The 40945-nt window shown below is 70.6% G+C and carries 34 protein-coding genes and 3 tRNA genes; 18 read left to right on the forward strand and 19 right to left on the reverse strand.

Features of this window, described 5'->3' with window-relative positions; all coding sequences use genetic code 11:
* Positions 1-354: 354 nt before the first annotated feature.
* The 4 genes from ACIHFB_RS20730 to ACIHFB_RS20745 form a co-directional block, all read right to left on the reverse strand.
* Positions 355-427: transfer RNA gene (locus ACIHFB_RS20730), tRNA-Arg, on the reverse strand.
* Between the two features lie 270 nt (positions 428-697).
* Positions 698-1384 (reverse strand): hemerythrin domain-containing protein, encoded by a 687-nt coding sequence (locus tag ACIHFB_RS20735; protein ID WP_365271383.1) that lies wholly within the window; start codon positions 1382-1384, stop codon positions 698-700.
* A 491-nt stretch (positions 1385-1875) separates the two neighbouring features.
* Positions 1876-2778, reverse strand: a complete 903-nt coding sequence (locus ACIHFB_RS20740; protein WP_365271386.1) for a TIGR03619 family F420-dependent LLM class oxidoreductase — start codon at positions 2776-2778, stop codon at positions 1876-1878.
* Between the two features lie 446 nt (positions 2779-3224).
* Positions 3225-3318 (reverse strand) — tRNA-Ser (locus ACIHFB_RS20745).
* 169 nt (positions 3319-3487) lie between these two features.
* Here ACIHFB_RS20745 and ACIHFB_RS20750 point away from each other — a divergent pair.
* Positions 3488-3949 carry an SSI family serine proteinase inhibitor gene (locus ACIHFB_RS20750; protein ID WP_365271389.1) on the forward strand — a complete coding sequence of 154 codons (462 nt, stop codon included), beginning with the start codon at positions 3488-3490 and terminating at the stop codon, positions 3947-3949.
* A gap of 334 nt (positions 3950-4283) precedes the next feature.
* Entirely contained in the window at positions 4284-8654 is a 4371-nt protein-coding gene (locus ACIHFB_RS20755; RefSeq protein ID WP_400127566.1) for a PAS domain-containing protein, read from the forward strand.
* Positions 8655-8748: 94 nt separating this feature from the next.
* On the opposite strand, the gene ACIHFB_RS20760 is transcribed toward ACIHFB_RS20755, so the two are convergent.
* The 8 genes from ACIHFB_RS20760 to ACIHFB_RS20795 all read right to left on the reverse strand — a co-directional run bounded on the left by ACIHFB_RS20760 (position 8749) and on the right by ACIHFB_RS20795 (position 16983).
* Positions 8749-10422, reverse strand: a complete 1674-nt coding sequence (locus tag ACIHFB_RS20760; RefSeq protein ID WP_365271395.1) for a long-chain fatty acid--CoA ligase — start codon at positions 10420-10422, stop codon at positions 8749-8751.
* Positions 10423-10582: 160 nt separating this feature from the next.
* Positions 10583-11131, reverse strand: coding sequence for a SigE family RNA polymerase sigma factor (locus ACIHFB_RS20765; protein ID WP_365271398.1), 549 nt, complete (start codon positions 11129-11131; stop codon positions 10583-10585).
* Between the two features lie 280 nt (positions 11132-11411).
* Positions 11412-12575, reverse strand: a complete 1164-nt coding sequence (locus ACIHFB_RS20770; protein ID WP_400127567.1) for a lipid-transfer protein — start codon at positions 12573-12575, stop codon at positions 11412-11414.
* Positions 12572-13057: a MaoC family dehydratase gene (locus ACIHFB_RS20775; protein WP_400127568.1), complete on the reverse strand. Its 486-nt coding sequence runs from the start codon at positions 13055-13057 to the stop codon at positions 12572-12574. The genes ACIHFB_RS20770 and ACIHFB_RS20775 overlap by 4 nt, the downstream gene beginning before the upstream one ends.
* Positions 13045-14217: an acyl-CoA dehydrogenase family protein gene (locus ACIHFB_RS20780; protein WP_400127569.1), complete on the reverse strand. Its 1173-nt coding sequence runs from the start codon at positions 14215-14217 to the stop codon at positions 13045-13047. The genes ACIHFB_RS20775 and ACIHFB_RS20780 overlap by 13 nt, the downstream gene beginning before the upstream one ends.
* Before the next feature lies 1 nt (position 14218).
* Complete coding sequence (locus tag ACIHFB_RS20785; protein ID WP_365271409.1) at positions 14219-15124, reverse strand: OB-fold domain-containing protein; 906 nt, start codon at positions 15122-15124, stop codon at positions 14219-14221.
* Positions 15121-16296: an acyl-CoA dehydrogenase family protein gene (locus ACIHFB_RS20790; RefSeq protein WP_365271412.1), complete on the reverse strand. Its 1176-nt coding sequence runs from the start codon at positions 16294-16296 to the stop codon at positions 15121-15123. The genes ACIHFB_RS20785 and ACIHFB_RS20790 overlap by 4 nt, the downstream gene beginning before the upstream one ends.
* A 363-nt stretch (positions 16297-16659) precedes the next feature.
* The gene (locus ACIHFB_RS20795) at positions 16660-16983 is read right to left on the reverse strand and encodes a hypothetical protein (RefSeq protein ID WP_210592196.1); all 324 of its coding nucleotides are present in this window, start codon (positions 16981-16983) and stop codon (positions 16660-16662) included.
* Between the two features lie 366 nt (positions 16984-17349).
* Between ACIHFB_RS20795 and ACIHFB_RS20800 the strand changes: the two genes are divergently transcribed.
* Entirely contained in the window at positions 17350-18216 is an 867-nt protein-coding gene (locus ACIHFB_RS20800) for a bifunctional DNA primase/polymerase (RefSeq protein ID WP_400127570.1), read from the forward strand.
* Positions 18217-18381: 165 nt separating this feature from the next.
* On the opposite strand, the gene ACIHFB_RS20805 is transcribed toward ACIHFB_RS20800, so the two are convergent.
* Both ACIHFB_RS20805 and ACIHFB_RS20810 read right to left on the reverse strand, forming a co-directional pair.
* Positions 18382-18468 (reverse strand) — tRNA-Ser (locus ACIHFB_RS20805).
* Positions 18469-18531: 63 nt separating this feature from the next.
* Positions 18532-20016 carry a S1C family serine protease gene (locus ACIHFB_RS20810; protein WP_400127571.1) on the reverse strand — a complete coding sequence of 495 codons (1485 nt, stop codon included), beginning with the start codon at positions 20014-20016 and terminating at the stop codon, positions 18532-18534.
* A 310-nt stretch (positions 20017-20326) separates the two neighbouring features.
* Here ACIHFB_RS20810 and ACIHFB_RS20815 point away from each other — a divergent pair, with 310 nt between their 5' ends.
* The 3 genes from ACIHFB_RS20815 to ACIHFB_RS20825 all read left to right on the forward strand — a co-directional run bounded on the left by ACIHFB_RS20815 (position 20327) and on the right by ACIHFB_RS20825 (position 23052).
* Positions 20327-21154: a glycerophosphodiester phosphodiesterase gene (locus tag ACIHFB_RS20815; protein ID WP_365271422.1), complete on the forward strand. Its 828-nt coding sequence runs from the start codon at positions 20327-20329 to the stop codon at positions 21152-21154.
* A gap of 129 nt (positions 21155-21283) precedes the next feature.
* Positions 21284-21922, forward strand: a complete 639-nt coding sequence (locus tag ACIHFB_RS20820) for an ATP-binding protein (protein ID WP_400127572.1) — start codon at positions 21284-21286, stop codon at positions 21920-21922.
* A 164-nt stretch (positions 21923-22086) separates the two neighbouring features.
* Entirely contained in the window at positions 22087-23052 is a 966-nt protein-coding gene (locus ACIHFB_RS20825; RefSeq protein ID WP_400127573.1) for a DUF5926 family protein, read from the forward strand.
* A gap of 268 nt (positions 23053-23320) precedes the next feature.
* On the opposite strand, the gene ACIHFB_RS20830 is transcribed toward ACIHFB_RS20825, so the two are convergent.
* Both ACIHFB_RS20830 and ACIHFB_RS20835 read right to left on the reverse strand, forming a co-directional pair.
* The gene (locus ACIHFB_RS20830; protein ID WP_365271430.1) at positions 23321-23854 is read right to left on the reverse strand and encodes a hypothetical protein; all 534 of its coding nucleotides are present in this window, start codon (positions 23852-23854) and stop codon (positions 23321-23323) included.
* A gap of 56 nt (positions 23855-23910) precedes the next feature.
* The gene (locus tag ACIHFB_RS20835) at positions 23911-24576 is read right to left on the reverse strand and encodes a bifunctional DNA primase/polymerase (protein WP_400127574.1); all 666 of its coding nucleotides are present in this window, start codon (positions 24574-24576) and stop codon (positions 23911-23913) included.
* 491 nt (positions 24577-25067) lie between these two features.
* Here ACIHFB_RS20835 and ACIHFB_RS20840 point away from each other — a divergent pair, with 491 nt between their 5' ends.
* Positions 25068-26588 carry a PP2C family protein-serine/threonine phosphatase gene (locus ACIHFB_RS20840; RefSeq protein ID WP_365271436.1) on the forward strand — a complete coding sequence of 507 codons (1521 nt, stop codon included), beginning with the start codon at positions 25068-25070 and terminating at the stop codon, positions 26586-26588.
* Between the two features lie 103 nt (positions 26589-26691).
* Positions 26692-28158: an aminopeptidase P family protein gene (locus ACIHFB_RS20845; protein ID WP_365271439.1), complete on the forward strand. Its 1467-nt coding sequence runs from the start codon at positions 26692-26694 to the stop codon at positions 28156-28158.
* Positions 28159-28253: 95 nt separating this feature from the next.
* On the opposite strand, the gene ACIHFB_RS20850 is transcribed toward ACIHFB_RS20845, so the two are convergent.
* The 3 genes from ACIHFB_RS20850 to ACIHFB_RS20860 form a co-directional block, all read right to left on the reverse strand.
* On the reverse strand, positions 28254-29075 hold the full coding sequence (locus ACIHFB_RS20850) for a triphosphoribosyl-dephospho-CoA synthase (RefSeq protein WP_365271442.1): 822 nt from the start codon (positions 29073-29075) through the stop codon (positions 28254-28256).
* 195 nt (positions 29076-29270) lie between these two features.
* The gene (locus ACIHFB_RS20855) at positions 29271-29831 is read right to left on the reverse strand and encodes a GNAT family protein (protein WP_365271445.1); all 561 of its coding nucleotides are present in this window, start codon (positions 29829-29831) and stop codon (positions 29271-29273) included.
* Positions 29832-29890: 59 nt separating this feature from the next.
* Complete coding sequence (locus ACIHFB_RS20860; protein WP_365271448.1) at positions 29891-30337, reverse strand: ATP-binding protein; 447 nt, start codon at positions 30335-30337, stop codon at positions 29891-29893.
* Positions 30338-30608: 271 nt separating this feature from the next.
* Between ACIHFB_RS20860 and ACIHFB_RS20865 the strand changes: the two genes are divergently transcribed.
* The 10 genes from ACIHFB_RS20865 (at position 30609) to ACIHFB_RS20910 (ending at position 40626) form a co-directional block, all read left to right on the forward strand.
* Complete coding sequence (locus ACIHFB_RS20865) at positions 30609-31403, forward strand: hypothetical protein (RefSeq protein WP_365271451.1); 795 nt, start codon at positions 30609-30611, stop codon at positions 31401-31403.
* Positions 31404-31584: 181 nt separating this feature from the next.
* Positions 31585-32331, forward strand: a complete 747-nt coding sequence (locus ACIHFB_RS20870; protein ID WP_365271454.1) for a YcnI family protein — start codon at positions 31585-31587, stop codon at positions 32329-32331.
* A 102-nt stretch (positions 32332-32433) separates the two neighbouring features.
* Entirely contained in the window at positions 32434-33081 is a 648-nt protein-coding gene (locus ACIHFB_RS20875; RefSeq protein WP_365271457.1) for an SCO family protein, read from the forward strand.
* Positions 33078-33533, forward strand: coding sequence for a copper chaperone PCu(A)C (locus ACIHFB_RS20880; RefSeq protein WP_365271460.1), 456 nt, complete (start codon positions 33078-33080; stop codon positions 33531-33533). Before ACIHFB_RS20875 ends, ACIHFB_RS20880 begins: the two co-directional genes overlap by 4 nt.
* Positions 33534-33548: 15 nt before the next feature.
* Positions 33549-35420 (forward strand): copper resistance protein CopC, encoded by a 1872-nt coding sequence (locus ACIHFB_RS20885; RefSeq protein ID WP_365271463.1) that lies wholly within the window; start codon positions 33549-33551, stop codon positions 35418-35420.
* A 9-nt stretch (positions 35421-35429) separates the two neighbouring features.
* A complete protein-coding gene (gene efeB, locus ACIHFB_RS20890; RefSeq protein ID WP_400127575.1) occupies positions 35430-36716 on the forward strand; it encodes an iron uptake transporter deferrochelatase/peroxidase subunit in 1287 nt (428 codons plus the stop codon).
* Between the two features lie 88 nt (positions 36717-36804).
* Complete coding sequence (pheA, locus tag ACIHFB_RS20895; protein WP_365271468.1) at positions 36805-37737, forward strand: prephenate dehydratase; 933 nt, start codon at positions 36805-36807, stop codon at positions 37735-37737.
* A gap of 586 nt (positions 37738-38323) precedes the next feature.
* Positions 38324-39601: a serine--tRNA ligase gene (serS, locus tag ACIHFB_RS20900; protein ID WP_365271471.1), complete on the forward strand. Its 1278-nt coding sequence runs from the start codon at positions 38324-38326 to the stop codon at positions 39599-39601.
* Positions 39598-40401 carry an HAD family hydrolase gene (locus tag ACIHFB_RS20905; protein WP_365271473.1) on the forward strand — a complete coding sequence of 268 codons (804 nt, stop codon included), beginning with the start codon at positions 39598-39600 and terminating at the stop codon, positions 40399-40401. Before serS ends, ACIHFB_RS20905 begins: the two co-directional genes overlap by 4 nt.
* Before the next feature lie 48 nt (positions 40402-40449).
* A complete protein-coding gene (locus tag ACIHFB_RS20910; protein WP_400127576.1) occupies positions 40450-40626 on the forward strand; it encodes a hypothetical protein in 177 nt (58 codons plus the stop codon).
* Positions 40627-40945: the final 319 nt, after the last annotated feature.

Here is a 40945-nt window from a genome sequence, read left to right on the forward strand (position 1 = left end):
GCGAACAAGCCCCACGGGGCTCCCTATGTTGTCTAGGCCCACCGTCAAGCATCACGTGGGACCAGATCGTCAGGCATCAGCTGGGATCCGACACGCTACGCTGGGTCCCTGGCCGTCGCGCGGCCATGCGCTGGCCTCGTCTTTCCACCCGATCGTCGGCTCTCCAGCGCTCGGCCTTCGATCGCGTCGGCGACGCGCTGCGGGGTGACGGCAACGATCCGGACGATGACGACGGCGCGGCCGGTGTCCTCGTAGCCGTGTAATCCGCCCTCGAATGCGGTTGCCGTCAAACACTGCCGTCAAGGCAAAAGCCAGAGGCCCTGTGGATCACTCCACAGGGCCTCTGACGTGCTGTGCACTCGGCAGGATTCGAACCTGCAACCTTCTGATCCGTAGTCAGATGCTCTATCCGTTAAGCTACGAGTGCTTGTGTTCTGTTCTTGTCTCCGTTTCCTGCCCTTCGGGGGCGGTCGCGGCGACAGGAAGAACATTACATGACTGCCGCCGCCATGTGAAATCCGTTAGCCATACCCCTTGCGAGCTGCGGAAACGGCGTTCAGGGGGGCCTGTCCTGGAACGGCCGAAACCACGTCAGGCGGCAGGAACCGGCCGCCCAGATCTGATCACCTTGGCCGACCTCCGACCAGCCACGTGCCTCCGCCCCCGTGGCAGGCTCAGATCTCCGTATTCCGCAGCGTCAGGACAGCGACGCGGCGCGCGGCGGGGTGGCCGTGCCGTGCACGCGACGGGCGTGTGCGGCGAATGCCCGCGGAGCCAGTCGGGGCGCCAGCAGGCGTACCTGGAACGGTGCGTCGGCCAGGACGCCCTTGACGACCTCGCGGTCCCCCTCGTACATCGCCATGCCGAAGACCACGGGGAATTCCTGCTTGCTGAACAGGGCTTGCCCGTGGGCGCCCAGCTGCTTCCACTCGGATTCGGTGACGAGTTTCTCGGCCAACGGCAGGATCTGCTCCTCCTCCAGCGCCATGTGCGCCATGAGGGCGGTGTTGAGGGTCTCGCAGGCGTCGGCGACGGCCTCGCCCCCGAGCCCTGTCTGCCGCCACGGAGTGAGCAGTTCGCTGATCTGCTCGAGCGCAGCCTCGAGGGACGCATGCTGGGACTGCATCGTCGGCACGATGCTCTGCGTGCTCTCCCCACCCCGCTCCAGCAGCATCGGCCAGAGGATCACGTCCTCGGCCTCGTGGTGGACGTGCAGGACCCGGCACATCAGGTCCAGGTGCGCCCCGACTATTTCGCTGCGCCCGGTATCCCCCTCGGCGACCCCGCGAACCAGCCCGGGAATGAGCCCGAACTCCCGCCGGAAGACGGTGTGAACCATGTACATGTCCCGGACGTCTGCAGGGGACTCGGTGTGCTTGGGCATCTCTGTCTCTTCTGTCTGCTCTGTGCCGTGCTGTCTTTTTTGGACTTTTGGAATGGTTAGGACTTTTGGAGCTGCCGGGGCTGTTGGAGCGTTGGGAATGACGGTGCGTCAGCATCCGTGGGTACGTTTACGGAGTCCGAGTCGTTTGACCGCGGCGCGGATGACGCCCCTCGCGGGCCCGATGATCTGGCCAGGCGGGCCACTTCCTCATCGTTCTATCAGAACTTCGCGCTGCAGCCGCCCGGCAGCTGCAGGAAATGAGGAAGGCTTTACCGCAAACCTTCCTACAGCCAGTGTGGAGGTTAATTCACCGATAATTCATCGAGCCTTCTTCTGGCGCGAATCAAAAGACTTCTTGTCGACATCGCGAGCCCGGCGATATCCCGGAGACAGCTGTAACCGGACGCGGTGGCCCGGTGCTCCTACTCACCCGGCCACCGCGCACCCGGCTTACAGCGTGCATCCCGTACCGACTGAAGGATGATCAGTGATCAGCCCTTGCGGTACCGCTCCACGATGTCAGCGGCGATCTTCAGGGCGTGGTCGACACTGTCCGCGTTGTAAGTGAGATCGAGGAACGCTCCGTCGTACCCCAGCTCGCGGGCGGACTGCAGGACGGGAACAGCCGATTCGACGGGGTGACCAGGGGCGATGTTGACCCGCAGTTCCCGCCTGAGCACGCTCGGATCCCGGCCTGCGACTTCCGCCCGCTGCTTGATGACCTGCCAGGGGCCCTCCAGAGTCTCGAGGTCCGGTCCGTCACCCACCACAGTCACGGGCAGCCAGCCGTCGCCCCGGCGACCGATTCGATCGAGGGCACCGGCCACGAATCCGGCCAGCAGGACAGGCGGCCCCGGCTTCTGGAACGGGCGCAGATCCATGCGTGACGGCGGGATCTGCCACAGCTTGCCCTGGTGTTCGACCGGGTCGGAGGTCCACATGGCCTGGAAGACGTCGAGAATCTCCTCCAGCCGTGCACCACGCCCGGACCAGGGCACGCCGAGCGCCTCGTACTCGCTACGCATCCAGCCCACCCCGAAGCCGATGTCGAGCCGCCCCTGGCTGAGCAGATCCAGGGAGGTGAGTGAGCGTCCGAGCAGCAGCGGGGTGTGCCACGGCGCGTCCAGGGTGCTCGTGGCCAGCCGGACCCTGGTGGTGACCGCCGCGGCGGCCGTCAGCGTGACGATGGGATCGACCGATCGCGCCTGCTCCACCGGCCACGGCTGCTCCGGCGTGCAGCCGGGGTAGATCTCGGACGGCTGCAACGGGGTCAGCGCCCGGTCCGCCGCCCACAGCGCGTCGTAGCCCATCCGCTCGGCCTCCACGGCGAACCCGGCGACCAGATGGGGCTCCGCAAGCGGACCGAACTGCGGTAGTGCCGTACCTATACGCACGACTTCATCTCCCTTTCCTCTTCCTCTGGCTTTTGCGGCCCCGTGGAACAGCCCAGATGAGATGACCGGTCAGTACGGGGCAACGGCGCCGGGAGCAAATCTTCCCTTACGAGCACGGGATGCGACCGCTGCGCCGGCGACGCCTGGGGCAGCGCGAATTCCGACCGGTACTGTCCTTTTGCTCAGCCGACGCAAAAACCATCCCACACCAAGAAAATGAATCAGCACGGGGAGTGTCGTAATCGTCGGGGGAGCACCGCAGGTATCGGGACGGTGCGAGGGCTTCACGACGGTGTCCACCATCTACGCCGGCATCGTCACCGGCAGGATGCGGCTCCGTGCAGTCGAGTCGCAGGTGCCACTGCCACCCGTCGCGTCACCGCGGTGGAAAGGCCCTGCACACGACTCAGGGAGCCCAGCCCAAATGGCCGAACTCCCTGGTCAGGTGGCGGAGGCGGAGGGATTTGAACCCTCGATGGGATTGAAGTCCCAAACCGCATTAGCAGTGCGGCGCCATAGACCGGACTAGGCGACGCCTCCCGCACAGCCGCCCGCGCGAGCGCGAGTGGTGCGTGCAGATGATGACACAGTCGAGCGTGGTGTCACCAATCGCCCCCCACGGTACTAGGCAGGCAGGCCACAGGGCAAAGGGCTTGGGGTGCGGTGGAGCGGGGCGCAACCGTGGAGGCCGTACGGCGTTAGTCAGGTCATGTTGCAGGTCACCCGGATTCTCCTTACTGCCGTCGCCTCCGTTGCCGCGATCGGTTCGCCGGCGGCGACGTCGTACGCCGCCGGTCATGTCGAGGCCGCTCCGCCACCCGTCCGCGACGAGGACCGGGGCGGGGATCACCTCACCGTCACCGTCCGGCACGCGGGCGGCGATGCGGACGGGACGTATGAGCTGTACTGCCATCCCGGCGGAGGCAGCCACCCCGAGGCGGGGGCCGCGTGTGCGGCCGTCGACCGGAACACCCGGTGGGGGAAGGAGACCTTCGCTCCCGTGCCGGACGGCACCATCTGCACCATGCAGTACGGCGGCGCCGCCACCGCGCATGTCACCGGAACCTGGAGCGGGCGTCCCGTCGACACGACGTACAGCCGCAGTGACGGGTGTGAGATCGGCCGCTGGGATCGGCTCGTGCCGCTGCTGCCCGACCTCACTCGGGCCTGAGGTCAATTCCGGGGCTCACCCCACTGACGTACAGACATGGACGCAGAGACATGGAGTACAGACATGGACGTACAGACATTCCATGGCGGAATCAGGGGGACCGTAAAAGTCCCGCGAAGGTCTCGCGCGGTGCGGGCGGAGCGAAAACGCGCGGTCACGCGTGCGGCGCCGCCGTCCGCGTCACGTAGTCGTCACTTCGTCGTGCGACCTCCCTCTCATCCGGCGTCGCGAGCGCAACCTCAGCCCTTAGACTCCCTCGCGTGACACACCGCGGGCAGGTTGGCAAGATGGCCCGAGCGGTCGGCAAGATGCGGTAACAGGGAGGAAGCGTCTCGTGAGCAGCAGGCCATCCCGAGGCGCTGCTCGCCTCGCAGCCATACTGGACGCGCTTCCCGACGCGTTGGTGCTGGTCAACGCCAACGGGACCGTCGTCAACGCGAACACCATCGCCCTCGAAGCCTTTGAGACGCCGGGCACGGCGCTCGTCGGGCGCGGGCTGCTCGACCTGCTACCGGAGTTCGACTCCCGGCTCATCCCCGGGTCGATGCGCCGGCCCGACCACATGGATCCGCGCGGGCAGACCAAGCCGACGCGGATGATCGCCCGCAGGACGGACGGGAGCGAGTTCCCCGTCGAGGTCACCAGCGCGAACCTGGAGAACGGGCAGCAGGCCTACGACAACTACGGCTACGCCTCCGACGAGCTGCTGATGCTCGTCGTACGGGACCTGTCGGGGACCGTCGACACCGAGGCCGAGCTGGCCCGGTCCCAGCGGCAGACCGAGATGATTCTGCGGGCCGCGTCCGAGGGTGTGGTCGGGACCGACACCGACGGGCGGATCGTGCTCGTCAATCCGGCCGCCGCTCAGATACTGGGTTATCGGGCCAGTGATCTCGGCGGGCGTGAACTGCACGACCTCATGCTGCACTCGCGCGCCGACGGCACGCCGTTCCCGTACGAGGAGTCCCCGCTCGCCGACACCCTGCGCTCCGGGCGCAAGCACCGGGTGCGCGGGCAGGTGCTGTGGTCGAAGAAGGGCGAGAAGGTCCCGGCCGACCTGACGACCGCGCCGGTGCGGGACGGGGACCAGTTGGTCGGGGCCGTGCTGACCTTCACCGACCGGCGGCCTTACGACAGCCTCGCCGAGGAGAAGGCCGCGGCCGAGCAGAGCCACGCGGAGGAGCTGGAGCGGCTCGGCGAGGAGCATGCCTCCGACTTCACGGCGCTGCGGCAGCAGCACGTCACCGAACTCGAGGAGCTGCGCGAGCAGCACGAGGAGGAGCTCGCGGCCGGCGACGACCGGTATGCCGCGCTCGCCGAACGCGAGAAGGACCGGTACGAGGCGCTCGCCGGGCGGCATGAGCAGCTGCTGACGCTCCTCGGCGGGTCGCTGCGCGGGCCGCTCGACGAGCTGCGGCGTGATCTGTCGGCCCTCGCCGCGGACGACGCCGGGCAGCTCTGGCCCGAGGCCAACCAGGTGCTCCACCATCTGTCCGCCGGGTACTCGCGCATCACCCAGCTCATCGACAACGTCCTCGCGTACCAGCTGATCGACGCGGGCACCGAGCAGATCGTCCGTACGAAGGTGATGCTCGACGCCGTCGTCGCCGCCGGTGTCGACGGCGCCGTCGAGCTGATCGGGCCGGGGCGCGTGCAGTTCGCCGTACATGCGCCGCCCATCGAGGCCGAGGTCGATCCGGCCCGCCTCGCCACCGCGCTCGCGCATCTCGTCGCCGATGTCGCCGGGGTCGACGCGACCGGGAACTCTCCCGTGTCCGCGGGCGGTTATATGGACAACACGGTCGTGGTGGCGGCCGCGCAGCGCGGTGAGGTCGTACGGATCGAGGTGCGCGGGCCGTATACCGGGGGAGACCCGGTGCACGAGCCGATCGTGCGCGGGATCGTGCGGGCGCACGGCGGTGTGCTCCAGACGCATGAAGTGCCGGGGATGAGCGGCAGCGCGTTCGTCCTCGAAGTGCCGATCGGTGGTGGGGCGGGGGCTGTGGCGGCCCCGGCCGCCGCGATCGCCGAGCCGCAGGAAGCCACCGAGCAGACCTCCGCGGGCGGGCGACGGCGGGCCCGGCGGTCCTCCGTGGACGCGTTCCTGGAGAGCGAGGTGCCGGGCGGCGGCGCCGGTGAGTCCGGGGGCTCCGATGGCCCCGGCGGCTCCGAGGGTTCGGTGCCCACCGGGCGGCGGAGGCGGCGTGCGGCCGAACAGTCGGAGTCGAGTGCGGCTCCGGTTCCGGGTGCGACTCCGGGTGCGGCTCCCGTTCCGGCGCAGGCTTCGGGTGATGGGTCCGGCGGTACCGGGCGGCGGCGGGGGCGGCCTGCCGAGGGTGCGAATGCGGGTGCCCAGGGCGGTACGGCGGTCGGTTCCGGCCTCGAACTCGCCTCCGGGGTTTCTGCGGGCGCCGTCGTCACGGCCGCCGAGCATGCCGCCGGCGCCGCGGCCTCAGGGTCCGGCCTGGGCGGTACGGTGCCGCCGCAGGGCGTGCCCACGTCCGACGGGGTCGTGCCCCCCGCAGGGCACCGTGCCCGGCAGGGCGGCGGGGCGCAGCAGGCGCTGCCTCCCGCGCTGCCCGCGGCGACGGCGGCGACCGACGGGGCCGCCGCCGAGAACGCGCAGCCGACCGGACGACGCCGGCGTGCCCTGGCCGCCGCGAGCGAGCGTGCCGCCGCGCAGGAGGCGGCCCCCCGTGCGGTGTTCGCCCTGCCGCCCGCCGACGCGGACCGGGCTCAGGCGAACCCGGCGGCGCAGGCGCCCCCGCAGGTTCCGGCTGCCAGTGGGTCCGGGGACGCCCTGATCGACAACGGCCGGCATGACGCCGTACCGCACGACCAGTCCGACGACCACACCCCGCCACAGCCGCACCCCGCGACCGCACCGACGGGCCGTAGGCGCAGGGCTGTCGCCCAGCCGACGGCCACGGAGGCGAACGGGACTCCCGCGCAGGGGGTTCCGGCGCAGGGGGTTCCGGCACAGCAGAGTGCCGGGCAGGGTGTGCCCGTGCAGGCGGGGCCCGGACAGATGGGGCACGGACAGGCGGGCCAGGCCGTGGCCGGTCAGCCCGCAGCGCCCTTGCCGCCGCAGGGCACCGGGGTTCAGGCCGAGGGAGAGGCGCCTCATGGTCCTCGTGCACCTCATGCGCCTCATGTGCAAGGCCCGGGACAGGCAGTGCAACCCGCCGTGACCGTCGCCCCGCAGGGCACCCCGGCCCCGGTCCAGGCCCAGGCCCAGGCCGTACCGGCGACTCCCGCACCTACGGCCCAAGCGGCGGACCAGACCACCGGCCCCCACACCGCCCCTGGTCAGCCGCTCCCGGCGGAAGCCGCGCCCGGTCAGCCCGGCCCGGCTCAAGGCGCCCCCACCCCCGCCCCCCAGCCATGGCCCACGGCCGACGGCAGCTCCGGCGCGGGCACGCCCCTGGCGGCGAACGCCGTCGGCACCCCCGCCCCGGCGGCGTCGCCCAACCCGGCCGCCGCCCCCGTGGCCACCAACGGCGCCGCCACCCCCGTACCGCCGAACGCCTCCGAAGACGCGGCCGCACCCCAGCGGGCCGCGCAGCCGCTGCCCGCCGAGGCCGGTGCCGGTGCCGCCCCTGAGGACCCGAACTCCACGCAGGGGCGGGCGATCAGTGTGCGGACGTTGGGGCAGGGCGTGCCGTTCAGCAGGCAGGCGGCACAGGTGCAGCAGGCGTCCGCGCCCGCGGCCCCGCAGTCCTCGCCGGCGACGAACAGCGGCCGGCGCCGGAAGCTGGGAACGCCGCCCGACCGGCCCGAGCAGGCGGCGCGGCCGCATCCCTCGGGTGAGCAGACGTCGGCGCGCGGGTCCCGGCTGGCGCAGTCCACCGAGGCGGCCGGACGGTCGTACGCCATAGGCGCACCGGACGAGAACGCCGCCGAGGGGCCCGAGCCGCTGGACGGTCCCGGTGGGGCCGTCGAGGTATCGGAACCGCCGCGTCCGCAGCCGATGGACGACGAACTGCCGCCGGAGCCGCTGGACAATCCGCGTCGGCTGCTGGTGTGGCCCGCGCCGGACGTCACCACGCAGCAGGCGTTGAGCGATCGCGGGTACCGGCCGGTCATCGTGAACTCGCGCGAGGAGGTCGACGCACAGATCGCGGCCTTCCCTGCGGCGCTGTTCGTCGATCCGCTGACCGGGCCGATCACGCGTACGGCACTTCAGTCGTTGCGGCAGGCGGCCGTGGCCGCGCAGGTGCCGGTGATGGTCACGGCGGGGCTCGGACAGGCGACGCGCGAGGCGGCGTACGGCGCCGATCCCGCCGTACTGCTGAAGGCGCTGGCGCCGCGTGACAGTGAGCAGCATCCGCCGCGCGTCCTGCTGATCGAGGAGCACGCGGAGATCGCGCTGGCGCTGACCGCGACGCTGGAACGGCGCGGGATGCAGGTCGCGCGGGCGGCAAGCGATGCAGACGCGGTGACGCTGGCGGGGCAGTTCCGGCCGAATCTCGTCGTGATGGACCTGCTTCAGGTGCATCGCCGCCAGGCCGGGATCGTCGACTGGCTGCGCGCGAACGGGCAGCTCAACCGCACCCCGCTCGTCGTCTACACGGCCGCCGTCGACCAGGCCGATCTGCCGCGGCTGGCGTCGGGCGAGACGGTGCTGTTCCTGGCGGAGCGGTCGACCAGCACCGAGGTGCAGTCGCGCATCGTGGACCTGCTGGCGCGGATCGGCACCAACTAGCGGCTCAACCACGTCGATACGGCGGTGAGGTCGGCGTCCGCCGAGCAGGGGGCCCGGGGGCCGGGTGCTCTGCTCGGCGTTCGCCTGACGCGGCTCAGAGCTGGGTGACGTCCAGCTGCCCGGCGGCGTACTGCCTGCGCAGCACCTTCTTGTCGAACTTGCCGACGCTCGTCTTGGGCACGGCCTCGATGATCGTCCAGCGCTCCGGGAGCTGCCACTTGGCGATCTTGCCCTCGCCCGCGAGGAAGGCGCGCAGGGACTCGAAGTCGGCGGTGGCGCCCTCCTTCAGCACGACCGTGGCGAGCGGGCGCTCGCCCCACCTGTCGTCGGGGACGGCGACCACGGCGGCCTCGGCGACATCCGGGTGGGACATCAGCGCGTTCTCCAGCTCGACCGAGGAGATCCACTCGCCGCCGGACTTGATGACGTCCTTGGCGCGGTCGGTGAGGGTGAGGAAGCCGTCGGCGGAGATGGTGCCCACGTCGCCCGTCTTCAGCCAGCCGTCCTCGCTGAACTTGTCGGCGGGGCGCAGGGGTTCGGCGCCCGGGCCGTTGTAGTAGGCGCCCGCGATCCAGGGGCCGCGGACCTCGAGCTCGCCGGCCGACTCGCCGTCCCAGGGGAGACGCTCCCCACCGGGGCCGCTGAGACGGGCCTCGACGCTCGCCGGGAAGCGGCCCTGGGTGAGGCGGTAGGCGAACTCCTCCTCGGTGCCCACGGCGTGGGCCGGCGGGCGGGCGATCGTGCCGAGCGGGGAGGTCTCCGTCATGCCCCAGGCGTGACAGACCCGCATGCCGAGCTTGTCGAACGCCTCCATCAGCGAGGGCGGACAGGCCGAGCCGCCGATGGTGACCTGGGTGAGGGTGGAGACGTTGCGCGGCCGCGCGGTCAGCTCGCCGAGCAGGCCCTGCCAGATGGTGGGGACGGCGGCCGCGTGCGTCGGCTTCTCGCGCTCGATCATCTCGGCGAGGGGGGCGGGCTGGAGGAAGCGGTCCGGCATCAGCATGTTCACGCCGGTCATGAAGGTCGCGTGCGGCAGGCCCCAGGCGTTGACGTGGAACTGGGGGACCACGACCAGCGAGGTGTCCTGGTCGGTCAGGCCCATCGACTGGGTCATGTTGACCTGCATGGAGTGCAGGTAGATCGAACGGTGGCTGAACACCACGCCCTTGGGGTCGCCCGTCGTCCCGGACGTGTAGCACATGGCCGCGGCCTGGCGCTCGTCCAGCTCCGGCCAGTCGTACGTCGTCGGCTTCCCGGCGATCAGCTCCTCGTACGCATGCACCCGCGGGGTGACGTCCGCGAGCAGCGACAGGTCGCCGGGGCCGGACACGACCACGTGCTCGACCGTCTTGAGGTGCGGCAGCAGCGGGGCGAGCAGCGGCAGCAGCGAACCGTTGACGATCACCACCCGGTCGGCGGCGTGGTTCACGATCCAGGCGAGCTGCTCGGCCGGGAGGCGCAGATTGAGCGTGTGCAGGATCGCGCCCATGGAGGGGATCGCGAAGTACGCCTCGACGTGTTCGGCGTTGTTCCACATCAGCGTCGCCACACGCTCGTCGTCCGCGACCCCGAGGTCCTCGCGCAGGGCGTGCGCCAGCTGGGCCGCACGGACGCCGACCTCGGCGAAGGAGCGCCGCTGTGGCTCCTCCCCGGTCCAGGTGATCACCTGCGATGAGCCGTGGACCGCCGACCCGTGGGTCAGGATCCTCGAGATCAGCAGCGGTACGTCCTGCATGGTGCTCAGCACGGCGTCCTCCCGGGGCGACATTGCCTACGCGGTAGTAAGGGTTGGGCTGATTCTGCTCACATACCGCGCGGTCTGTCACGGGGCACGGGTGATCGATCACGTCGATCACGTCACGTTGCCTTCACCGAGGCCGGACGGTACGGCCCACCGGCCCCCTTGGCGCTCGTCCGCCGGAGCGGCCCTAGCGGACCAGCGCCAGCTCCGGGTCCTCGCGCAGCTTGCCGAGGGCGCGTGACACCGCCGACTTCACCGTGCCCACCGAGACGCCGAGCACCTCGGCCGTCTGGACCTCGCTGAGGTCCTCGTAGTACCGCAGGACGACCATCGCCCGCTGCCGGGCAGGCAGTTTGGAGATCGCCTGCCACATCGCGTCGTGCAGCGCCTGCTGCTCGGCCGGGTCGTCCCCGCCGGGCACCGGCTCGGGCTCCGGCAGCTCGTCGCACGCGAACTCGTCGACCTTGCGCTTGCGCCACTGCGACGTCCGGGTGTTCAGCAGCGCCCGGCGCACATAGCCGTCGAGCGCACGGTGGTCCTCGATCCGCTCCCAGGCCACATACGTCTTGGTCAGCGCCGTCTGGAGCAGATCCTCCGCGTCGCACGGGTTCGCGGTGAGCGACCGGGCGGTACGCAGCAGCACCGGCTGGCGGGCCTTGACGTACGACGAGAACGACGGGTACGTCAGCGACCGCGTCGCGGGGTTGGAAGCGCTGGTGCAGACGGTTGTGGTCATGGCTCCACGCTATGAGCGACCCCCTCACCGGCGGATCGGCCGCAGGTCCCGAAGCGCACTCCCCCTCAGGTTGTAGGGGTGGTGCCTGCTGCACCTCCTGAAGGTGGACTGGAGGAGGACACCTACTGCGGGTTTACCCCTGGGGGCTACGACCACGGTGCCGGTTTCCGTCCCGGTGGGGCAGCTCGGGTGGGTTCTGGGTCCTGTGCTGCAACGCGGGCGCGTGCCGGGTTTTGTACGGCAACCCGGGCGCGTTCTGGGTCCTGTACGGCGCCCCATGTCACGCTCCCTCCAGGACCAGCCCCGATGTCGGCACCCCGGTCCCTGCCGTCACCAGGACCCGGCCGGCCCTCGGTATCTGGTTCACGGATGTGCCCCGCAGTTGCCGTACGCCTTCCGCGATCCCGTTCATCCCGTGCAGATACGCCTCCCCGAGCTGTCCCCCGTGCGTGTTGACCGGCAGCCGCTCCTCCGCCATGAAGTCGGCGGCCTCGCCCCTGCCGCAGAACCCGAACTCCTCCAGTTGCATCAGCACGAACGGCGTGAAGTGGTCGTAGAGGATCCCCACATCGATGTCGGCCGGAGTGAGCCCGCAGGTGCGCCACAACTGGCGGGCGACCACGCCCATCTCCGGCAGGCCGGTCAGGTCGTCGCGGTGGAAGCTGGTCATCTGCTCCTGTGCGCGGCCCGCACCCTGGGCGGCGGCCGCGACGACGGCCGGAGGATTCGGCAGGTCGCGGGCCCGCTCCACGGAGGTGACCACGATCGCCTGACCGCCGTCCGTCTCCTGGCAGCAGTCCAGCAACCTGAGCGGTTCGGCGATCCAGCGCGAGGCCGCGTGGTCGGCGAGCGTGATGGGTCTGCCGTGGAAGTACGCCGCCGGGTTGGTCGCCGCGTACTTGCGGTCCATGACGGCCACATGCCCGAACACCTCCGGGGTCAGCCCATAGGCGTGCAGATACCGCTGGGCCGTCATCGCCACCCAGGACGCCGGGGTGAGCAGCCCGAACGGCAGGGACCAGCCCAGCGCCGCGCCCTCCGCCGACGGCTCCCGGTGCTGTACGCCGGAGCCGAATCTGCGGCCCGACCGTTCGTTGAACGCGCGGTAGCAGACCACCACCTCGGCCACTCCTGTGGCGACGGCGAGCGCCGCCTGCTGGACGGTCGCGCAGGCCGCCCCGCCTCCGTAGTGCACTCGGGAGAAGAAGGACAGCTCGCCCATCCCACAGGCCTGGGCCACGGTGATCTCCGGGCTGGTGTCCATCGTGAACGTGACCATCCCGTCCACGTCTCCCGGCGTCAGCCCCGCGTCGTCCAGCGCGGCCCGCACCGCCTCCACCGCCAGCCGGAGCTCGCTGCGGCCCGAGTCCTTGGAGAACTCGGTGGCACCGACACCGACGATCGCGGCCCGTCCGCCGAGGGTGTCCTGAGTCCGGGCGCTCATTGCGCACCCCCCGCCGACACCGTGTCCGTCGCCGGCACCCTGACCGTCACCGTGCCCGTCACATGTCTGCCGATGCCGTTGTCCCCGACGACCCGCACCGTCGCGGTGTCGCCGTCGAGCGCCTCGACCTGCCCCGTCAACACCATCGTGTCTCCCGGGTAGTTGGGCGCGCCCAGCCGGATGGCCACCTTGCGCAGGACGGCCATCGGGCCGAAGTGGTCCGTGATGTAGCGGCCCACCAGGCCGTTGGTGGTCAGGATGTTCATGAAGATGTCGGGGGAGCCTTTCTGGCGGGCCAGTTCCGCGTCGTGGTGAACGTCCTGGTAGTCCCGGGAGGCGATCGCTCCGGCCACGATGAGCGTGCGGGTGATCTCGATCTCCAGCGGCGGCAGCCGGTCGCCGGTCCTCGGTCGTCCGTCATCGGTCCTCGGCAGTCCATTGCCAGTCCTCGTCAGTCCGTCGCCGCTCCTCACCGATTCCATGCCTCGCCCTCCTCCCCTTCCTTGATCAACTCGCCCAGTTCCTGGAGCAGTTCCTCGCCGCATCCCAGATACGCGTCCAGCTGCCGGCCCCACAGGAAGTGCCGGTGCACCGGATGGTTCAGGTCGGCTCCCGCGCCGCCGTGCAGATGCTGGCCGGTGTGGACGACCCGGCGGCCCGCCTCGGACGCCCACCAGGCGGCGGTGAGCGAGTGCGAGGTGTGGGCGAGCCGGGTGTCGCGACGCCAGGCCGCCTCGTACGCCGTCACCCGTATCGCCTCGGTGTCCATATACGCGTCCGCTGCCCGGAGTTGGACGGCCTGCTTGGTCGCGAGCGGGCGCCCGAACTGCTCGCGGGTGTTGGTGTGCGCCACGGCCCGCGCGAGAGAGCCGGCGCAGACACCGGCCTGGAGACCGGCGAAGGCGGTGCGGGCAGTGGCGAGGACATCGGCGTAGGCGTCGGGTCCGCCGAGCTGTTCGGCTTCGGTGCCGTCCAGCACGAGCCGCCCCGCGGCCCAGGGTGCCGTGAGTTCGACCGGCTGCCACTCGGCGTCACCGGTCGGCACCAGCCACAGCCTCCGGTCCGCGTCGGCAACCAGGACGTGCGTGGCGTCCCGCAGCCAGGGCACGACAGGGACCGTGCCGGTCAACTCGGCGTGTGTGGAAGGCCGTACACCCTGCTGATGGGGATGTCCTGCATCCTGATGGCCGGCGGGCGACTCGCCGAGCACAGATGCTCGTATCCCTGGCTCGCCGAGCACAGATGCTCGTATCCCTGGCTCGCCGAGCACAGATGCTCGTACCCCTCCCTGTGCCGGAAATCCCCCGCTGACCACCACCGAGCCGTTGGTGATCCCCGGCAGCAGGCGCTCGCACTGCTCCGTCGAGCCGTGCGCCGACACCGCCAGCAGCCCGTACACACATGTGGCCGCGAAGGGCGTCTGGGCCGTTGTGCGGCCCTGTTCCTCCAGGAGAAGCACCAGGCCCAGCAGACCCACCTCCTGGACGGCTTCGATCAGTCCGGCACCGCACAGGGCCTTCCACAGCTCTGGGTCGCTGCCCGTACCGACGGCCGAAAGCCGCTCGTGCGTCGCGAGGTCGCCGAAGATCCGCGCGGCCAACTCCTGAGCTGCGGTCTGCTCCTGCGTAGGCGTGAAGTCCATCTCAGGCCTCGCCCTCGTGAACCCGGAAGACCGGCAGCACCAGCGCTCCGTCGGCGTCTTCGTACCGCTGGAATTCGAGCCGTACCGGCAGTCCGATGCGAACCTTGTCGTACGGCACCCCCACCACATTGCTGATCATCCGCACGCCTTCCGCGAGCGAGATCAGGCCGACCGCGTAGGGGGGGTCGAAGGCCGGGAACGGCGGGTGGTGCATCACCACATACGAATAGACCGTGCCCTCCCCGATCGCCTCCACCGTGTCCCAGTCCAGGCCCCCGCATGCATTGCAGCCCGGCAGCCAGGGAAAACGCAGGGTCGCGCAGTCGGTGCACCGCTGGATGAGGAGTTGTTGTCGCTCCACTCCCTCCCAGAAGCCGGCGTTGTCCCGGTTGATCACCGGTCGGGGGCGGGCGGCCTTCGGCTTTGTCCGCGCGGGGGCGTACTTGAGGATGCGGAAGCGGTGCCTGCCGACCACCTCCGGTCCCACCCGGACGTCCATACGGGTCGTGACGAAATACCCCGTGCCCAGCTTCGTCGTCTTGCGGTCCGACACCGACTCGATCACCGAGTCGAAGGTGATCTCGTCCCCGGGCCGCAGGGGGTGCAGATACTCCTGCTCGCAGTCGGTGGCGACGACCGAGGTGCAGCCCGCCTCGTCCAGGAGGGCGAGCAGTTCGTCATACGCCGGCGAGCGGCCCGCGTGGCCGGAGAGGCCGCCCATGGTCCACGCCTGGAGCATGGTGGGCGGGGCGATGGCGTCCGGTCCCGCATACGCCGGATTGGTGTCGCCCAGTGCTTCGCACCAGTGCCGGATCATCGGTTCGTTGACCGGATCCCTGCCCACGCCCACGACGGCGGACGCCTGCCCCTCATACGTCTTCAGCCGCACCCCCAACTCGTCGGTCACCGCCGCCCCCTCGTCATCCCGAGCCGCATCGTCGCCACGATCTCCCGCTGCACCTCGCTCACCCCGCCCCCGAATGTGTTGATCTGCGCCGCCCTGTTCAGCCGCTCCAGCTCGCCGTCCCCGAACACCCCCGGCGACCCCGAACGAACCAGCCCTGCCAGCCCGTCCGTCCCGATCGCGTGCTGACATATTCGGTACACCGCCACGGCCGATTCGGTTCCCGCGACTTTCACGCCGCTCGCGTCGCCGGGCGCGAGTCCGCCCGCTCCCACATCCCCCACCAAACGCCAGCTGAGCAGGCGCGATGCCGCCAGCCGGGCATGTGCCTCGGCCAACTGCGACCGCACCCACGGCTCGTCAACCCGGCGCCTTCCGGTCACCGGATCGGGGGTGCGTACGGCATGCAGCGCGGCCGCGTAGAAATCCTCGGCCTGCATGCCGAGCGCGGCGAGGGCGACCCGCTCGTGGTTGAGCTGGTTGGTGATGAGCGTCCAGCCCTCGTTCTCCGCGCCGACCAGATTCCCGGCCGGGACGCGGAGGTCGTCGTAGTACGTGGCCGTCGTGGTCTGCCCGCCGACCGTCTCGATCGGCGTCCAGGAGAAGCCGGGGGCGTCGGTGGGGACGAGGAGGACCGAGATGCCGCGGTGCTTGGGGGCGTCGGGGTCGGTCCGGCAGGCCAGCCAGATCCAGTCGGCGTGCTGGGCGCCCGAGGTGAAGATCTTCTGGCCGTCGACGACCCAGTCCCCGGCGCCGTCCCGTACCGCCCGGGTCCGCAGCGATGCCAGGTCGGTTCCTGCCGACGGCTCGCTGTAGCCGATCGCGAAGACGAGTTCCCCGCGCAGAATGCCCGGCAGGAAGGCTGCCTTCTGCTCCTCGCTGCCGTACTTCATCAGCGTCGGCCCGACCGTGTTCAGGGTGACCATGGAGACGGGCGCGCCCGCCCGGTACGCCTCGTCGAAGAAGACGAACTGCTCGTCCGCGCCCCGGCCTTGACCGCCGTATTCGACGGGCCATCCGAGCCCGAGCCAGCCGTCGGCGCCGATACGACGGCGCAGTGCACGCACGCGCGCGTGCTCGTCCGCCGCCGGTGGCCCGTCCGGCATGAGGTCCCGGAAGTACGTACGCAGCTCGGCGCGCAGCCGCTGCTGGCGCTCGGTGGGGGCAAGGTGCACGGTGGCGGCCCTCCGGGGCGTCGTAAGGGCGAGGAGTTTCTGACTGTCCGTCAGATGCCGTGCCCTGTCAAGGTCGTCGCTCCCAGACGGAGAACAGCCCCGTCCCGCACGGAGAACTCCCTGTCCCCGCACGGAGAACACCCCGCGTCCCGTACGGAGAACACCCCGTCCCGCACGGCAGAGACCCGCCCGCCTCGTGCCGAAAAACGCCTGCGCACCTCGTGCCAAAAACGCCTGCGCGCCTCGTGCCAAAAACGCCTGCGCGGCGGTGCCGAAGCACCGCCGCGCTGACGTGTTACCACCCCACAGAGCACACCCCACACGGGACTTCAGGACCGGCACCCGAGGGCCGGCCCTCCCGGCTCACCAGAGGGGGAGGAAGTTGACGGCGACGTTCTCGTTCCCCTGGTTGATGGCCGTGAAGGCGGAGCCGTCGACCTGGGCGGTGTTGCTCTGGTTCGAGGCGCCGGAGCCGACCGCCTGCTGCTGCGTGGTGGACGAGTTGCCGTTGTTGTCGTCGCCTACGCCGCTGCCGATGATGCCCGCGGAGGCCTCGGTGACGGTCGCGTTCGATCCGTCGTCCGCGATGGCGCCGTTGTCCGCCGTCGCGATGCCGGCGAACAGTGCCGCGGCGAGCGGGAGGGCGGAAACGGCGGCGATGACGCGGGCGGTACGGATGCTTGCCATGTTGTTCCTCCAGAACAAAGGACGCACCGGCTGCCGAGCCGAAAGTGCGCGTGGTACGTGAACTACGGCTGTTACCAAGGCAGTTGGCCGACCGCCTCGGTGTTGTGCACGACGTCGCGAGATCAGAGTTGCCCACCGAATCCCCGGCGAACCACCCCGGAAGCCCCGATTCGCCCTGAAGCGTGATGACAAGTCGATAAACCCCTTTGGTCACCTTGAGTCCCAGGCCGGGGCAGGCCGGACACTCCCTCCCCAAGCGCCACAAGGGGCGAAGCGTTCCGGCGCGTTTCCGGCCAACCTGCCCGCCCCGGCGAGTCGCGCTCGACCGCTCTTCCCTTTTTCGAACACGCGTACGAACATAGAGGCATGGCCACCACCGACCGGCAGGCCACGACGCTGGCCCTCGCACACGCCCTGTCAGCCGCGGAGCGCGGCCTGGCTGTCATCCCCCTGTCCCGGACGAAACTCCCGGCCCTGCGCTCCCCTCACCGCGACGACCCCACCACACCCCTCTGCCATGGCGAATGCGGTCACTTCGGACACGGGGTGTACGACGCCTCGACCGACCCGGCGCGCATCCGCGAACTGTTCGCCGCCGCACCCTGGGCCACCGGCTACGGCATCGCCTGTGGCCTGCCCCCGCACCATCTGATCGGCATCGACCTGGACACCAAGTCGGGTACGGACTCCTCGGCCGCCCTGCGCGAACTTGCCCTACGACACCTGTTCACCATCCCCGACACCGTCGTCGTCCTGACCCCCAGCGGCGGCCGTCACCTCTGGCTCAGCGGCCCGCCCGACGTCGTCGTCCCCAACTCCGCGGGCCGTCTGGCCCCCGGCATCGACATCCGCGGCGCCGGCGGCTACCTCGTCGGCCCCGGCTCCCGCACCGAGTACGGCGTCTACAGCACCGCCCCCGGCACCGCGCACCTCGCCCCCGCGGCCTGTCCCCCCGCCCTCCTGCGCCTCCTCCTCCCACCGCCCCGCACCCACCACCCCACACCCCCGTCGACCGGCGGACACGGCCAGGGCCTCGTCCAGTTCGTCCTCGCCGCCCACGAGGGACAACGCAACACCCGCCTGTTCTGGGCCGCCTGCCGCGCCTACGAGGACGGCATCGGCCCCGACCTCGTCGAACCGTTCGTCGAAGCAGCCCTCAACACCGGCCTCAACGAACGCGAGGCCCGCGCGACGATCGCGTCAGCGGCACGGATGACGGGGCACCAGCCATGAGGGTGCCGAGGGTGTGAGGCGCCGCTGCCGACGGTGACGTACGCGCGCGTCCCTTTCCGCGGGCCCGCGGGGAGCGGACGGATCGAGGAACGACGGTCACTCACAGACAGCGCGCAACACGACGGCCCCCGACCAAGTCACCTGGTCGGGGGCCGTCAATCTGCGCGGTGGGTGTGGGATTTGAACCCACGGTGACATCGCTGCCACGACGGTTTTCAAGACCGTTCCCTTAGGCCGCTCGGGCAACCCACCCCGCGCGGCCGCTGATCGGCTGCGCGGGGACAAGAGTAACGGGTTGGCACGCGTGCGTGGTGGTCAGCTGTCTCCGACTCGGGAGCCGAGGGTGAGGTCGACGGTCTGGGTCTGGCCGCCGCGGGTGTAGGTGATCTTGACCTTGTCGCCGGGCTGGTGGGTCCAGATCTCGCCGATCAGGGTGGGGCCGGAGTCGATCACCGTGTTGTCGAGCTTGGTGATGACGTCGCCGGGCTTGAGGCCGGCCTTGTCGGCGGGGCCGCCCGCCTCGACCGCGTCCGAGCCGCTGGTGGCCTGGTCGACGATCTTGGCGCCGTCGGTGGTGTCCTCCGTGGAGACGGAGGCACCGATCTTGGCGTAGACCGGTTCGCCATTCTTGATCAGCTGCTGGGCGACGTACTTGGCCTGGTTGATCGGGATGGCGAAGCCCAGCCCTATCGAGCCGGACTGGGCGGTGCCGCCCAGGCCGCCGTTGCTGGTGGACTGGATCGCGGAGTTGATGCCGATGACATTGCCCTGGGCGTCCAGCAGCGGGCCGCCGGAGTTGCCCGGGTTGATCGAGGCGTCGGTCTGGAGGGCGCTCATGTAGGACGCGTTGCTGCCGGTGCCGTCGCTGGAGGCCACGGGGCGGTTCTTGGCGCTGATGATGCCCGTCGTCACCGTGTTGGACAGGCCGAAGGGGGCGCCGATGGCGATGGTGGAGTCGCCGACGGCCACCTTGTCGGAGTCGCCCAGTGTCAGGGGCTTCAGGTTCGACGGGGCGTTCTCGAGCTTGATGACCGCGACGTCGTAACCCGCCGCGTGGCCGACGACCTCGGCGTCGTACTTCTTCCCGTCCGGGAAGGTCGCCGTCAGCTTGCCGCCGTCGACCGCCTCGGCCACCACGTGGTTGTTGGTGACGATGTGGCCCTGGGTGTCGAAGACGAAGCCGGTGCCGGTGCCGCCCTCACCGCTGGAGGACTCGGCCTCTATGGTGACGGTGCTCGGCAGCGCCTTGTCGGCCACGCCCGCGATGGTGCCCGCGTCGCGCTTGACGGAGCCGCCGCTGTCGGAGGCGGCGACGGTCGTGGAGTTACCGTCGTCGTTGTTCTTGGCCAGGGTGTAGCCGAGGCCGCCGCCCAGGCCGCCCGCGACCAGCGCGGCCACCAGGATCGCGGCGACCAGACCACCGCGTCCGCTGCGCGGCTTGGGGGCGGGCGGCGGGTAGCCGGCGCCCCAGCCCGAGCCTGCACCTCCGGCACCCCCGTCGGCGTACGAACCCACTCCCGCGGCGCCCGAGTCGGCGTACGTCGGGGTGGCCGGCGGCGGGGGCGGCCAAGAGGCGTCCGGGGCGGAACCGCTGCCCTGGGGAGTGTCGGGGCCGGGGGATCCGGCCGATGCGTAGGCGGGCGCGGTGTGGGCCGGCTCATGTTCCGGGGTGCCCGCCGGCACCGCCGGTATGGGAGCCGTCGGCGCGGCCGGCTGCGCGGAAGCTGCAGGAGATTCCACCGGCACGGGAGGTGCGGACGGGGCCGGGGGTACCGAAGTGCCCTCGTTCTCGGTGCTCACAGCTCTTCTCCTCGATCCACGGCTGTTGTTCTCGGTCGCACTCGGTCACGCTCTTTCACGCTTGTCGTCGGTCCGGCGCGATTCAGCTGTGCATGTGCTTTTGTATGCCGCCAGCTTTTCCCAACGGCCGTCAGAGCACCATAAGCGGTCCCTGTGCGTCCGAGGCCATCCCTTATATAGGACCTTTCGGGCACGGGTGGCGCATCTCGACTCCCCGGTCGCCACGCGCGCGTGCGACCGAGGTCTCGTGCGCGCGAGAGAGTGGGGTCGCGCCGTCACGTCTACCCCGTGGCGGTGGCACCATGACGCGGTGACCCCTGCACGACAGCACCGGATTCAAGTCGTCGCCCACCGCGGGGCCTCGGAAGAGGCGCCCGAGCACACCCTGGCCGCGTACAAGAAGGCGATCGAGGACGGTGCGGACGCCCTCGAGTGCGATGTACGGCTGACCGCCGACGGCCATCTCGTGTGCGTCCACGACCGCCGCGTCAACCGCACCTCCAACGGCCGTGGAGCGGTCTCCGCCCTGGAGCTCGCCGAGTTGGCGGCCCTGGACTTCGGCTCCTGGAAGAACCGGGACTCCTGGCGGATGCGGGACGAGGAGCCCGACTGGGAGCATCTGCCCGAGGACCCGGAGGACACCTCCGTGCTGACCCTGGAGCGGCTGCTCGAACTCATCGCCGACACCGGCCGCCGGGTGGAGCTGGCCGTCGAGACCAAGCACCCCACCCGCTGGGCGGGCCAGGTCGAGGAACGGCTGCTGCTCCTCCTGAAGCGCTTCGGGCTGGACGCGCCCGCCACACCGGCGGAGTCCCAGGTACGGATCATGAGCTTCTCGGCCCGCTCGCTGCACCGCGTGCGAGCCGCCTCGCCGACGCTGCCGACGGTCTATCTGATGCAGTTCGTCTCACCCCGGCTGCGGGACGGACGGCTGCCCGCGGGTGTCCGGTTCGCGGGCCCTTCGATCAGGATCGTGCGCAACCACCCGGCGTATGTCGAGCGCCTGAAGCGAGCCGGCCATCAGGTTCACGTCTGGACCGTGAACGAGCCCCAGGACGTCGATCTCTGCGTCGACCTGGGCATCGACGCCATCATCACCAACCGACCGCGCGAGGTGCTGCACCAGCTCGGTCGGTGAACCATGAAACGAAGCTTGACCCCCACAGGCCTCCTACAGCATTCTCCGATCTCGGCCACACCGGCGAAATTCAGCCACACGGTTACAGGGAGTGCTCCGGCGCGTTCGATCCGTATTCGATCGTTGCGAATGCGTCACTGCACGTGCATTGGCCGGTTTCCGGTTCAGGCCAATGGGGCATCCACACCGTGGCGTGGGGCAAAGGAGGTCTCGGGGGTGGCGTTGGTGGTGGCACAGGAGGTGCCCACGTCGTCGAGCATGGCCGTAGCCCATGGCCCTGCGGGCGTGGGCGAAGCGAGACACCGTATGCGCGATCAGCTGCGCACGGGTGGTGTGGCGGAAGCGGTCATCGACGATGCCGTATTGATTCTTTCCGAACTCTTGAGCAATGCGTGCAAGCACGGCCGACCGTTGGGCGACGCCCTGTCCGGGGACGGTGACGTCCGGGCCGCATGGCAGGTGGACACGCGCGGCAGGCTCACGGTCGAGGTGACGGACGGTGGTGGGCCCACCCGCCCTGCTCCGGCCACGCCCTCGGTCACCGCGCACGGCGGCCGCGGGCTGAACATCATCACCGCACTGGCCGACGACTGGGGCGTCCGGGACGACGCCCGCGGCGAGGTCACGGTGTGGGTCGTGGTCCACGACGACGTGCACGACAGGTCCGCAGGCCACCGGCGCGACGACTTCGCTACGCGTGTCACCGCTCCGCGGGTGTCCGCGATACCCGACCTGGACTTCGCGAACGCCTTCGACGACCGGGACTGAAGCACCGGTCCGCAGGACGCCGAGGGTCCCCCGCTCATGAGGCCCCCCGCGAAGCCGAGAGTGGGGGAGGGTCGGCCGCGTTGTCCACAGGGTTCCCGTCGGTCGTGGCGTAAACGGCTAGGCTCCCGCCGTACGAGACGAGCCGTAACCGGGAGACACCCAAGATGGCCAAGAAGCGACTCCAGACCAAGGCCCCGCGGCCGCAGCTCACGGACGGTGAGATCCCGGTTGTCGGTGCCCGCGAACCCTGCCCCTGCGGCAGCGGCCGCCGCTACAAGGCGTGCCACGGCCGGGCCGCCGCACAGGCGGTGACCGAGCTGGTGCAGCGCCCGTTCGAGGGCCTGCCGGGCGAATGCGACTGGGTGGCGCTGCGTGAGCTGGTCCCCGCCGCCACGGTGGAGCTGACGCTCAAGGAAGGCCTCCCCGAGGACATCCCCTCGGTCACCCTCGCCACGGTCCTGCCGATGGCCTGGCCCGCGCTGCGCCGCGACGACGGCTCGGTCCTGCTCGGCCTTCAGAACGACACGGCGTCCGGCGACATCAGCCGCGACCTCGCCGACACCCTCCAGCGCGCCCTCACCGCCAAGCCGGGCACACCCGTGCAGAGTCGCCGCGCGCCGGCCGACGGTCCGCGGTTGCAGGATCTGCTCGACCCGGAAGGCGCGTTCGAGCCAGTCGTGCACCCGGGCTTCGAGTTCTGGGTCCCGGACGCGGAGAACGCCACTCCGGAGGTGTCCGCCTCCCTGGAGCGGGCCAACGCCGCGGCCATCCCGACCGTGAAGCTGACCGGCGTGGACGCCGCGTACTGGTGCGAGACGCCGGAGAAGAACCACCTTCGGTGGGTCATGCCGCACCCGGAGGAGCAGCTTCTGGACGCCCTCGCGCGGCTGCACGCCGCCGGGGGATCGAGCCTCGGGGAGGGCACCCGGCTGGTGGGCTCCTTCCGCGGTCACGGGCTCACCGTCCCGGTCTGGGACCTGCCGAGCGGGGTCACCGCACAGGACATCGAGAAGCCGGCCGCCGAGTTCGCCGAGCGTCTCGCCACCGCGTTGGCCTCGGACGCTCCGCTCACCGCCGACGAGCGCCGCGCGCGCGGCGGCCTGACCAACCGACAGGTCACGCTCAGCTGAACTCACAGCTCCGGCTGACCGGTCGGTCAGCCGGAGCACGCCTTGACGGAACGGCCGACTCCGTCCACAACTCCCCGTTGCGGCAGGCAAGTCGGTGTCCGAATAGCCGAGCAAAACGCGAGATCGAATTTGCGAACAGCCGATCTCTTGTTACCGTTCCAGTAGCCCGGTTGCTGGTGCATCCCCCGTCGCCAGCAACCGGGTCTTTCTGTGCGGGCCTCCCCGAGACGGTGCGAGGCCGGGCGCGAGGGAGAAACCCCGTCGTCCGTCAACCGCCCGCAGGCGCCCCGGAGTTGCTCCCCGACCGCAGCAGCAGCGGCCCCTGCCCGGCTTGAGCCGCGAACTCCGCAACCGCGCTGTAGGCATCCAGGTTCCCCCGCGTGCGCTCACGCGGCGTCTCACAGGTGGCCGGCTCGTCCCCGGCGTCGATCATGCAGCGCATCTGGAGCGTGCGCCCGCCCGGCCCCATGAGGCTCAGCACGGAGTCCAGCGCGCCGCCGGTCACATTGCGGTAGTAGGTGCGCGCCCAGGTGGTCTCGCCCTGGGTCATCACACAGGTCTGCGCCTCGATGCCGTCGGGCGAGGTGAGTTCGGGACCACAGCGGGCGGCGGTGGCCAGGCCCAGGCCGAGCAACCCCGGAGGGTCGGTGGGTTCGGCGGAGGGGGCCTTGGCGTCAGCGCGACGGGACGGCCGTACGTCGTCGGCGTCCCGGTCGCCCACGGGCCCCGCGGACGCAACAGCCAGCGGCAGCGCGATCGCGCATGCCGCCACGCCCGCGAGGGCGAGTAGGCGAATGTTCATGAAGGGGACGATAACGACCAGAATGGGGCGCTCGGTTCCACGCGCGCCCGACACCCTTACAACTCGGGCGCGCTCACACCCGTACGAGTGAGTGCTTCAACCACCGCGTCCACCACGGCCTCGACGTCGGGCACCCACGGGGAGGCCGAGCCGGGAAGTGGTGCGCGCTCCCAGCGGATCTGCCCCAGACCGGTTTCGGACGGGGGCAGTGCCAGATAGCCGCCCTCGCCGTGGAAGCGGAGGGAGCCCGGGACGAAGTCCTGGGCGTACAGCAGTTCGCCCAGCTGCTCCATGGAGTACGGCTTCACGAGCAGCGCCCACCGGGTGGGCGAGGCCACGACCGGGCCGAGGCGCATGCCCATGCGGTCGAGCGCGCCCAGGGCGCGGGCGGCCGGCAGGGCGGGCAGGGACACCGCGCACGGAGCCGTCCCGCCGGTGGCCAGGACGATCGGCGCGGCGGGCCGGTTGGTCCACCACCAGCGCACCATGCGCGCGTCGGTGGTGGCCGCGAGGAGGCCTGGGTCGAAGGGGTGTGCGCCGGGCACCGTGCACTCCGGGTCGGGGCAGGCGCAGCGGGAGCGCCCCTGCGGGTCCGCCGCCACGCCCGGGAGTACGGGCCACTGCCATTCGGCCGCGTAGGTCAGGGCGGCGCCGATCAAGTCAGGCCTCCCGTCATTGTGCTGGGACAGGAGCCTGCGTCGCTTTCCGAGGATCTCGCGCATGAGCGCTCGTTCCTTTCCGTTGCACCGCTGGCAACACCGTGGACCACATCACACCATGTGTCGATCACTTCACTGTGCGTACCTATTGGCGCATCACACCCCTGCCTCAGGCATGGGGAACCCCTATGGGCCGAGCGTTGCAGCTTCCGCGGCAGCCTCGTCCATACTGCGTCGTTCGAAAGCACGGGCGTGGCGTGGGGTGGCGAAGTCTGGCGTTTTGCTGTCGCGCGTGTTTCTCTTCGCCTCCGCCACGGGAGGATGGGGCACGGTCGTCGGTGGCTAAGACGCCCGGGTCCGTCGCCAGGTTCCGGGTGGTTCCCAACCACCCCTGGCCTTCACCGAGTACGTACCCATCACGACCGCTGTGACGCTCTGTGGAGCAAGGCCAGTCGACCGCAATAGGGCGTTACCCGAGGCAGTTTTAAGCCAACTTTGCTATTCCGCAAGAGGTCTACCGAAACCCCACGGACACCAGGAATCCCAGCAGGACAATGCTGGACATCCCCTCACGAGTGCGTGTACATGTGGAGACACTGCTAGCGGCGCAGAATGACATGGGGGTTTGCGATGCTATCGAGCAATACGCACCGGTCGGAAAGCCGGACGCCATGACCGCCCCGCACGCTCCGAAAGTGGCTGGAATCGATTCAACGGTTCCCTCGCCCGCACACACTGTCGCGCCCGCGCCCGCGGCCTCCGAAAACACGGCCACCACAGCCGTACCCTCTCCCAACCCTCCAGGCGCACTGCTCCAGGACCGCCTCGCCGGCTGGGTCTCGGATCTGACGACCCTCCACGAACTCACCGAACGCCTGACCCGCACCGACGCACTGGCGGACGCCCTCCAGGAAGTGCTGCGCGCCGGAGCCGCCCTCGTGGGCGCCCGGCGCGGTCTCGTCGTGCTGGAACCCGGCGACGGACTGGGGCCGGACACGACCATCGGCCTGGGCCTCGCCCGCGCCGATCTCGGCCACATCGAGACCGTGCCGCGCGGTGCGATGCCCTTCGGCCGGATCCTCGACGGCCTGCCCGGCAGCGCGAGCGAGATCGCCCAGCCCGATCTGTTCGCCGAGGACGGCCTCGACCCCCGGCACCGCGAGGTCGCCGCCCGCCTCGGCTACGCCGCCAGCTACGCCCTCCCCCTGTCCACCACCACCGCCGGCTGCCTCGGCGCCGCCGTCTGGCTCTACGACGAGCCCGCCGAGCCGGTCGAGCGACAGCGGCACCTCGTCGGCCTGTACGCCCGCTACGCCACCGAGCATCTGGCCCGGCTGCTCGAAGTCGAGCGCACGCGCGCGTGCCTGACGACGATGGCCGAGGAACTGCTCCCCTCACGGCTGCCGCGGGTGGCCGGCATGCAGCTCGCCGTCCGGCACCGCACCGGCCCGCGTGGCGGCGGCGACTGGTACGACGCGCTGCCGCTGCCGGACGCCGCGCTCGGCCTGGCCGTGGGCTCCGTGACCGGCTCCGGGCCCAGCGCCATCGCCGCGATGGGACGACTGCGGGCGTCCCTGCGCGCGTACGCCGTGATGGAGGGCGAGGACCCGGTCGCCGTCCTGTCGGACCTGGAGCTGCTCCTCAGGCTCACCGAGCCCGCCCGGTCCGCCACCGCCCTGTTCGCCTACTGCGAGCCCGCGCTGCGCAAGATCACGCTGGCCGGGGCCGGACACAGCCCGCCGCTGCTGATCGGCGAGCGGCGCACGGAGTTCGTGGAGACCTCCGTGTCCGCGCCGCTGGGCATGCTCGCCTGCTGGGAGGCGCCGAGCGTGGAACTCCAGGTGGAGCCCGGGGAGACGGTGCTGCTGTACACCGACGGGCTGCTGCACCGCACCGGCGACCCCACCGACCGCGCCTTCGCCCGGCTGCACGCCGCGGCGGCCGGAGTGCCCAGGGCGCTGCGCCGGGACCCGGACGCCATCGCCGACCACATCCTGCGGACCGTGCTGCCGGACGGGCAGGACGAAGCGGAGTCGGCGGAGGACGTCGTCCTGCTCGCCGCTCGTTTCGAGTAACCGGCCGCTGGTTTCCGGTAGCTGCCGGTAACAGGTCTTCCGACCCTGGGCCCCCTTCCTCGCGACCGTACGATGGACGGGGTCCAGTGCCGTATCTAGGAGGATGACCGTGGCCGACGAACTCACCCCGGAGACCCCGGAGACTGAGTCGGAGAAGCCGATCAAGCAGCGCAAGAACGGCCTGTACCCGGGCGTGTCCGACGAGCTGGCCGAGAACATGAAGTCCGGCTGGGCCGACACGGAGCTGCGCGACCTGCGGCCGATCGTCCAGGCCGCCGAGACCGCCGCGCGGCGCTCCGCGTTGTCGGCGCGTTTCCCGGGCGAGCGGCTGGTGATCCCCGCGGGCAACCTGAAGACCCGCTCGAACGACACCGAGTACGCCTTCCGGGCGTCCGTCGAGTACGCGTACCTCACCGGGAACCAGACCGAGGACGGCGTGCTCGTCCTGGAGCCCGTCGCGGACGGCCACAAGGCGACGATCTACCTCCTGCCGCGCTCCGACCGCGAGAACGGCGAGTTCTGGCTCTCCGGCCAGGGCGAGCTGTGGGTCGGCCGCAGGCACTCGCTGAGCGAGGCCGAGAAGCTGTACGGCATCCCGGCCGCGGACGTGCGCAAGCTGGCCGACGCGCTGACGGAGGCCACGGGTCCGGTCCGCGTCGTGCGGGGTTACGACGCCGCCATCGAGGCCGCTCTGCACGACAAGGTCACCGCCGAGCGGGACGCGGAGCTGCGGGTCTTCCTGTCCGAGGCGCGGCTGGTCAAGGACGAGTTCGAGATCGGCGAGCTCCAGAAGGCCGTCGACTCCACCGTGCGTGGCTTCGAGGACGTGGTGAAGGTCCTCGACAAGGCCGAGGCGACCTCCGAGCGGTACATCGAGGGCACGTTCTTCCTCCGCGCGCGCGTCGAGGGCAACGACATCGGCTACGGCTCCATCTGCGCGGCCGGCCCGCACGCCTGCACGCTGCACTGGGTGCGCAACGACGGACCCGTGCGCTCCGGTGAGCTGCTGCTGCTGGACGCCGGCGTCGAGACGCACACGCTGTACACGGCCGACGTCACGCGCACACTGCCGATCAACGGGCGGTTCAGCGAGATCCAGAAGAAGATCTACGACGCCGTGTACGAGGCCCAGGAGGCCGGGATCGCGGCGGTCCAGCCGGGTGGGAAGTACCGGGACTTCCATGACGCAGCGCAGCGGGTGCTGACCGAGCGGCTCGTCGAGTGGGGGCTGGTCGAGGGGCCGGTGGAGCGGGTGCTGGAGCTGGGGCTTCAGCGGCGGTGGACGTTGCACGGCACCGGGCACATGCTCGGCCTCGACGTCCATGACTGTGCGGTCGCGCGGACCGAGACGTATGTCGACGGCACCTTGGAGCCGGGGATGTGCCTGACGGTCGAGCCGGGGCTGTACTTCCAGGCCGATGACCTGACCGTGCCGGAGGAGTACCGGGGCATCGGTGTGCGGATCGAGGACGACATTCTGGTGACGGAGGACGGGAACCGGAATCTGTCGGCCGGGCTTCCTCGCCGGTCCGACGAGGTCGAGGCGTGGATGGCTTCGCTGAAGGGTTGAGTTTCGGGTGCGGGTGCTTCGTGGCTGGTCGCGCCGTTCCCCGCGCCCCTGGCGGCGTCACCCTGCACCTGCGTGTGTCAGGCGACCCCCGCTCGTCAACCGACCGTCGTCGGAAGCGAGTCCAGGAACAGGGCTCCCGCCAGCAGCCCCGCGCTGCCGCGGGGGCTCCACGCGCGCGTGTGGAGGTCGGTGTCGAGGGCGAGCAAGGCGTCCCGGCCCGCCTCCGTCGCCGTACCGCCCGCTTCCATGACACCCCTCGCGCCCGCCTGGACATGGCGCAGGCCCAGCGGGCCCGCCGTGTAGAGCAGCTCGGTGTCCTGGAGGGTGGACATCACGGTGAGCAGGGCGTCGAGCCGGGCCTCGCCCTCTGTGGCGCCGGCCGAGCGGGACGTGGTGAGCGCGTCCAACGCCCGCCGTACGTGCGGGAATCCGGCGCGGGCCTCGCCGCGGGCGCCCGCCGCGCCGTATTTGGCGGACACCGAGGAGCCCCGGGAGGGCCTGCGCGGGGCGCGCTTGTCGGGGTGGGCGGCGATTCGCTTGGCGGCTGCGGCCACGTCGAGCGCCCGGGCACGGGGGTCGAGGGCGGCCGCGGCCACCAGCAGGCCGAGCGCCCACAGGGCACCCCGGTGACCGCCGCCCGCGAGCCCCACGGAGTGTTCGGTGCAGCGCCCTATCGCGCCCAGTTCGGCACGTAGTCCGGGAGTGGGCTCGCCGGTGCGGCGGGCCGCCGCGGCCATCGCCGCGAGGCCGGGCGCGAGCGCCTTGGCCGACCAGCGCAGGGCGCAGTGGTCCACCCGTGTGACGCGGGCGCCGAGGTCACGTGGGTCGGGCAGGCCGGGCTTGGGAGCGAGCGCCAGCTGTCCGGTCAGCGCGGCCACGGCGGCCTGCGCCAGCGTCTCGTCCTCGCGGCTCGTCATCGTCGTGCCTACGAAGACGCCGCGGCCGACGGGGCGTCGCTCGGCGGGGTACCGGGCGGCGACGTACCGTCCGCGCCGCTGGTGATCGTGTTGTCCCTGTGGTTTCCCGTCACGGTCCGGAACGTATGGACGGCGCCCGTCAGGGAGATTTGACGGCGCTGTGCGTCGGCTGTGAATGCCGAGGAAGCTGAAGCCTCACAGTCGCGGGTCGTCGTCGTGCAGGATCCGCTGGAACATCCGGTGGTCGCGCCACTCTCCGTTGATGTGGAGGTAGCGCGGGGCGGTGCCGATCGGCTCGAATCCGCACTTCGCCAGCACACGTTGGGATCCGGTGTTGTCCAGCAGCGTGGTGGCCTCGATCCGGTGCAGTCCGACGCTGTCGCGTGCGATGCGGCACACCTGCTCCACGGCGGCGGTCGCCAGACCGCGGCCCTGGTGGTCGGCGGCGATCCAGTACCCGAGGTAGGCGCTGCAGAAGGGCCCCAGGGTGATGCCGGTCAGATTGACGGTCCCGACGATCCGGTCGCCGGAGTCGAGGACCCAGGGGACCGTCCGGCCCTCGGTGAACTCCCGCATCCGTGCCTCGATGCGTTCCGCATGACCCTCGACGGTGAAGAAACTCTCCGGGCGGCGCGGCTCCCAGGGAGCGAGAAAGTCCCGGTTCTCGATATAGGCCGCACAGAGCGCGGACGCGTCCGACGGGGCGGTGAGCCGCAGTGTCACACCACCCGGCAGCTCTTCGGTTCCTGTCTCCATCCGTCCAGCCTAGAGATCAAGGAGATCTCGTCACCGTCGGTGGGCCGGATCCGGCGCGGCTACACCGCGACCAACTGGGCGTCCTTCTTCCACTTGAGGATCTTGTCGAAGCTCACCACAGCGCCCCCCCGCCCCGGTTTGTTGCCGATCTGGACGTGGTCGGCGAGCTCCCGGATGAGCCACAGGCCGCGGCCGTGTTCGGCTTCGCTGCGGGAGGTGCGCACGCTCGGCGGGCCGGTGAAGCCCGGCCCTGAATCGACCACTTCGATGCGGCACTTCTCGCCGTCGAGGTAGGCGGTGACGCGGTAGGCCTCCGAGGAACCGCCGTGCCCGGTGTCGCCGCCGTGCTCCACGGCATTCGCACAGGCCTCGGTGAGGGCGACGGAGAGGTCGTACGAGATGTCGGGGTCGACGCCCGCGCTCTCCATGGTGCCGAGCAGGAGCCGCCGGGCGAGCGGAACGCTCGCAGCCTCGCGCCGCAGATGGAGTGACCACCAGATGCTCATGCTCCAGCCTCCTGGCCGCGGCTCGACATACCGTTACGTATTGCCGTAAGTGCCCGGGTGTAAGCGCATCGTTGACGTGATGCCGCCCATACGGCCGATGCGCCGCAGGTGGCAGTCGGTGTATGCGGGTGGCACTGAACAGCGCATCCGGGGTGAGAGTGCGCGGGACATGTGCGGGCGGCTCGTACCAGAAGGTGATCTTCGGGTCGTACGCCATCTTGCGGACCTGCCGTATGGGACCCATAAGGCCAGTGCAATGATTGGGCCCGCCATGACTGCCCCCCACCAGCGCCGGGCGCGCTCCGGACGTGATCTCCGGATCCTGAGGGCCGCGGTGTTCGCCGCGGTCTGCGTCGTGCTGGCCGCCGCCGGGCACACCCTCGCCTCCTGCGCCACGGTGCCGCTGTGGACGCTGGGCGCGGGATTCCTGGGGGTCTTCATGGTGGCGGCGCCGCTCGCCGGGCGGGCGCGCTCGCTGCCGGGGATCGCGACGCTGCTCACGCTCGGGCAGGTGGTGCTGCACGCGCTGTTCGGACTGGGGCAACACGGCTCCACCGTCCCGTCCTCGACCGACACCACCTTGGTCGCGCAGGCCGCGCGCATCGTGTGCGGGTCCGCGGCGGCGGCGATCAGCCCCGCGCAGGCCCAGCAGATCCTCACCGAGGCACGCCTCCACCCGATGGACATGCCCACCCATCATGCGTCGGACGCCGTCGCCGTGCCCGCGGACTCCGCCATGTCCCTGTTGCCGTCGCTGCCGATGCTGCTCGGGCATGTCCTCGCGGCGATCGCCGCCGGGTGGCTGCTGCGCCGGGGGGACCTGGCGCTGCTGCGGCTCATCGAGCTGTCGGCACACGGGGTCGCCGAGGCGGCGCTCGTACGGTCCCTGCGCGGGGCGCTCGCGCTGGCGCGCGCACTGTGCGCCGGGTTGCCGACCGCACCGGAAGCCGGTCCGCGCCTGCCGCGCACCGTGCCGCCCGCGCCACCGAGGCCCCACACCACCGCACTCCAGCACACGGTGATCAGGCGCGGCCCGCCCGCCACCGGGCTCGTCCTCGCCGCCTGACGCGACGCAGCCTCCACTTCGCTTTCCCTTCGTACCGAGTACGGATCCGGAGAGGTCGCCGTCGCGCGGCACACGTGCGTGCCTGTGATTCCCGGGGCTCGTCTTCGATGAGCCTCCACGCGCGCGTACCCCTCTTCCTCACCGGAAATCCGCTGACTCTCACCTGAAGTGGAGTGCCCCTATGAAGGCCTCTCGTCTCGCCGCCGCCGGTGCCGTCGCCGCCTCGGCCGTCGTCGTCCTGTCCTCCCCCGCGTTCGCGCACGTCAGCGTGCAGCCCGAGGGCGCTGCCGCCAAGGGCGGTTACGCGGTCATCGACTTCAAGGTCCCCAACGAGCGCGACGACGCCTCGACCACCAAGCTCGAGGTCAACTTCCCGACCGACCACCCGCTGGCGTCCGTGATGCCGGAGCCGGTCCAGGGCTGGAGCATCAAGACCACCAAGTCCAAGCTGGCCAAGCCCGTCGAGTCGCACGGCGAGAAGATCTCCGAGGCGATCACCAAGGTCACCTGGACGGCGACCGGCTCGGGCACCGCCAAGGGCATCCAGCCCGGCTTCTTCGAGAAGTTCCCGGTCTCCATCGGCGCGCTGCCCGAGGACGCCGACGAACTGACCTTCAAGGCGCTCCAGACCTACTCCAACGGCGACGTCGTGCGCTGGATCGAGGAGCAGCAGGAGGGCCAGGAGGAGCCCGAGAACCCGGCTCCGGTGCTCGCCCTGTCCGCCGCCACCGAGGACGGCCACCACGGCGCGGAGGCGAGCGAGGAATCGAGCCAGGAGCCCGCCGCCTCGACCACCACCACCGCCGCCGCCGAGTCCGACAGCAGCGACACCACCGCCCGCGTGCTCGGCGTCGTCGGCATCGTCGTCGGCGTGGTGGGCGTGGCGTACGGCGTGCTCGCCGGCCGTCGGCGCACCGACAACGCCTGAGCCCTTCCCCCTCGGTGCGCGCTGGGGCGCGTGCAACGGACCTCATCAGCGTCCGTACGCCCCCGGCGCGCACCGGAGTTCACACATCTGGGACATTTTTATATGCGCAAGAAGACGTTCGCGGCGGCCGCGCTGCTCGCCGCCGCCACCCTGACCCTCTCCGCCTGCGGCAGCGGTGACAGCAACGCACCCGTCGCCGTGGTCTCCGAGGAGGCCGGCTCGGACAAGGCCGCCACCGTCCTCGACCAACCCTTCGAGAAGCCGGACCTCGTCCTCAAGGACACGAGCGGCAAGTCGTACGACCTCCGCAAGGAGACCCAGGGCCATCCGACCCTGATCTACTTCGGCTACACCAACTGCCCCGACGTCTGCCCGCTGACGATGAACAACATCGCCGTCGCCAAGAAGCAGCTGTCCAAGGCCGAGCAGGACGAGCTGCGCGTCGTGTTCGTCACCACCGACCCCGACCGCGACACCCCGGCGGCGCTCGGCAAGTGGCTCAAGGGCATCGACCCGCAAGTGGTCGGCCTGACCGGCGACTTCGCCACCATCCAGGCCGGCGCCCGCACCCTGGGCATCTCCATCGAGCCGCCGCACAAGGAGAAGGGCAAGATCGTCTCCACGCACGGCACGCAGGTGATCGCCTTCTCCCCGAAGACCGACGGCGGTTATGTCCTGTACGGCGAGGACGCCACCGTCGACGACTACACCACGGACCTCCCCAAGCTGATCAAGGGTGAGAACCCGTGAGGCGGCTCGCCGCGACCGCCGCCGCCCTGGTGGGCACCCTGACCCTGGCCGGCTGCGGCGGCTCGGCCTCCGCGGACACCGAGCCCGAACTGTCCGTCGGCACCGCCTACATGCCGCAGCCGGTCTCCGACTCCATGGCGGCGGGCTTCCTGACGATCGACAACAAGGGCGGCACGAAGGACGAACTGACCTCCGTCACCAGCGACGCCGGCGAGGTCACCGTGCACGAGACCGTCGACTCGTCGATGCAGGAGGTCACCTCCCTCGACGTACCCGCACACGGTCAACTCGTGTTCAAGAGCGGCGGAAACCATCTGATGTTCGAGAAGCTGAAGCGGAAGCCGAAGCAGGGCCAGACGCTGTCCGTCGAACTGCACTTCGCGGAGTCCGACCCGATCACGGTTGAGATGCCGGTGAAGTCGGCGACGTACAACCCGAAGACCGGGCACTGAGGGAGGGATCCACCTGTGACACAGACCATCGCCCCCCGCCTGAGGACCCTGGTGCTGCTGCTCCTGGCCGCGACCGGGCTGCTCCTCGCCGGGGCCGGGCAGGCCTCCGCGCATGCCGCGCTGACCGGCAGCGACCCCCAGCAGGGGACGGTGGTCGACAAGGCTCCGGCCCAGGTGTCGCTGACCTTCTCCGAGCAGGTCTCGTTGTCCGACGACTCGCTGCGCGTGCTCGACCCCAAGGGCAAGCGGGTCGACAGCGGTGCCGCGTCCGAGCTGAGCGGGACGACGTACGCCGTGAAGCTGCACAGCGGCCTGCCCGACGGCACGTACACCGTCTCCTACCAGGTCGTCTCCGCGGACAGCCATCCCGTCGCCGGCGCCTACACCTTCTCCATCGGCGCCCCCTCGTCCACCTCCGTCTCGGTGGCCGAGGAGACCGTGGGCGGCGGGGTCGTCGGCTGGCTGTACGGGTTCGGGCGGTACATGTCGTACGCCGGTTTCATCGTGCTGGTCGGCGGGGCCGCCTTCGTACTGGCCTGCTGGCAGCGCGGCTCCGGGGTGCGTGCCCTGCAACGGCTCGTCGTCTCCGGATGGGTCGCGCTCACCGCGGCCACCCTCGGGCTGCTGCTCCTGCGCGGCTCCTACACCAGCAGCGGGAAGGTCGGCGACATCTTCGACCTGGAGCTGCTCGGGCAGGTGCTCCAGACCAAGACCGGCGCGGCCCTCGTCTCCCGGCTGCTGCTGCTCGCCGCGGCGGCGCTGTTCATCTCGGTGCTGTTCGGGGCGTACGACAAACGGGAGGACGAGGAGAAGCGGGACCTGACCTTCGGGCTCGCGGTCGGCGGGGTCGTGGTGGCCGCCGGGCTCGCGGCGAGCTGGGCGATGTCCGAGCATGCCTCGGTCGGGATCCAGGCCGCGATCGCGATGCCGGTCGACGTCGTCCATCTGCTCGCCGTCGCGGCCTGGCTCGGCGGGCTCACCGCACTGCTCCTCGCGCTGTACCGGGCGCCCACGGACAACCCGCTCGACAGCGCCGCCGTACGCCGCTTCTCGACCGTCGCCTTCGGCAGCGTCGTCGCGCTGGTCGCGACCGGGATCTACCAGTCCTGGCGCCAGCTCGGCTCATGGTCGGCGTTCACCGACACGACGTACGGCCAGCTGCTGCTCGTCAAGATCGGGCTCGTGGCGCTGCTCGTCGGCGTCGCGTACATCTCGCGGCGCTGGACGGCGCGGCTGGCGGAGACGGTGCCCGCGCGGGCCAAGGTCGTCGAGAAGGAGCCCGCCGGCGCCCGGGCGGGCGGCAACTCCAAGCGGGCCGCGCAACTCGCCCGGCAGCAGGCGGCGATGGACGCGGCCCGGCAGAAGCGGTCACGGGACTCCGATCCCAACCGGTTCGGGCTACGGCGCTCCGTGCTCGCGGAGGCGGGCGTCGCCGTCGTCCTGCTCGCCGTCACCACGGTGCTGACGCAGACCGAGCCGGGGCGCACGGAGGAGGACGCCAAGGCGGCCACCTCGTCCGCGGCTTCCTCCTCGGACTCGGCTTCCGGGGCGCTGACCCTGGACATGCCGTTCGACACGGGCGGAAAGGACGGCAAGGGCATCGTCACGGTCGACCTCGACCCCGCGGGCGTGGGCGCCAACGAGATGCACGTCTATGTGGCGCGGCCCAACAGCCGGGCCTTCGACGTCCCCGAGGTGAAGGTCGCCTTCACTCTGGAGTCCAAGGACATCGGGCCGCTGCCCGTCACCCCCGACCACATCACCACCGGCCACTGGTCGGCGAGCGGAGTGCAGATCCCCATGGCGGGCGAGTGGAAGATCGCCGTGACCGTACGGACCTCCGACATCGACCAAGTGACCGTCGACAAGAACGCGCAGATCGGCTGAACGTCCATCATGGCTGACCACACGTCCATTCCGGAGGCCCGCAGCGCTGACCCGGCTCCGGGGAAGGCCGCCTCCGAAGAGGGCATTTCGCGGCGGAAGCTCCTCGGCACCGCCGGCGCCACCGGGCTCGTCCTCGGCACGGCGGGCGGTGCCGTGGGATACGCGTCGGCGCCCTCCGAGGCCACGCCGCTCACCTCGCTCGGCGCCGAACAGGTGATGTTTCACGGGAAACATCAGCCCGGGATCACCGAGGGCCTCCAGGCCCGCGGGCACCTGGTCGCCTTCGACCTGACGGCGGGCGCCGGGCGCAAGGAGGCGGCCGCGCTGCTGAAGCGCTGGTCGGAGACGGCCCGCCGGCTGATGGCGGGGGAGGCCGCCCAGCAGGACGACACGGACGTCACACGGGATGCCGGGCCGTCCTCGCTGACGGTCACCTTCGGCTTCGGGCACAGCTTCTTCGCCCGCACCGGCCTGGAGAAACAGCGGCCGATCTCCCTGGACCCGCTGCCCGACTTCTCCTCCGACCACCTCGACAAGAACCGCAGCAACGGCGATCTGTGGGTGCAGATCGGCGCCAACGACGCCCTGGTCGCCTTCCACGCGCTGCGCGCCCTCCAGCGGGACGCGGGCAGCGCGGCCCGTATCCGCTGGCAGATGAACGGCTTCAACCGCTCGCCGGGCGCCACCGCCCACCCCATGACGGCACGCAACCTCATGGGCCAGATCGACGGCACCCGCAACCCCAAGCCGAGCGAGTCCGACTTCGACCAGCGGATCTTCGTGCCGGCGTCGGGCGCGAAGGACCCGGAGTGGATGGGATACGGCTCCTACGCCGTCGTACGCCGGATCCGCATGCTCCTCGACGACTGGGAGCAGTTGTCGGTCAGGGCGCAGGAGGACGTCATCGGGCGCCGCAAGTCCGACGGGGCCGCGCTGTCCGGGGGCAGTGAGACGAGCGAGATGGACTTGGAGAAGACGGACGCCCAGGGGAATCTCGTGGTGCCCATCAACGCCCATGCCCGTATCACCCGGCCCGACCAGAACGGTGGGGCGGCCATGCTGCGGCGGCCCTTCTCGTACCACGACGGCTACGACGCGGACGGGGTGCCGGACGCGGGGCTGCTGTTCGTCTGCTGGCAGGCGGATCCGCTGCGCGGCTTCGTGACGGTGCAGCGGAAGCTGGACCGGGGGGACGCGCTGTCGAAGTTCATCCGGCATGAGGCGAGCGGACTGTTCGCGGTGCCGGGCGGGGCGGCGGAGGGGCAGTACGTGGGGCAGAAGTTGCTGGAGGGGTGAGAGTTGCCGGAGGGGTGACAGAGCCCTGCCGGTGGGGCCCCGGTGAGATGCGTGGGCCGCGTCATCGGGGGCCCATTAGGGTGAGGTCATGCCAGCCAGCTATGCGTATCTCGGCCCTGAAGGCACCTTCACCGAAGTCGCCCTGCGCACGCTTCCCGAGGCGGCCACCCGGGAGCTGATCCCCTACGTGTCCGTCCAGTCCGCGCTCGACGCGGTCCGCGGCGGCGAGGCCGAGGCCGCGTTCGTACCGATCGAGAACTCCGTCGAGGGCGGCATCACGACCACGCTCGACGAGCTGGTCGCGGGCGCCCCGCTGATGATCTACCGCGAGGTGCTGCTGTCGATCACCTTCGCGCTCCTGGTCCGGCCGGGCACGAAGCTGACGGACATCAAGACGGTCTCCGCCCATCCGGCGGCCCAGCCGCAGGTGCGGAACTGGCTGAAGAACAACCTCCCGGACGCGCACTGGGAGTCGGCCGCCTCGAACGCGGACGCCGCACGTCTGGTCCAGGAGGGCCAGTACGACGCCGCCTTCGCGGGCGAGTTCGCGGCCGCCCGGTACGGCCTGGAGGCCCTGGAGACCGAGATCCACGACGCGGAGAACGCCCAGACGCGATTCGTGCTGGTGGGCCGGCCCGCCCGGCCCGCGGCGCCGAGCGGCGCGGACAAGACGTCCGTCGTGCTGTGGCAGCGTGACGACCACCCCGGCGGGCTGCGCGATCTGCTGGGCGAGTTCGCCACCCGGGGCATCAACCTGATGCTGCTCCAGTCCCGGCCCACCGGGGCCGGCATCGGCAACTACTGCTTCTGCATCGACGCCGAGGGCCATATCTCGGACCGCCGGGTCGCCGAGGCGCTCATGGGGCTCAAGCGGATCTGCCTCCAGGTGCGCTTCCTCGGTTCGTATCCGCGCGCCGACGTCAAGCCCGGGGATGTGCCGCCTCCGTCGTCGTGGGCCTCGGACGAGGAGTTCGCGTCGGCGGCGGACTGGGTGGCGCGCTGCCAGGACGGGCGGTTCTGAGCCCGGGTACGGGCGGGCAGACGGCACATGACGCGTGGGTTGCGGACGGGTTTCGGCCAGTCCTACCTGCTGATTTACGTTATCCACAGGAGTTATCCACAGGGTGCCATCTCGACCTGGGGACAAGTCGACAACGAAGCGCGACTCAGTCGACAAATCGGCGCGCAGGGGACAAGTTCGTCCACAGCCCCAGTGGTCACTCTTCGTCCACCCGTTTACTTTGGCCAATCCTTTGGGGCGACCCATTTCCACCCGAAAGTGGGGGTGGGGCCGGTTTGACTCAGGAATTCCTCGGCCCGCGAGCCCGATTCGGAATGATCACTGGCTGTATCCACAGATCTTTCGCACAGCCTGTGGATAACTCTTCAAGGCCGTCGCGCCCTGTGGACAACAGGCCCCCCAAGTCCCGTTCCCCGCAAGGAAATCGAGTCAACCAGGCGCCGCCCCGATGCCCCGTTCCAGGGAGTGAGACACCTTTTATTGACACACGGTGCAATTCACTCATAACTGAACGTAAGCCCCGGTTCGGGCATCGCTCGGAATAGTGAGTCGTGGGCCGTCAGTCCGCACCGGTAGCCTTGGCCGCGTGATTGACCTTCGCCTGCTCCGTGAGGACCCTGACCGTGTGCGTGCGTCGCAGCGCGCCCGTGGAGAGGACGTCGCGCTCGTCGACTCTCTGCTGTCCGCCGACGAGCGGCGCAGGTCGTCCGGCGTCCGCTTCGACGAGCTGCGCGCCGAGCAGAAGGCGCTCGGCAAGCTGATCCCCAAGGCCTCGGGGGACGAGAAGGCCGAGCTGCTGAAGAAGGCGGGCCAGCTCGCCGCCGACGTCAAGACGGCCGACGCGGAGCGCGACGCGGCCGACACCGAGACCCAGGAGTTGCTGCTCCGGCTGGGCAACCTCGTCCACCCGGGTGTGCCCGTGGGCGGCGAGGAGGACTTCGTCGAGCTGGAGACGCACGGCACGATCCGCGACTTCGGCGCCGAGGGCTTCGAGCCCAAGGACCACCTGGAGCTCGGCCAGCTGCTCGGTGCGATCGACGTCGAGCGCGGCGCCAAGGTCTCCGGCTCCCGCTTCTACTTCCTGACCGGAGTCGGCGCGCTCCTCGAACTCGCCCTGGTCAACGCGGCGATCGGACAGGCCACGGCCGCCGGCTTCACACCGATGCTGACGCCGGCGCTGGTCCGCCCGCAGTCGATGGCGGGCACCGGCTTCCTCGGCCAGGCCGCCCAGGACGTGTACCACCTCGACAGCGACGACCTCTACCTGGTCGGCACCTCCGAGGTACCCCTCGCCGCGTACCACATGGACGAGATCATCGACGCCGACCGCCTCCCGCTGCGGTACGCGGGCTTCTCGCCCTGCTTCCGCCGCGAGGCCGGCTCGCACGGCAAGGACACGCGCGGCATCTTCCGCGTCCACCAGTTCGACAAGGTCGAGATGTTCTCGTACGTCGCCCCGGAGGACTCGCAGGCCGAGCACCAGCGCCTGCTGGAGTGGGAGAAGCAGTGGCTGACGTCGCTGGAGCTGCCGTTCCGCGTCATCGACGTCGCGACCGGTGACCTGGGCTCCTCGGCCGCCCGCAAGTTCGACTGCGAGGCGTGGATCCCGACCCAGGGCAAGTACCGCGAGCTGACCTCGACCTCGGACTGCACCGAGTTCCAGTCCCGCCGCCTGTCCATCCGCTTCCGCGACGGCAAGCAGGTCAAGCCGCTCGCCACGCTGAACGGCACGCTGTGCGCCGTCCCGCGCACGATCGTGGCGATCCTGGAGAACCACCAGCAGGCCGACGGCTCGGTCTACGTGCCCGAGGTGCTGCGTCCCTACCTGGGCGGCCGAGAGGTCCTGGAGCCGGTGGCCAAGTGAGCGCCGCTTTCCCCTATCGGCTCATCGCGACCGACCTCGACGGAACGCTGCTGCGCTCCGACGAGTCGGTCTCGCAGCGCACCCGCGAGGCACTCGCCGCGGCCACGGAGGCCGGCGCCGCGCACATCGTGGTGACCGGCCGCGGGGTCCCGTGGACCCGGCACATCCTGGACGACCTCGGCTACGAGGGCCTCGCGGTCTGCGGCCAGGGCGCGCAGGTGTACGACGCCGGGGAGCACCGTCTCCTGACGTCGGTGACGCTGGACCGGCAGCTGGCCGGCGTGGCCCTCGCGAAGATCGAGGCCGAGGTCGGGCCCCTGTACCTGGCGGCGAGCCGCGACGGGCTGGACGGCGAGGTGCTGGTCGGACCGGGCTACGCGGTCACGGGGACGCTGCCGTCGACGCCGTTCACGGACGCGAGCGACCTCTGGGTGGCCCCGCTGAACAAGATCTACATACAGCACCCTCAGCTGTCGGACGACGAACTGGCAGAAGCCTCTCGCCGGGCCGCGGGCGGTTTCGTCAACGTCGCCATGGCCGGCGAGGGCATCGTCGAGCTGCTCCCGCTGGGCCTGTCCAAGGCCACGGGCCTTTCGCTGGCCGCGCGTCGACTGGGCGTGAAGGCCACGGAGACGATTGCCTTCGGCGATATGCCCAATGACGTCCCGATGTTCGGGTGGGCAGCGTACGGGGTGGCGATGGCCAACGCCCATGAGCAGCTCAAGGCAGTGGCGGACGAGGTGACGTCTTCCAACGAGGAGGACGGGATCGCGGTGGTCGTGGAGCGCCTGCTGAGCTGAGCCGCAACGGCCGTGGGCGGTCGTTCCGCCGGGGAGGACGGGAACGCGGTGATCGTGCAGCGCCTGCTGAGCCGAGCGGCAACCGCCGTGGGCAGCGGTTCCGCCCGGGAGGACGGCATCGCGTCGGTCGTGCAGCGCCCGCTGAGTCGAGCGGCAACCGCCGTGGGCGGCGGTTCCGCAGGGGAAGACGGCATCGCGTCGGTCAGGCACCGCCTGCTGAGCTGAACCGCAACCGCCGCGGCCAGCCGTCCCGCCCGGGAGGACGGCATCGCGTCGGTCGTGCAGCGCCCGCTGAGCCGAGCGGCAACCGCCGTGGGCAGCGGTTCCGCCCGGGAGGACGGCATCGCGTCGGTCAGGCACCGCCTGCTGAGCTGAACCGCAACCGCCGCGGCCAGCCGTCCCGCCCGGGAGGACGGCATCGCGTCGGTCGTCCAGCGCCCGCTGAGTCGAGCGGCAACCGCCGTGGGCAGCGGTTCCGCCCGGGAGGACGGCATCGCGTCGGTCAGGCACCGCCTGCTGAGCTGAACCGCAACCGCCGCGGCCA

It is taken from the genome of Streptomyces sp. NPDC051963 (assembly GCF_044593495.1).
Classification (GTDB): Bacteria; Actinomycetota; Actinomycetes; order Streptomycetales; family Streptomycetaceae; genus Streptomyces.

Coding starts and splice junctions, on each gene's coding strand:
- pheA (WP_365271468.1), top strand. CDS start 36,805: ATGCCAGCCAGCTATGCGTATCTCGGCCCTGAAGGCACCTTCACCGAA.
- efeB (WP_400127575.1), top strand. CDS start 35,430: ATGGCTGACCACACGTCCATTCCGGAGGCCCGCAGCGCTGACCCGGCT.
- ACIHFB_RS20775 (WP_400127568.1), bottom strand. CDS start 13,057: ATGGAATCGGTGAGGAGCGGCGACGGACTGACGAGGACTGGCAATGGA.
- ACIHFB_RS20850 (WP_365271442.1), bottom strand. CDS start 29,075: ATGACGAGCCGCGAGGACGAGACGCTGGCGCAGGCCGCCGTGGCCGCG.
- ACIHFB_RS20820 (WP_400127572.1), top strand. CDS start 21,284: ATGCGTCACTGCACGTGCATTGGCCGGTTTCCGGTTCAGGCCAATGGG.
- ACIHFB_RS20875 (WP_365271457.1), top strand. CDS start 32,434: ATGCGCAAGAAGACGTTCGCGGCGGCCGCGCTGCTCGCCGCCGCCACC.
- ACIHFB_RS20855 (WP_365271445.1), bottom strand. CDS start 29,831: ATGGAGACAGGAACCGAAGAGCTGCCGGGTGGTGTGACACTGCGGCTC.
- ACIHFB_RS20750 (WP_365271389.1), top strand. CDS start 3,488: ATGTTGCAGGTCACCCGGATTCTCCTTACTGCCGTCGCCTCCGTTGCC.
- ACIHFB_RS20845 (WP_365271439.1), top strand. CDS start 26,692: ATGACCGTGGCCGACGAACTCACCCCGGAGACCCCGGAGACTGAGTCG.
- ACIHFB_RS20770 (WP_400127567.1), bottom strand. CDS start 12,575: ATGAGCGCCCGGACTCAGGACACCCTCGGCGGACGGGCCGCGATCGTC.
- ACIHFB_RS20795 (WP_210592196.1), bottom strand. CDS start 16,983: ATGGCAAGCATCCGTACCGCCCGCGTCATCGCCGCCGTTTCCGCCCTC.
- ACIHFB_RS20830 (WP_365271430.1), bottom strand. CDS start 23,854: ATGAACATTCGCCTACTCGCCCTCGCGGGCGTGGCGGCATGCGCGATC.
- ACIHFB_RS20825 (WP_400127573.1), top strand. CDS start 22,087: ATGGCCAAGAAGCGACTCCAGACCAAGGCCCCGCGGCCGCAGCTCACG.
- ACIHFB_RS20735 (WP_365271383.1), bottom strand. CDS start 1,384: ATGCCCAAGCACACCGAGTCCCCTGCAGACGTCCGGGACATGTACATG.
- ACIHFB_RS20780 (WP_400127569.1), bottom strand. CDS start 14,217: ATGGACTTCACGCCTACGCAGGAGCAGACCGCAGCTCAGGAGTTGGCC.
- ACIHFB_RS20765 (WP_365271398.1), bottom strand. CDS start 11,131: ATGACCACAACCGTCTGCACCAGCGCTTCCAACCCCGCGACGCGGTCG.
- ACIHFB_RS20800 (WP_400127570.1), top strand. CDS start 17,350: ATGGCCACCACCGACCGGCAGGCCACGACGCTGGCCCTCGCACACGCC.
- ACIHFB_RS20760 (WP_365271395.1), bottom strand. CDS start 10,422: ATGTCGCCCCGGGAGGACGCCGTGCTGAGCACCATGCAGGACGTACCG.
- ACIHFB_RS20870 (WP_365271454.1), top strand. CDS start 31,585: ATGAAGGCCTCTCGTCTCGCCGCCGCCGGTGCCGTCGCCGCCTCGGCC.
- ACIHFB_RS20865 (WP_365271451.1), top strand. CDS start 30,609: ATGACTGCCCCCCACCAGCGCCGGGCGCGCTCCGGACGTGATCTCCGG.
- ACIHFB_RS20860 (WP_365271448.1), bottom strand. CDS start 30,337: ATGAGCATCTGGTGGTCACTCCATCTGCGGCGCGAGGCTGCGAGCGTT.
- ACIHFB_RS20835 (WP_400127574.1), bottom strand. CDS start 24,576: ATGCGCGAGATCCTCGGAAAGCGACGCAGGCTCCTGTCCCAGCACAAT.
- ACIHFB_RS20840 (WP_365271436.1), top strand. CDS start 25,068: ATGCTGGACATCCCCTCACGAGTGCGTGTACATGTGGAGACACTGCTA.